Origin of the sequence: Paracidovorax valerianellae (assembly GCF_900102625.1) — a bacterium.
Lineage (GTDB): Bacteria > Pseudomonadota > Gammaproteobacteria > Burkholderiales > Burkholderiaceae_C > Paracidovorax > Paracidovorax valerianellae.
Genome location: NZ_FMZC01000002.1, coordinates 273,990 through 331,660, shown reverse-complemented (window position 1 = coordinate 331,660; position 57,671 = coordinate 273,990). Strand labels below are relative to the sequence as shown.

44 protein-coding genes and 1 pseudogene (1 of these 45 only partly in view) are annotated in these 57,671 nt (G+C 67.5%); 21 read left to right on the top strand and 24 right to left on the bottom strand.

The features are described from left to right. Positions 1–805, bottom strand: partial view of a uroporphyrinogen-III synthase gene (locus tag BLT03_RS04160; protein ID WP_092740602.1) — the 5' portion only. It extends 41 nt beyond the left edge of the window; 805 of the gene's 846 nt are visible here — the first part of the coding sequence; it begins with the start codon at positions 803–805; the stop codon falls past the left edge of the window. Positions 806–847: 42 nt separating this feature from the next. Beyond that, a complete protein-coding gene (gene hemC / locus BLT03_RS04155) occupies positions 848–1,786 on the bottom strand; it encodes a hydroxymethylbilane synthase (protein WP_092741061.1) in 939 nt (312 codons plus the stop codon). Between the two features lie 140 nt (positions 1,787–1,926). On the opposite strand from hemC, the gene ppc reads away from it, so the two are divergent. The 4 genes and pseudogenes from ppc (at position 1,927) to BLT03_RS24760 (ending at position 8,649) form a co-directional block, all read left to right on the top strand. After that, positions 1,927–4,797, top strand: a complete 2,871-nt coding sequence (ppc, locus tag BLT03_RS04150) for a phosphoenolpyruvate carboxylase (RefSeq protein WP_092740600.1) — start codon at positions 1,927–1,929, stop codon at positions 4,795–4,797. A gap of 163 nt (positions 4,798–4,960) precedes the next feature. Next, the gene (yccS, locus tag BLT03_RS04145; protein WP_092740598.1) at positions 4,961–7,165 is read left to right on the top strand and encodes a YccS family putative transporter; all 2,205 of its coding nucleotides are present in this window, start codon (positions 4,961–4,963) and stop codon (positions 7,163–7,165) included. Positions 7,166–7,357: 192 nt separating this feature from the next. Continuing rightward, a pseudogene (locus BLT03_RS04140) lies at positions 7,358–8,245 on the top strand (DUF6402 family protein). Next, positions 8,245–8,649, top strand: a complete 405-nt coding sequence (locus tag BLT03_RS24760; RefSeq protein WP_092740596.1) for a hypothetical protein — start codon at positions 8,245–8,247, stop codon at positions 8,647–8,649. Before BLT03_RS04140 ends, BLT03_RS24760 begins: the two are co-directional and overlap by 1 nt. 439 nt (positions 8,650–9,088) lie before the next feature. Here BLT03_RS24760 and BLT03_RS04130 read toward each other — a convergent pair whose 3' ends face one another. Beyond that, positions 9,089–10,369, bottom strand: coding sequence for an AI-2E family transporter (locus BLT03_RS04130; protein WP_092741059.1), 1,281 nt, complete (start codon positions 10,367–10,369; stop codon positions 9,089–9,091). 545 nt (positions 10,370–10,914) lie between these two features. Between BLT03_RS04130 and BLT03_RS04125 the strand changes: the two genes are divergently transcribed. Continuing rightward, a complete protein-coding gene (locus BLT03_RS04125; RefSeq protein WP_245711233.1) occupies positions 10,915–11,631 on the top strand; it encodes a hypothetical protein in 717 nt (238 codons plus the stop codon). Then, complete coding sequence (locus BLT03_RS04120; RefSeq protein ID WP_092740594.1) at positions 11,628–12,173, top strand: FlgO family outer membrane protein; 546 nt, start codon at positions 11,628–11,630, stop codon at positions 12,171–12,173. Before BLT03_RS04125 ends, BLT03_RS04120 begins: the two co-directional genes overlap by 4 nt. 135 nt (positions 12,174–12,308) lie before the next feature. Here BLT03_RS04120 and flhC read toward each other — a convergent pair whose 3' ends face one another. The 5 genes from flhC to BLT03_RS04095 all read right to left on the bottom strand — a co-directional run bounded on the left by flhC (position 12,309) and on the right by BLT03_RS04095 (position 16,650). Then, positions 12,309–12,851, bottom strand: a complete 543-nt coding sequence (gene flhC, locus BLT03_RS04115) for a flagellar transcriptional regulator FlhC (protein ID WP_092740592.1) — start codon at positions 12,849–12,851, stop codon at positions 12,309–12,311. A gap of 66 nt (positions 12,852–12,917) precedes the next feature. Next, positions 12,918–13,247 (bottom strand): flagellar transcriptional regulator FlhD, encoded by a 330-nt coding sequence (gene flhD / locus BLT03_RS04110; protein WP_092740590.1) that lies wholly within the window; start codon positions 13,245–13,247, stop codon positions 12,918–12,920. Positions 13,248–13,480: 233 nt separating this feature from the next. Beyond that, positions 13,481–14,380: a sulfurtransferase gene (locus tag BLT03_RS04105; RefSeq protein WP_092740588.1), complete on the bottom strand. Its 900-nt coding sequence runs from the start codon at positions 14,378–14,380 to the stop codon at positions 13,481–13,483. 131 nt (positions 14,381–14,511) lie between these two features. Then, positions 14,512–15,423 carry a DMT family transporter gene (locus BLT03_RS04100; RefSeq protein ID WP_092740586.1) on the bottom strand — a complete coding sequence of 304 codons (912 nt, stop codon included), beginning with the start codon at positions 15,421–15,423 and terminating at the stop codon, positions 14,512–14,514. A gap of 87 nt (positions 15,424–15,510) precedes the next feature. Beyond that, positions 15,511–16,650, bottom strand: a complete 1,140-nt coding sequence (locus BLT03_RS04095; protein WP_092740584.1) for an aromatic ring-hydroxylating oxygenase subunit alpha — start codon at positions 16,648–16,650, stop codon at positions 15,511–15,513. A 275-nt stretch (positions 16,651–16,925) separates the two neighbouring features. Here BLT03_RS04095 and xseB point away from each other — a divergent pair, with 275 nt between their 5' ends. From xseB to BLT03_RS04065, 6 genes are all read left to right on the top strand, one after another. Further along, complete coding sequence (gene xseB, locus BLT03_RS04090; RefSeq protein ID WP_092740582.1) at positions 16,926–17,168, top strand: exodeoxyribonuclease VII small subunit; 243 nt, start codon at positions 16,926–16,928, stop codon at positions 17,166–17,168. Continuing rightward, positions 17,168–18,085: a polyprenyl synthetase family protein gene (locus tag BLT03_RS04085; protein ID WP_271466283.1), complete on the top strand. Its 918-nt coding sequence runs from the start codon at positions 17,168–17,170 to the stop codon at positions 18,083–18,085. Before xseB ends, BLT03_RS04085 begins: the two co-directional genes overlap by 1 nt. Positions 18,086–18,218: 133 nt before the next feature. Continuing rightward, positions 18,219–20,093: a 1-deoxy-D-xylulose-5-phosphate synthase gene (dxs, locus tag BLT03_RS04080; protein WP_092740578.1), complete on the top strand. Its 1,875-nt coding sequence runs from the start codon at positions 18,219–18,221 to the stop codon at positions 20,091–20,093. A gap of 269 nt (positions 20,094–20,362) precedes the next feature. Further along, entirely contained in the window at positions 20,363–21,445 is a 1,083-nt protein-coding gene (locus BLT03_RS04075) for a TRAP transporter substrate-binding protein (RefSeq protein ID WP_092740576.1), read from the top strand. A 116-nt stretch (positions 21,446–21,561) separates the two neighbouring features. Continuing rightward, positions 21,562–22,641 (top strand): TRAP transporter substrate-binding protein, encoded by a 1,080-nt coding sequence (locus tag BLT03_RS04070; protein WP_092740574.1) that lies wholly within the window; start codon positions 21,562–21,564, stop codon positions 22,639–22,641. 257 nt (positions 22,642–22,898) lie between these two features. Beyond that, complete coding sequence (locus tag BLT03_RS04065) at positions 22,899–24,161, top strand: putative Na+/H+ antiporter (protein ID WP_092740572.1); 1,263 nt, start codon at positions 22,899–22,901, stop codon at positions 24,159–24,161. Between the two features lie 233 nt (positions 24,162–24,394). On the opposite strand, the gene BLT03_RS04060 is transcribed toward BLT03_RS04065, so the two are convergent. From BLT03_RS04060 to modA, 9 genes are all read right to left on the bottom strand, one after another. Then, positions 24,395–26,194 carry a TRAP transporter large permease gene (locus BLT03_RS04060; protein WP_092740570.1) on the bottom strand — a complete coding sequence of 600 codons (1,800 nt, stop codon included), beginning with the start codon at positions 26,192–26,194 and terminating at the stop codon, positions 24,395–24,397. A gap of 18 nt (positions 26,195–26,212) precedes the next feature. Continuing rightward, positions 26,213–26,830: a TRAP transporter small permease subunit gene (locus BLT03_RS04055; protein WP_092740568.1), complete on the bottom strand. Its 618-nt coding sequence runs from the start codon at positions 26,828–26,830 to the stop codon at positions 26,213–26,215. 394 nt (positions 26,831–27,224) lie between these two features. Then, positions 27,225–27,935: a mechanosensitive ion channel family protein gene (locus BLT03_RS04050; RefSeq protein WP_092740566.1), complete on the bottom strand. Its 711-nt coding sequence runs from the start codon at positions 27,933–27,935 to the stop codon at positions 27,225–27,227. A gap of 64 nt (positions 27,936–27,999) precedes the next feature. Next, complete coding sequence (gene treS / locus BLT03_RS04045) at positions 28,000–31,407, bottom strand: maltose alpha-D-glucosyltransferase (RefSeq protein WP_092740564.1); 3,408 nt, start codon at positions 31,405–31,407, stop codon at positions 28,000–28,002. A 9-nt stretch (positions 31,408–31,416) separates the two neighbouring features. Then, entirely contained in the window at positions 31,417–33,642 is a 2,226-nt protein-coding gene (locus tag BLT03_RS04040) for an alpha-1,4-glucan--maltose-1-phosphate maltosyltransferase (RefSeq protein WP_092740562.1), read from the bottom strand. Next, positions 33,629–35,551: a 1,4-alpha-glucan branching protein GlgB gene (glgB, locus tag BLT03_RS04035; RefSeq protein ID WP_092740560.1), complete on the bottom strand. Its 1,923-nt coding sequence runs from the start codon at positions 35,549–35,551 to the stop codon at positions 33,629–33,631. The genes BLT03_RS04040 and glgB overlap by 14 nt, the downstream gene beginning before the upstream one ends. Positions 35,552–35,971: 420 nt before the next feature. Next, positions 35,972–37,057 (bottom strand): molybdenum ABC transporter ATP-binding protein, encoded by a 1,086-nt coding sequence (gene modC, locus BLT03_RS04030; protein ID WP_092740558.1) that lies wholly within the window; start codon positions 37,055–37,057, stop codon positions 35,972–35,974. Continuing rightward, entirely contained in the window at positions 37,054–37,731 is a 678-nt protein-coding gene (gene modB, locus BLT03_RS04025; RefSeq protein WP_092740556.1) for a molybdate ABC transporter permease subunit, read from the bottom strand. Before modB ends, modC begins: the two co-directional genes overlap by 4 nt. A 12-nt stretch (positions 37,732–37,743) precedes the next feature. Then, positions 37,744–38,508 (bottom strand): molybdate ABC transporter substrate-binding protein, encoded by a 765-nt coding sequence (gene modA, locus BLT03_RS04020; RefSeq protein ID WP_092740554.1) that lies wholly within the window; start codon positions 38,506–38,508, stop codon positions 37,744–37,746. An 82-nt stretch (positions 38,509–38,590) separates the two neighbouring features. Here modA and BLT03_RS04015 point away from each other — a divergent pair, with 82 nt between their 5' ends. After that, positions 38,591–39,376, top strand: a complete 786-nt coding sequence (locus BLT03_RS04015) for a TOBE domain-containing protein (RefSeq protein ID WP_092740552.1) — start codon at positions 38,591–38,593, stop codon at positions 39,374–39,376. A gap of 61 nt (positions 39,377–39,437) precedes the next feature. Here BLT03_RS04015 and BLT03_RS04010 read toward each other — a convergent pair whose 3' ends face one another. The 3 genes from BLT03_RS04010 to BLT03_RS04000 all read right to left on the bottom strand — a co-directional run bounded on the left by BLT03_RS04010 (position 39,438) and on the right by BLT03_RS04000 (position 41,314). Further along, positions 39,438–40,142: a hypothetical protein gene (locus BLT03_RS04010; RefSeq protein ID WP_092740550.1), complete on the bottom strand. Its 705-nt coding sequence runs from the start codon at positions 40,140–40,142 to the stop codon at positions 39,438–39,440. Then, positions 40,139–40,801: a DUF8616 domain-containing protein gene (locus BLT03_RS04005; RefSeq protein WP_092740548.1), complete on the bottom strand. Its 663-nt coding sequence runs from the start codon at positions 40,799–40,801 to the stop codon at positions 40,139–40,141. The genes BLT03_RS04010 and BLT03_RS04005 overlap by 4 nt, the downstream gene beginning before the upstream one ends. A gap of 144 nt (positions 40,802–40,945) precedes the next feature. Next, on the bottom strand, positions 40,946–41,314 hold the full coding sequence (locus BLT03_RS04000; RefSeq protein WP_092740546.1) for a hypothetical protein: 369 nt from the start codon (positions 41,312–41,314) through the stop codon (positions 40,946–40,948). 147 nt (positions 41,315–41,461) lie between these two features. Between BLT03_RS04000 and BLT03_RS03995 the strand changes: the two genes are divergently transcribed. Further along, entirely contained in the window at positions 41,462–42,106 is a 645-nt protein-coding gene (locus BLT03_RS03995; RefSeq protein WP_092741055.1) for an ABC transporter ATP-binding protein, read from the top strand. Positions 42,107–42,279: 173 nt separating this feature from the next. Continuing rightward, complete coding sequence (locus tag BLT03_RS03990) at positions 42,280–42,912, top strand: LysE family translocator (RefSeq protein ID WP_092740544.1); 633 nt, start codon at positions 42,280–42,282, stop codon at positions 42,910–42,912. Between the two features lie 33 nt (positions 42,913–42,945). Here BLT03_RS03990 and BLT03_RS03985 read toward each other — a convergent pair whose 3' ends face one another. The 3 genes from BLT03_RS03985 to BLT03_RS03975 all read right to left on the bottom strand — a co-directional run bounded on the left by BLT03_RS03985 (position 42,946) and on the right by BLT03_RS03975 (position 45,283). Then, positions 42,946–43,824 carry a LytR/AlgR family response regulator transcription factor gene (locus BLT03_RS03985; protein WP_092740542.1) on the bottom strand — a complete coding sequence of 293 codons (879 nt, stop codon included), beginning with the start codon at positions 43,822–43,824 and terminating at the stop codon, positions 42,946–42,948. Next, on the bottom strand, positions 43,821–44,894 hold the full coding sequence (locus BLT03_RS03980; protein ID WP_092740540.1) for a sensor histidine kinase: 1,074 nt from the start codon (positions 44,892–44,894) through the stop codon (positions 43,821–43,823). Before BLT03_RS03980 ends, BLT03_RS03985 begins: the two co-directional genes overlap by 4 nt. 80 nt (positions 44,895–44,974) lie before the next feature. Next, positions 44,975–45,283, bottom strand: coding sequence for a 2TM domain-containing protein (locus BLT03_RS03975; RefSeq protein ID WP_092740538.1), 309 nt, complete (start codon positions 45,281–45,283; stop codon positions 44,975–44,977). A gap of 260 nt (positions 45,284–45,543) precedes the next feature. Between BLT03_RS03975 and BLT03_RS03970 the strand changes: the two genes are divergently transcribed. Next, entirely contained in the window at positions 45,544–46,113 is a 570-nt protein-coding gene (locus BLT03_RS03970) for a hemerythrin domain-containing protein (protein ID WP_092740536.1), read from the top strand. On the opposite strand, the gene BLT03_RS03965 is transcribed toward BLT03_RS03970, so the two are convergent. Beyond that, a complete protein-coding gene (locus BLT03_RS03965; protein ID WP_092740534.1) occupies positions 46,110–47,021 on the bottom strand; it encodes a LysR family transcriptional regulator in 912 nt (303 codons plus the stop codon). The genes BLT03_RS03970 and BLT03_RS03965 overlap by 4 nt on opposite strands. 155 nt (positions 47,022–47,176) lie before the next feature. Between BLT03_RS03965 and BLT03_RS03960 the strand changes: the two genes are divergently transcribed. The 5 genes from BLT03_RS03960 (at position 47,177) to BLT03_RS03940 (ending at position 57,416) form a co-directional block, all read left to right on the top strand. Beyond that, complete coding sequence (locus BLT03_RS03960; RefSeq protein WP_139160315.1) at positions 47,177–47,746, top strand: cupin domain-containing protein; 570 nt, start codon at positions 47,177–47,179, stop codon at positions 47,744–47,746. Between the two features lie 405 nt (positions 47,747–48,151). Continuing rightward, positions 48,152–49,627 carry an efflux RND transporter periplasmic adaptor subunit gene (locus tag BLT03_RS03955; protein ID WP_092740530.1) on the top strand — a complete coding sequence of 492 codons (1,476 nt, stop codon included), beginning with the start codon at positions 48,152–48,154 and terminating at the stop codon, positions 49,625–49,627. Positions 49,628–49,642: 15 nt separating this feature from the next. Continuing rightward, complete coding sequence (locus tag BLT03_RS03950; RefSeq protein ID WP_092740528.1) at positions 49,643–52,780, top strand: efflux RND transporter permease subunit; 3,138 nt, start codon at positions 49,643–49,645, stop codon at positions 52,778–52,780. After that, positions 52,777–55,977: an efflux RND transporter permease subunit gene (locus BLT03_RS03945; protein WP_092740526.1), complete on the top strand. Its 3,201-nt coding sequence runs from the start codon at positions 52,777–52,779 to the stop codon at positions 55,975–55,977. Before BLT03_RS03950 ends, BLT03_RS03945 begins: the two co-directional genes overlap by 4 nt. Further along, entirely contained in the window at positions 55,974–57,416 is a 1,443-nt protein-coding gene (locus BLT03_RS03940) for an efflux transporter outer membrane subunit (RefSeq protein ID WP_092740524.1), read from the top strand. The genes BLT03_RS03945 and BLT03_RS03940 overlap by 4 nt, the downstream gene beginning before the upstream one ends. Positions 57,417–57,671 lie beyond the last annotated feature (255 nt).

Here is a 57,671-nt window from a genome sequence, read left to right as displayed (position 1 = left end):
CGGGCCGGCACTGCCGCACGGCCCCGAAGCCCGCGGCGTCGGCGGCCTGCGCGATGCGCGGGTGGGTGACCAGCGCGCGGGCATCGCGCCAATTCTGGCCGGGCAGCGCCGCGGCGAGATGGGCCACCGCTTCGGAACTGCTGAACAGCCAGAGCGATCCGTCGGTGGCGGCCTCGGTGGCCAGGGCTTGCTGCTCGCGGGTGAGCTGCGGCGCGCAGCGCTCATACGCCGCCACGAAATCGACCTGCCCGCCCGCGGCGGCGATCTGCTGGGCCAGCCATTCGCGCCCCGTGCCGCCCTGGGCAGTGTCGCCGGGGCCGTCCGCATCGCCCTGGCTGCCGCGCACGATCAGGATGCGGTCGCCGGGTCGAACCTGGGGCTGCACCTGTTCCCACAGCGATTCGGAATCGAACTGCCCCGCCGTCGCTGCGGGCTGGTCGATGTCCTCGGCCGGCAGCCCGCATTCGCGCAGCGCCTGGGCGGTGCCAGGGCCAGGAGACCATGCTCTTGTTTTTATAGCAATGTCCCCTAGGGGATATTGCGCTGGAGGCCGATTTGACTCAAAGAAGTAGCGCACGGCGTTGGCGCTCACGAACATCACCGCGCGGTAATGGCTCCAGCCCTCGCGCGCCTGGCGCAGCGCGGCGACCGCGTCGGGGTCGCTGCAGCCGGCAATGGTGATCAGCGGCAGCGCCACCGCTTCGATGCCACGGGCATGCAGGCCGACGACCCACTTCGCGGCATCGCGTTCGGGGCGGGTGACGATGGCGCGGCGCGCAGGGGGCGTGTGGTGCGAAAGGCTCAATGGATCGGACTTGGAATGAAGGGTGGGGTGGCTGCAGGGGTTTCAGCCCGCCGGCTGCGCACCGCGTGCGCACAACTGCGCTGCGGCATCGCTGCCCAGGGCATCGGCCTGTGCCAGCGTCTGCACCGTGCCCGACACGCTCGCGCGCACCAGCGGCAGCACGCCCTGCGGGTCGCCCCAGGCGGCATCCAGCTGCAGCGTGCCGTCCGCCTTCCAGTGCGAGTACGCGGCCAGGGGCATGGAGCAACTGCCGCCCATGGCGCGGCTCACGGCGCGCTCGGCGGTCACGCCCAGCCAGCTGGGCAGGTGGGCCAGCGGCTCCAGGGCGGCGATCACGTCCTGACGGTGGCTGCGCACCTCCAGGCCCAGCGCGCCCTGGCCTGCAGCAGGCAGCATCTCGGACGGCTCGAAGGTGGTGCGGATGCGGTCGTGCAGGCCCAGGCGCTTCAGGCCGGCGGCGGCGAGCACGATGGCGTCGTACAGCCCCTCGTCCAGCTTGCGCAAGCGGGTGTCCAGGTTGCCGCGCAGCGGCTCGATTTTCAGGTCCGGCCGCAGGGCCTGCAGCAGCACCTGGCGGCGCAGGCTGGAGGTGCCGACGACCGCGCCCTGGGGCAGATCGGCCAGGCGCGCGTGGTGGTTGGACACGAAGGCATCGCGCGGGTCTTCGCGCTCCATCACGGCGGCGAGGTGAAAGCCGGGGGGCAGTTCCATCGGCACGTCTTTCAGCGAGTGCACGGCGATCTGGGCGCGGTCTTCTTCGAGCGCGACTTCCAGCTCCTTCACGAACAGGCCCTTGCCGCCCACCTTGCTGAGGGTGCGGTCCAAAATCTGGTCGCCCTTGGTGGTCATGCCCAGCAGCTCGACGGCATGGCCGCGGGCCTGCAGCAGTGCCCGCACATGCTCGGCCTGCCACAGGGCCAGGCGGCTTTCGCGGGTGGCGATCACGAGGGGAAGGAAGGAGGGGTTTGGAGAGAGATTCATCGCGGTGTCGGGAGGGCCTGGCGCGAGGGTGCGCGGGGGCCGGGCGCCGTGCGGCGCGGGCAGCGGGGATGCTAGCATGGGCCGCTGCAGCAGCCGCCCTCTGTCCGTGATGCGCCGAGCGCGCAGGAGACCCTTTCCGCATGAACGCGACCCCCCGCAAGACCGACGCCGCGCCCGCACCGGCCGCCCCCCGCAGGATCGACAAGGACCTGCCGCTCATTCAGGACATCCGGCTGCTGGGCCGCATCCTGGGCGACGTGATCCGCGACCAGGAGGGCGTGGCCGCGTATGACCTGGTCGAGCAGGTGCGCAAGCTGTCGGTGGCCTTTCGCCGCGATGCCGACCAGGAGGCCGACAAGGCGCTCAAGAAGCTGCTCAAGGGCCTGTCGGGCGACCAGACCGTCAGCGTGATCCGCGCCTTCACCTATTTCAGCCACCTGGCCAACCTGGCCGAGGACCGGCACCACATCCGCCGGCGCACCGTGCACGAGCGCGCCGGCAGCGCGCAGGAGGGCAGCATCGAAGTGGCGTTGGCCCGCATGCGCTGGGCGGGCATCGCGCCGCGCACCATCTCGCAGACCCTGGCCAAAAGCTACGTGGCCCCGGTGCTCACCGCTCACCCGACCGAAGTGCAGCGCAAGAGCATTCTGGATGCCGAGCGCGACATCGCCCAACTGCTGGCCGAGCGCGACGACATCCAGGTGCGCGCCCAGCTGTACAACAGCGCCAAGGACGCGCTCACCCCGCGCGAGCTGGCCGCCAACGAGGCGCGGCTGCGAGCCCGCGTGGCCCAGCTGTGGCAAACGCGCCTGCTGCGCTATACCAAGCTCACCGTGGCCGACGAGATCGAGAACGCGCTGTCGTACTACGAATCGACCTTTCTGCGCGAGATCCCCAAGATCTACGCCGAGCTGGAGCGCGAACTGGGCAACCAGCCCGTGGCGAGCTTTCTGCGCATGGGCCAGTGGATCGGCGGCGACCGCGACGGCAACCCCAACGTGAGCGCGGCGACCCTGTCGCTGGCGCTGGGCCGGCAGGCCGAGGTAGCGCTGCGCCACTACCTGACCGAGGTGCATTTTCTGGGGGGCGAGCTGTCGCTGTCGGCGCGGCTGGTGCAGGTGTCGCCCGACATGCAGGCCCTGGCCGAGCGCTCGCCCGATCACAGCGAACACCGGCAGGACGAGCCCTATCGCCGCGCGCTCACCGGCATCTATGCACGGCTGGCGGCCACGCTGCGCAACCTGACCGGCGGCGAAGCCGCGCGCCATGCGGTCGCGCCGCAAAACCCCTATCCCGACGCCGAGGCGTTTCTGGCCGACCTGCGCGTGATCGAGGCGTCGCTGCGCTCGCACCGCGGCGCGGCGCTGGCGGCCGAGCGACTGCACCCGCTGGTGCGCGCGGTGGAAGTGTTCGGCTTTCACCTGGCCACGGTGGACCTGCGCCAAAGCTCCGACCAGCATGAAAAAGTGGTGGCCGAACTGCTGGCCACCGCGCGCGTAGAGCCCGACTACGCGGCCCTGCCCGAGACCGACCGCCGCGCGCTGCTGCTGCGCCTGCTGGCCGATGCGCGGCCGCTGCGCGTGGTGGGCGCCACGTACTCCGAGCACACCACGGGCGAGATCGCCATCTTCGAGACCGCGCGCCAGATGCGCGAGCGCTTCGGGCCGCAGGCCATTCGGCACTACATCATCAGCCACACCGAAACCGTGAGCGACCTGCTCGAAGTGCTGCTGCTGCAAAAGGAAGTGGGCCTGATGCACGGCACGCTCGATGCCGAGCCGCCCGCGCCAGGCACCCCTGCCCGGTCCGCCGCCACGACCGACCTCATCGTGGTGCCGCTGTTCGAGACCATCGAAGACCTTCGCAATGCCGCGCCCATCATGCGCGAGCTGTACGCCGTGCCCGGCTTCGCGGCCATGGTGCAGGCCAGCGGCGCCGAGCAGGACATCATGCTGGGCTACAGCGACAGCAACAAGGACGGCGGCATCTTCACCAGCAGCTGGGAGCTGTACCGCGCCGAGATCGCGCTCGTCGCCCTGTTCGACGAACTGGCCGCCAGCCACCGCATCCAGCTGCGCATGTTCCACGGCCGCGGCGGCACCGTGGGGCGTGGCGGCGGGCCCAGCTACCAGGCCATCCTGGCGCAGCCGCCCGGCACCGTGCGCGGGCAGATCCGCCTGACCGAGCAGGGCGAGGTGATCGCCTCCAAATACGCCAACCCCGAGATCGGCCGGCGCAACCTGGAAACGCTGGTCGCCGCCACGCTGGAGGCCACGCTGCTGCAGCCCACCAAGCCCGCCACCAAGGCGTTCCTGGAAGCGGCGGCGCAACTGTCGGTCGCCAGCATGGGCGCCTACCGCGCGCTGGTGTACGACACCCCGGGCTTCACCGACTACTTCTTCAACTCCACACCCATTCGCGAGATCGCCGAACTGAACATCGGCTCGCGCCCCGCTTCGCGCAAGCCCAGCCAGCGCATCGAAGACCTGCGCGCCATTCCCTGGGGCTTCAGCTGGGGCCAGTGCCGGCTCACGCTGCCGGGCTGGTACGGCTTCGGTGCGGCGGTGGACGCCTTCGTCAAGCAGCCCGGCCAGGACCCGAAGGCGCAGATGGCGCTGCTGCAGAAGATGTACCGGCAGTGGCCGTTCTTCGGCACGCTGCTGTCCAACATGGACATGGTGCTGGCCAAGAGCGACCTGGCGCTGGCCTCGCGCTACAGCGAACTGGTGGCCGACACGCGCCTGCGCAAGAAGGTCTTCAGCGCCATCGAAGCCGAATGGCACCGCACGGCCGACGCGCTCACCCGCATCACCGGCGAGAAGCACCGCCTCACCCACAACACGGCCCTGGCCCGGTCGATCCGCCACCGCTTTCCGTACATCGACCCGCTGCACCACTTGCAGGTCGAGCTGGTGCGCCGCTGGCGCGCGGGCCAGGGCGACGAGCGCGTGCAGACGGGGATTCACATTTCCATCAACGGCATCGCGGCGGGGTTGCGCAACACCGGTTGAGGGCGGCGCGCGGCGGCCCATCGCCGTGCCGTGGTACGGAATCTGCTTGTGCTTGCGGCGCAGCGGCTGGCGCGCCGGGCTTCGGTACTGACGTTTGGGCTCTGCACTGGTCTTCTTTGTTTCCTCTTCATTTCTCCGGATTGCAGCGATCTTGAAAACGGCAATGGCAGGTTGGGCGAGGCGCCTGTGGGCGCAGGACGCGCTGGTGTACGGCGTGCGCGTTTTCATCGCGCTGAGCGGCGCCATGGCCGTGTGCTGGTGGCTGGACAGCGTGCCGCTGGTGACGCCGATCTTCCTGGGCATCATCGCCAGCGCCATCGCCGAGACCGACGACAACTGGCGCGGCCGGCTGCGCGCGCTGCTCGTCACGCTGGCGTGCTTCGCCACCGCCTCGTTCTCGGTCGAGGCCCTGCTGCCGTGGCCGCTGTGGTTCGTGGCCGGCATGGCCGTGTCCACCTTCGGCTTCACCATGCTCGGCGCGGTGGGCGAGCGCTACCGGGCCATTGCCTCGGCCACCGTGATCCTCGCGCTGTACACCGCCATCAGCGTGGCGCCCGGCGCGCACCAGGGCGGCAGCGGCCTGGCTTCGAGCGAGCCGACCTGGCTGCTCGCGGGCGCCACCTGGTACGGGCTGCTCTCGCTGCTGTGGTGCGCGCTGTTTCCGCACCAGCCCGTGCGGCAGAACCTCGCCAAGCTCTACGGTGTGCTGGGGGCGTATCTGCGGCTGAAAGCCAGCCTGTTCGAGCCCGTGCGCGGCGTGGACGTGGAGCGCCGGCGCCTGGCGCTCGCGCAGACCAACGGCCGCGTGGTGGCCGCGCTCAACACCACCAAGGAAAGCATCTTCAGCCGCTTGGGGCCTAGCGGCGACGGTGCTGCCGGGCCTGCCGCTCCCACCGGCCGCCTGCTGCGCCACCTGAACCTGTACTTCATCGCGCAGGACATCCACGAGCGCGCCAGCTCGTCGCACCACCACTACAACGACTGGGCCGACGTACTGTTCCACAGCGACGTGCTCTACCGCTGCCAGCGCGTGCTGCAGTTGCAGGGCGTGGACTGCACCCGCCTGGCCGAAGCGCTGCAGACGCACGAACCCTTCGTGCGCGACCCTGCTGGCGAGCGCGCCATGGCCGACCTGCACGACTCCATCGCCCATCTGGAGAACCAGCATCAGAGTGCATGGCAGCGCCCCTTGCGCAGCCTGCGCGCGCTGGCCCGCAACCTCGCCACGCTGTCGGGCCAGCTCGATGCCGCCACGCACCCCGACGGCGGCGAGCGCCTGGGCGATACCAGCCTGCTGGACCGCTCGCCCCGGTCGCTGGCCGATGCCTGGGGCCGCGTGCGCGCGCAACTGCACCCGGGCACGCCGCTGTTTCGCCACGCCACGCGCCTGTCGCTCGCGCTGGCCGCCGGCTACGTCGCCATGCAGCTCATCGACCCCGTGCACGGCTACTGGATTCCGCTGGCCACCCTGTTCGTGTGCCAGCCCACCTACGGCGCCACCGTCACCCGCGTGTCGCAGCGCATCGCCGGCACCGCCATCGGCCTCGTCGTGGGGTGGGCGCTGCTGCGGCTTTTCCCCAGCCTGCCGCTGCAGGCGCTGTTCGCCGTGGCAGCGGGCGTGCTGTTCTTCATCACGCGCACCACGCGCTACCTCACCGCCACCGCCGCCATCACGCTGCTGGTGCTGATGTGCTTCAACCAGGCCACCGGCGAGGCCTACACCCTCATCCTGCCCCGTCTGTTCGACACGCTGATCGGCAGCGCCATCGCCACCGTGGCCATGATGGTGGTGCTCCCCGACTGGCAGGGCCGGCGCCTCGCCGCCGTCGCCGCGCAGGCCCTGCAGGCCAACGGCCAGTACCTGCGCGAGCTCATGTCCCAATACGCCACCGGCAAGGAAGACGATCTGGACTACCGCCTGGCGCGCCGCACCGCGCACAACGCCGACGCTGCCTTCTCCACCGCCCTGTCGCACATGCTCCGCGAGCCGCGCCACGTGCGATCGCACTCGCAGGCCGGCATGCGCATGCTGGTGCTCTCGCACACACTGCTCAACTACCTCTCCGCGCTTGGCGCCCATCGTGGCCAGTTGGCCGAAGGCATGGACGACCCGCTCGTGCAGGAAGGCGCCCAGTACGCCGTCGAACGCATCGAAGCGGTCGCCCGCGCCCTGCGCACTCGCGAAGCCCTGCAAGGCGACGCCGCCCGCGGCGAAGCCCTCGCCACCGCCCTGGAACAGGCCGCCGACGCCGCGCCCGACACCTTGCGGCTGGTGCAGACGCAGCTGGCGCTGGTGTGCCGGCAACTGGCATCCCTGGAAGCCGTGGCCGCGCAACTGGCGGTGCGTGCGGTGGTGCAGCCGGTATAGCGACGGGGTGTGGCGAAGCTCAGAGCGCTGCGCCCATTGGTTTTCTGCCGGCTTTCAAAGCCCCCATGATTTGATTTTGCCGTTAAGTTACGTCGCGTAACTCGAAATATGCCGGCCTTGGCGGCTTTCGCCTTCTTTGCACCCAGAATCCGCATTTCTTAAAAACAAGCGATCACGGACGAGGGAGGTTGCATGAAGGACATGGTCAAGGTGGACCAGGAGCGGCTGCGCGCGCAGCTGGAGAAAAAGCTGCCGCCGAAGGTTCGGCTGTTTCAGCTGGACGATATTCCGGGCGTGATGCGCTCGCGCATGGGGTGGCCGGTGGCTGCGGCGTTGATGGAGCGGTGGTTTCGCGGGGCGGGTTTTCAAGTACCAGAAGACATGAAGCGTAGTTTGCCGACTTCTCCAACCCATCGGCTCAGTGCTGCCCATCTGGACGAAACCACAGTGAAAATGGCTTGGGCGCTCGGCTTTGCTCGTGTTCGCACTGCATTGGCAAAGCTACAGGCGCAATGGATAAGCCCTGCCGGTTTAAGGCAGCTTCAAAAGCGGGTCGATGAGTGGGCCGGGCCGAGACTTCTGCACAACTGGAGGTTTGGCAATCTCGGTCAGCCAGCAAAAATCTTGGATGAAAGTTGCCAAGTAAATTTTCTGAGTTTCGGTCGGCTTAGTGATCCGCTGGACGATTTCTACGGTGGCCTGGGTGAGGCCACTTTGAAAATCGCGGTATCGGGTCTGGTCACACCAAAGGAATCAGGTAAAGCCTCGATTGCCGTTGATGAGTTGGGCTTCTATTTACGGGATTCCTACGACTTCAACGACCACGACCAAGCCTTTTTGTCTCAGCCTCTTGGATTTTGGGGATATGGAGGAGTCGATCGCGTGAATGTTGGGAAGAGTGTTTCTATTTCAGAGGAATGAGTGAATGAGACAGAGGCGAGGGTGCGTAGCCATTCCTATCTTGTTCAAAACCGAGATTTTCGGACGTGGCGTGCAAAGACGGGCCGAGGAGGCGACTTCATCGTGCTTTCTGACGTTCATCGCGTGCGCCTGCCTTTTCCGATCAAACTGGAGTTGTGATGAGATTTCCTGAATTCAAGAAAATCCCTTGCATCGTCTGGTGCTTAGCGTTGAATGCCGTAGTAGTCCTTGGATGGCTTGCGTTTACGCCCCGGCTATTTAACAGCTACAACAGCCCCAGGTACGTTTATCGCCTGGAAATCCATGACGCGTCTTTATTGCAGCGGGCCATCCACTATGAACAAAAAATACCGTCTTTGGTCCGCCTGTATCACGTGAATTCAAGAACCCTACTGCGTGAAAGCGAAGTAGTAGACCTTTGGATGAATGGCGATATCAGCTGGCATCTCGACCCCCCAATCGCTACCCACAAGGTTTACGTGGGCCGTGATGTACTTTTTGACAACATACCCTCGGAGTGCGCAGACCCGTCGCTGCCCCCAGATTGCCCTGCTAAGCCATGAAATCGACGTGTTAGGTTAGAGCCACTTTTTTTCTTGCTTCGGCTGGGTGCGTGACATTGAACGCTTGCTGTGGGATGGCTTGGTATCTGTTCACGCCCACTTTTCCCCCATCGCTACAACAGCCTTCAGCCCATTGACAGATGGGGTTCCATAGAGCGTCGATCTTGCAGTGCTTCGGTCACTACGGTTTCAAGTGCCCTATATCGTTCTCTTTGCTGCATTTGGTCCATGAATCTTCGCCTACGACCTTGCTTGGTACGTACAAGGTAGGGAGCCTGGAGCCGGACGGCAGCATCCGCTAGCAGTTGACCCACCAACAATGCGGTCCCCGCCGGCAGCGAGATGCGGTTTGAGAACGTTCCTCTCCGAATGCGCAGATTTGGCTTCCTGTCTCACCAAGCATTGAACCGGCCGCTGCGCCGCAGTGCTTCGCCTTTGCTCAATCCCCCAGCAGTTCCCCCACCGCCCGCAAATCCTCCACCCGGTCGCAGATCGCCTTCACGGCCATCATCACGGGAATGCCCAGCAGCAGGCCCCACAGGCCCCACAGCCAACCCCATACCAGCACGCTCACAAACACCGCCACGGGGCTCATGCGGCTGGTCTTGCTGGTGAGCCACGGGGTGAGCAGGTTGCCCACCAGGGTATGGATGACGAGCGACGCGCCGCCGATGGCGAGCGCCATGTCCACGGTGCCGAACTGCAAAAAGGCCACCAGCGCCGAGGCGCCTGTCACGACGACCGAGCCGATGTAGGGCGCCAGATTGAGCACGCCGGCCACAACGCCCCACACCGCAGGGTTTTGCAGGCCCAGCAGCGCATAGGCCACGCCGGTGGCCACGCCCACGAGCACGCTGGTGAGCAGTTGCACCAGCAGGTAGCGCTGGATCTGGCCGGTGATGTCGTCCAGCACGGCCATGGTGACCTTGCGCCGCTCCAGGCTGTGGCCGGCGATGCGCATCAGCTTGCGCCGGAACAGGTTGCCCGACGCCAGCGCGAAGAAGGTGAGAAAGATCACCACGGTGATCTGGCCGGCCGCGGAGGCCAGGCCCATGGTGCCGCTCCAGACGTAGTCGCGGATGTTGAAGGGCGCGCGTTCGATCACCACGCGCTGCACGCCGCGGCGCGTTTGCGGCGGCACGCTGTCGTTGGCGGCTTGCTCGATCTGCGTGGCGGCCTTTTGCATGGTGTCCAGCGGGCTGGGGCCGCCCACGCGCAGCCGGGCGGCGTCGCGCACCTTGCGGGCCGCGACAGGCAGCGAATCGACCAGTTCGGCCGCGCCGTCGCTCAGCGACCAGGCCGCGCCGGCGAGACTGCCGACGATGCCGATCAGCAGCACGCCGGCACCGAGCCAGCGGGGAATGTGCCAGCGGTGCAGCGCCGTGACGGCGGGGTGCAGCGCGGTGGTGAGCAGCACGCTCAGCATCAGCGGAATGAACACGGCGCTGGCCCAGTGCAGCAGCGCGAGGGTGGCGAACAGGGCCAGCAGGGCGAGCGACATGTTGCGCACGTCCACCGGCATGTGCAGCATGATGTTCGGCGCCGAGGGACCGACCATGGCTGCGGCGGAGGGACCTTGCGGTGCTGCCTCCGCAGGTGCTGCGGGCGAGGGCGCCGCGTTCGTGGGGTGGTCACCGGCCGCAGCGCTGGCTGCGGGGGCCGGGTGATGCGCGGCGTGTTGGGGCTCCGGCCCGCTGTGCTGCGGCCGTCGTGCGGCCATGGCCTGCGTGCCAGGCTCGGCGGAGGCCGCGGCCGGTGCCGGCTCGGGCGGACCGTCTTCGGCAGGCTCGGGCGCGGCGGCGTGTTCGGGACGGGGGCTGTCGGTCTGCGGAGCGCCGCCGGCCGGCAGATGGCCTGTGGCTGCGGAGGCCGGAAGGGCGCGCGCCAGGGGCGGCGTGGGGGCTTTGGGAGCGGCGGGGCGGGACATGCCGCGGATTTTGTAGCAAGGCTGCTCAAGCGCCGCGTAGGTGGGCGCCGCAGCAGCACGGCGCGGACGTCCGGGAAAGCCCGGTGCTCAGCCTGGCGGGCGCGTCGGTCGCGGACCTTGCCGCGCATTCCGTACGGCGTCGTCGCAGGTTGGGGGGCACAGGCCGCGGAGCGTCTTCGTGCCGCGAATCGCCCGCCAGCGCTTGAAAACAAGGCGATGCGCTGACTTGGCGCCCCGGCCGGGCCAAGGCCGGAATCCGACCTAGCGCGTTGGCAGCAGGGGAAAAGCGGCGCTGTTCGGCCGATGCCCCGCGCCCGCCGCCGCTAGCATTTGCGGGTATGGAATCTGACAAAAAACTCGCGCGCACGGCTGGCCGTGTGCTGCTGCGCAACGGTGGGCTCGCGGCTCCCGGGCGTTCGGGCGCGTTGCGCTGGTCGCCAGGCGCCGGCGCACTGCTGGCAGCGGCGGTGCTGGGCGGATGCGCCACGCCGGACCTGCCGCGCGATGAGGCGCATGCGCCGTCCGCGCAGAAGACGGCGCGCGCCGTGCAGCACTGGGACGTGCTGGCCAGCGATGTCGCCGAGCGCACGGTCGTCAAGCTGCGCGACTGGCCGCCCGGCGAATACCCGCTCTACATCGTGCCGGCGCAGGGCGACGGGTTCGACGCGGGCTTTCGCTCGCTGCTGATGACGCGGCTGGTGGACCGGGGCATCACCCTGTCGGTGCAGCCGACGGGCGTGCGCATGGCGGTGTCCACGCAGGTGGTGCAGCACCAGGGTGGCGGGGTAGGCGCGCCACCGCGCGTGCGGCTGGCCGATGGCGTAGCCGTGGTGCGCGATGCCTCCGGCGCCTATGTGCCCGCGCCGGACGTGCTGCTGGCCAGCGGCACGGCCCGCACGGAAATTCTGGTGACGACATCGATCGAGTCGAACGAGCGCGTGCTCGCCCGCACCAGCGATGTGTATTCGATCGACCAGGGCGACCTGGCGCTGTATCTGCCGCGTGTGCCGGCCGTGGTGGCCACGCCGGTCAAGACCTGGCAGGTGGTGCCATGAAGCGGCGCACCTTGCTGACCGGCGCGCTGGCCGGCGCCGCGGCGGTGGCCTTGCCGAGCTGCGCGCGGTTCTATTACGGCAGCGCGGCCGCGGGTGGCGTGCAGACCGATCTGCTCGAATTCAACCAGAAGGCCGCCGACATGCTGCTGCAGGGCGCGCCGCTCGATCCGCGCCAGCCGGTGCTGGTCTCCACGCTGGTGCACCTGGACCGGCTGAACGAGTCGTCGCGGCTCGGCCGCCTGTGCTCCGAGCAGATCGCCGGGCGCCTGGTGCAGCGCGGCGTGCGCGTGACCGAACTGAAACTGCGCGAAAACCTCGTCATGCGGCCGGGCGACGGCGAGTTGCTGCTTTCGCGCGAGGTGCGCGAGGTAAGCCGCGCGCAGGCAGCGCAGGCCGTGGTCGTGGGCACTTACGCGGCCACGCCGCAGACGGTGTACGTGAGCCTCAAGCTCGTGAGCCCCGAAGGCAACGCCGTCCTGGCCGCCTACGACTACGCGCTGCCGGTGGATGCGGACATTCGCATCCTGCTGGCGATGCGGTGATGTCCCTGAACGCCCCATGAAAAAACCCGGCCAGTGCCGGGTTTGAACGTTTGTTGTAGTTTGCTACTGATTTTGTAGCAATCCACCCTAGAGGAATAAGCGCTGGAGGGCTTTTTGACTTAAAGCCGTCGCTGCTCAATGCAGCATCAGCGCGCCAGCCGACTTGCTCTTGCCCGCGCGGGCGGGTGGGTTGCACAGGCCGCAGGTGTAGTTGCGGGCGTTTTCGTACAGCTCGGTGACGAACTGGCCGCTGCACTGCGAGCAGGCGGTGCGGGTGAGCATGCCGGCGTCCACGAACTTCACGAGGCGCCAGGCGCGGGTGAAGGAGAGCAGGGGCTCGATCTCGGCGGTGGTGACTTGCTCGTTGTACAGGCGGTAGGCCTTGGTGAGCAGTTCCACCGAATCCAGGTCCACGCCCTTGGACAGGTATTCGTAGATGTTCAGGAACAGCGAGCTGTGGACGTTTTCTTGCCAGGTCAGGAACCAGTCGGTCGAGAAGGGCAGTTGGCCCTTGGAAGGCGACTTGCCGGCGATCTCCTTGTACAGGCGGATCAGGCGCTCATAAGAAAGCGTGGTTTCCGATTCCAGCACCTGCATGCGGGCACCCATCTGGATCAGCATGGCGGCGCGTTCGATCTGCTTGGATTCGTTGAGGACGCTCTTGACGGGTGCGGACATGGCTGGCTTTCGAAGAAGGGTGGGCGGCGGCAGGCGAGTGGGCGGCGAGGGCAGCGGGCGCTGCGCTCAGAGCACTTCGGACACGCGGCTGGCCATCAGGATGTTGGCGTGCAGCGTGTTGGTCGCTTCGTTGCCGACCTTCTTGGGGGTGTTGTGGTTGGTGAGCAAGCTCCACACCAGGTTGTCGTCCACCCGGAAGCTGCACAGCAGCGTGTTGCGGGAGGCCAGCTTGAGCACCTGTGCGGCCGACAGCGATGCCAGGATGTCGGCGGCGTCTTCGTTCAGGCCCAGACGGAAAACAGCTTCCGCCTTGTCCTGGCGGATCAGGGTCTGTGCCAACATCAGGTACGTGAGGTTGGCTTCGCGGATTTCGGCGAGAAGTTGTTCGGAGGTCATGGTGAATCCTTTTTCCTTTAACCGATCTGGCGGGGTTCATGCGGTTTGCATGGTTTCGCGATCCGTTGAAATGGATTGTGAATTCAGCCCAATCAAAAATTAAGTCGGGGTTTGGATGTGCAGCGTGTCTGGTCGGCGCGCTGCCCGTGTAGGAATTTGCCTTACAAAACGCGTGGCCGGTGTCCGACCGCCAGAGGGGCCGGCCTGCTGCACAGCCGGCCGCCCCGAGGGCCTCAACCCCGCTCTACCGGCCGGTCCGGATGGCTGCACCATTCGCTCCAGCTGCCTGCAAACAACGCTGTTTTGCCCAAACCGGCCAGTTCCATGGCCAAAACGTTGGGCACGGCGCTCACGCCGCTGCCGCATTGGTGCACGACCGTCTGCGGCGCACGGCCCCCCAGGAGGGCGTCGAACTCGGCCCGCAACTGCGCTGCGGGCTTGAAGCGCCCGTCCGGCCCGATGTTCTCGCTGAACGGGCGGTTCAGCGCGCCGGGAATGTGGCCGGCCACCGGGTCCAGCGGCTCGACCTCGCCCCGGTAGCGAGCGGGCGCCCGCGCGTCGATCACCGTCTGGCCGGGCTGGCCCAGGGCGGCCTGCACGTCGGCCGCGGTGGCCAGTTGGCGCAGGGGCTCGCCCAGCTTGAAGTTGGACTGGAAATGCGCGGGCTCGTCGCCGCTGGCCAGCGCCCCGCCTGCGGCCGTCCAGGCCTGCAGGCCGCCGTCCAGCACGGCCACCGCGTCGTGGCCCGCCCACTTGAGCATCCACCACAGGCGGCCGCAGTAGTTGGCGCCATTGCGGTCGTACACCACGGCCTGCATCTGGTTGGTGAAGCCGATGCGCGAGAGCCAGGCTTCGAGCCGGTCGCGGTTGGGCAGGGGGTGGCGCCCGCCGGATGCGGGCTGGTCGGCCTCGGTGGCGACGATGGTGCCGCCTGCGCCGGGCGCGCCGTGCTTGGCGCTCAGGTCGCGATCCAGGTGCGCATAGAGCGCGCCGGGAATGTGCGATTCACGGTATTGCTGCTCGCCCGACGAGGGCTGCGACAGGTCGAACGTGCAGTCGAAAACCATCAGCGGCGCACCGCTGGCGATGAGGGACTGGAGTTCGGCGGCGGAGATCAAGGTGGTGTACGGCATGGCGCTCCTGCGGTGGCAAACAAGCCCTTATTGTGGGCCGGAGCCGGGCGCCCGCACGTCGGACAGACCTTACCGCAGCGACGCCTGCGCTCCCGTGCGCCCCGGCATGCCCGAGGGCGCCGAGGGCGCGATCAGTGTTCCTCGGCCGGCGCGCCGGGCGCCGCGCGGGCGCGCAGCACGGTGGCCACGATGCCGCTCACCACGATCAGCGCCATGCCGGCCCAGCCGATGAGCGGAATGTCGTCCCCGAACAGCAACACGCTGTACAGCCCCGCGAACACGATGCCCGAATACTGCAGGTTGGCCACCACCAGCGTGCCGCGCGAAGTGCGCGCGCTGGCATAGGCACGGGTCAGGCACAGCTGGCCCGCCGCGGCCAGCACGCCGATGGGCAGCAGCCACAGGCTCGGCCAGCCGGGCCATTCGGAGGTGCCCGTGAGCAGCAGGCCCGCGCCGCCGGCCACCGCCGAGCCCACCGCGAAATAGAACACCGTGCGCGTCTCGGGCTCGCCCAGCCGCGACAGCGCCATCACCTGCATGTAGGCGAAGGCTGCGGTCAGGCCCGACAGCAGCCCGATCACGCCGGCGAATGCCTGGTTCTGGTCCAGGCTGGGGCGCAGCATCATCACCACGCCGGCGAAGCCAACCATCACGGTGAACACCAGCGTGCCCTGCAGCGGCGGTCGCGAACTGACGCTGGAGGGCCGCCAGGCCAGCAGCGCACCCCCTACGAGGAAGGCGGCGATCCACACGCTGCTCATGTAGTTGAGCGTCATGGCGGTGGCCAGCGGCAGGTGGGCGATGGCGTAGAACCACGACCCCAGCGACACCACGCCAATCAGGCTGCGCCAGGCGTGCATGCCCGGGTATTGCGTGCCCAGCTTGACCCCTTGCGACCGCGCCAGGGCCCACAGGATCGCCATGCCGATGATGCCGCGGTAGCACACCAGTTCGGCCGAGTTGAAATACGCCGAAGCCACCTTGACGCACACGCCCATGCTGGCGAAAAGGAACGCGGCCAACACCATCCAGAGCGCTTGCATGGGAGTGAGTTTTCAGTGAAAAAGGCTGCCCACCTTAGTGAATCATGCGGTGGCAGCTATTGTTTTAATAGCAAACGGCAGGTGTCGTCAGCGCTTCGGAACCGCATCTCCCATGGCGGCGCGGTACCACTCGTGAAAGTGCTGCATGCCGTCTTCCATGGGGCTCTGGTAGGGGCCGACCTCGTTGTCGCTGCGGTCGTAGAGCGCGCGGCGGCCGGCGTCCATGCGCTCGCCGATCTCGTCGTCCTCGATGCAGGTCTCCATATAGGCGGCCTGCTGCGCTTCGACGAATTCGCGCTCGAACGCGGTGATCTCTTCGGGGTAGTAGAACTCCACCATGTTCATCGTCTTGGTCGGGCTGACGGGGTGCAGCGTCGAGACGGTGAGCACGTGCGGATACCACTCCACCATGATGTGCGGGTAGTAGGTGAGCCAGATCGCGCCGCGCTCGGGCATCTTGCCTTCGCGGTACTGCAGCAGCACATCGTGCCACTTGCGGTAGATGTCGGAGCCGGGCTTGCCGAAGGTCGAGGCCACGCCCACCGTCTGCACCGAATAGTGCTTCTGGAACTCCCAGCTCAGGTCCTCGCAGGTGACGAAGTTGCCTAGGCCGGGGTGGAACGGTCCGACGTGGTAATCCTCGAGGTAGACCTCGATGAACGTCTTCCAGTTGTAGTTGCACTCGTGCATTTCCACGCGGTCGAGCGAAAAGCCTTCGAAGCTCAGTTCCGCGCGCGGGCCCATGCCGCCCAAGTCGGCGCCGATGTCGCGGCCGTTGTCCTCGAACAAGAGACCGTTCCACTCGCGCAGGCCGTAGTTGTTGAGGTTCAGGCACGGGTCCTGCGAGAAGTGCGGCGCGCCCAGCAGCTGGCCGCTGGGCGAATACGTCCAGCGGTGCAGCGGGCACACGATGTTGCCGCCGGCATGGCCCTTGCCATGGCCCTGCAGGGTGCCGCGGCCCTTGAGCATCACGGCCTGGCGGTGGCGGCAGACGTTGGAGATCAGCTCGACGCCGCCCTGCGCATTGCGCACGAGCGCACGGCCTTCGCCTTCCTGCGGCAGGGCATAGTAGTCGCCCGCATGGGGCACGGAAAGCTGGTGCCCCACATAGCGGGGCCCGCGCTGGAAGATGGTCTCCAACTCGCGCTGGAACAGCGCCTCGTCAAAGTAGCTCGAAACTGGTAGTTGGCTTGCGGCCTGCTGCAGTTGAAGACTTAAATCAGACATGGGTGACCTGACCTAAAGACTCCCCACAGGGAGGGTGCGTGAAGTGCACACAGAAAAAAAGAAACCGGCATGCAAGCCGGCCCGAAGGGAATGGGATTGTAGCCGGTGGGGTTATTTCCGCGCCCCCCGTATGTGTATTGGCGAGGCATGCTTGAGCGCTTCGCGCCGGGCCCTGGAGCCTGCCGTGTCGCCCAGGAGCTGGCGGTTTCCACCCTGTGCCATAGGGAGGGCCTAAAATCGCCCGTTTTACCTGCGCGTTCGCCGCTCCCCGTTCCATGCCCAAGGCCTCCGCCACCCCCCCGAAACTCCCCGAACCCGCCAGCTACGAAGCCGCGCTGGAAGAGCTGGAGCAACTCGTGGGGCGCATCGAATCGGGCCAGTTGCCGCTGGACCAGATGCTGGCCGGCTACCAGCGCGGCGCGGCGCTGCTGGCCTTTTGCCGCGGCCGCCTGGAAGCCGTGCAGGACCAGATCAAGGTATTGGACGAAGGAGCGTTGCAGCCATGGACGCAGGACTGATGACGACCCCTCTGGCAACGCCCACCGCCGCGCCGTTCGACCTCTCCGGCTGGAGCCACGCGCAACTGGCGCGCGTGGAAGAGGCCCTCTCGCGCTGGGTGTGCAGCGACGCCCCCGCGGGCCTGGGCGAGGCCATGCGCTATGCCGTGCTCGACGGCGGCAAGCGGCTGCGCCCGCTGCTGGTGCTGGCAGCCTCCGAGGCCGTCGATGGCCTCGATGAAGCAGCCCTGCGCGCTGCCTGCTCCGTAGAACTGATCCACGCCTATTCCCTGGTGCACGACGACATGCCGTGCATGGACAACGACGTGCTGCGCCGCGGCAAGCCCACGGTGCATGTGCGCTTCGGCGAAGCGCGGGCCCTGCTGGCCGGCGATGCGCTGCAGGCGCTGGCTTTCGGCCTGCTCACGCCCGAAGGCCCGGGCGTGCCGCCCGCCATGCAGGCCACGCTGTGCCGCATGCTCGCGGGCGCCGCAGGTGCCGACGGCATGGCCGGCGGCCAGGCCATCGACCTGGCCAGCGTAGGCCACGCCCTGACGGAGGCCGAACTGCGCCAGATGCACAAGCTCAAGACCGGCGCGCTGCTGCAAGGCAGCGTGGTGATGGGCGCAGCCTGCGGGCACGCCACGGCTGCGGCCCTGGCCGCGCTGTCGCAATACGGCGCCGCACTGGGCCTGGCGTTCCAGGTGGTGGACGACATCCTCGATGTGACCGCCGACTCCGCCACGCTGGGCAAGACCGCCGGCAAGGATGCTGCGAGCGACAAGCCCACTTACGTTTCTCTGCTCGGGCTCGACCGCGCCAGGGCCCACGCCGACGAACTGCTGGCCGATGCCAAGGCCGCGCTGGCGGCCAGCGGCCTGCCCGACACGCGGGCGCTGGCGGCGCTGGCCGACATGGTGGTGAACCGCTCGCACTGATGATGATGGCGGCGCGCCTGCCTTCGCCCGCCCGCGGGCCGGCCGCCACGATGGCCCGGGCGCCGTGCCCCGTTGACCGAACGGCCTGCAGCGCTTGTGTGTATTGCGCAAGCAGCTACTAAAAAGATAGCTTATGTCCACGACTTCCTTCCCCCTGCTGCAGACCATCAACGACCCGGCCGACCTGCGCCGCCTGTCGCGCGCCGAACTGAAAGACCTGGCCACCGAGCTGCGCGCCTTCGTGCTGGACAGCGTCTCCAAGACCGGCGGCCACCTGAGTTCGAACCTGGGCACGGTGGAGCTGACGGTGGCGCTGCACACCGTGTTCGACACCCCGCGCGACCGCCTGGTCTGGGACGTGGGCCACCAGACCTATCCGCACAAGATCCTGACCGGCCGGCGCGAGCGCATGGGCACGCTGCGCCAGTTCGGCGGGCTGTCGGGCTTTCCGCAGCGCGCCGAAAGCGAGTACGACACCTTCGGCACGGCGCATTCCAGCACCAGCATTTCGGCGGCGCTGGGCATGGCATTGGCGGCCAAGCAGCATGGCGAGAACCGCCATGCGGTCGCCATCATCGGCGACGGCGCCATGACGGCCGGCATGGCGTTCGAGGCGCTCAACAACGCCGGCGTGGCCGATGCCAACCTGCTGGTCATCCTGAACGACAACGACATGAGCATCAGCCCGCCGGTGGGTGCGCTCAATCGGTATCTGGCGCAGCTCATGAGCGGCCATTTCTACGCCGCGGCCAAGAACATGGGCAAGACGGTGCTCAAGCCGGTGCCGCCGCTGCTGGAGTTCGCCAAGCGGCTGGAGCAGCAGGCCAAGGGCATGGTCGTGCCGGCCACGCTGTTCGAAAAGTTCGGCTTCAACTACATCGGGCCCATCGACGGGCACGACCTCGACTCGCTCATCCCCACGCTGGAAAACATCAAGGGGCTGAAGGGCCCGCAGTTCCTGCACGTGGTCACCAAAAAGGGCCAGGGCTACAAGCTGGCCGAGGCCGATCCGGTGGCCTACCACGGCCCGGGCAAGTTCGACCCGAGCGTGGGCCTGACCCAGCCGGCCACGCCGCCCAAGCAGACCTTCACGCAGGTGTTCGGCCAGTGGCTGTGCGACATGGCGGCGAAGGACGAGCGGCTGGTGGGCATCACGCCCGCCATGCGCGAAGGCTCCGGCATGGTGGAGTTCGAAAAGCGCTTTCCCGGCCGCTATTACGACGTAGGCATCGCCGAGCAACATGCGGTGACCTTTGCCGCCGGCATGGCCTGCGAAGGCGTCAAGCCGGTGGTGGCGATCTATTCGACCTTCCTGCAGCGCGCCTACGACCAGCTCATCCACGACGTGGCCCTGCAGAACCTGCCCGTGGTGTTCGCGCTCGACCGCGCGGGCCTGGTCGGCGCCGATGGCGCGACGCACGCCGGCGCCTACGACATTCCGTTCGTGCGCTGCATTCCCAACATGAGCATGGCGTGCCCGGCCGACGAGCGCGAGTGCCGGCAACTCCTGACCACTGCCTTCGAGCAGGACCACCCCGTTGCCGTGCGCTACCCGCGCGGCAGCGGTGCAGGCGTGGTGCCGCTGGCCAGCCTGGAAGGGCTGCCCTTCGGCAAGGGCGAGGTGCGGCGCACCACCAGCGCGCCTGCGGGGCGGCGAATCGCCATCCTGGCCTTCGGCACGTTGCTGTATCCCGCGCTGCAGGCCGCCGAAGCGCTGGACGCCACGGTCGTCAACATGCGCTGGGCCAAGCCCATCGACAAGGACCTGTTGCTGCAGGTGGCCGCGAACCACGAAGCGCTGGTCACGCTGGAAGAGGGCACCACCGTGGGCGGGGCCGGCAGCGCCGTGTGCGAGGCACTCAATGCCGCGGGCGTGCTGCGCCCGGTGCTGCAGCTGGGCCTGCCCGATGCGTTCATCGAGCATGGCGACCCGGCCAAGCTGCTGGCGCTGCAGGGGCTGGATGCCGAGGGCATTCAGCGCGCCATTGCGGCCCGCTTCGGCGCCTGACGATTTCCGAAGAGCGGATCGAAGACCCAACCGCGGCGGATCGCCGCCGAAGGCACCGCGTGCAAGGCGCGGGGCGTTCGCGTGGGCGAACGGCGGCAAGTCTTGCGGCATTGCTTGCAGAAGTCTGAATTGATAGCACCGAATGGCGGCATTTAGCGGGAAAACCCCAGCCAATGCCGGGGGGGCTATTTCTACAATCGTTTACCCATTCGCTGCGCTGCACGGAGTTCCATCCGGCGGCGCAGTGTCATTACTTTCGGAGACAACCCATGGATCGTCGTTCCCTCATCAAGCAGGCCGGTATTGCAGGCGTTCTCGCCGCTGGCATGGCGCCAGCCGTGCATGCCCAGACCGCCGTGCGCTGGCGCCTGGCGTCCAGCTTCCCCAAATCCCTGGACACGATCTTCGGTAGCGCTGAGATGTTCTCCAAGACGGTGAAGGCCCTGTCGGGCGGCAAGTTCGAAGTGTCGGTGCATGCCGGCGGCGAACTGCTCCCACCCTTCGGCGTGGTCGATGCCATCCAGAACGGCACCATCGAAATGGCGCAGACGGCGCCGTATTACTTCACCGGCAAGGACTCCATCTTCGCCTTCGGCTGCGCGGTGCCCTTCGGCCTCACGGCCCGCCAGATGGACGCCTGGATGGAGCACGGCAACGGCCGCAAGCTGATGGACGCGTTCTACGCCAACTACAACATCAAGAGCCGCAGCGCCGGCAACACCGGCACGCAGATGGGCGGCTGGTACCGCAAGGAAATCAAGACGGCCGCCGACCTGAAGGGCCTGAAGATGCGCATGGGCGGCGGACTGTTCGGCGAAGCCATGCAAAAGCTCGGCGTGGTGGCCCAGAACATGCCGGCCGGCGACGTGTACCAGGCGCTGGAAAAGGGCACGCTCGATGCCACCGAATTCGTGGGCCCCTACGACGACGAGAAGCTCGGCTTCAACAAGGTCGCCCCTTACTACTACTACCCCGGCTGGTGGGAAGGCAGTGCCGAGCTGGAGTTCTTCATCAACGCCAAGGCCTACGCTGCGTTGTCGCCCGAGTTCCAGGCCATCGTCGATGCCGCCACTGCCGTGGCTGCGCGCGACATGACGGCCAAGTACGACGCCTTCAACCCCATCGCGCTCAAGCGCCTGGTGGCCGCCAAGACGCAGCTCAAGGCGTTCTCCAAAGAGATCATGGATGCCGGCTACCAAGCCTCCATGGAAGTGTTCGCCGAGCACGAAGCCAAGTCGCCCGAGTTCAAGAAGATCCACCAGGACATGCGCTCGTTCCAGCGCGACCAGCTGCTGTGGGCCCGCTACTCGGAACTGCGCTTCGACACCTACATGGCCGGCGTGAAGCTCTGATCCGGCATGCGGGGCGCGCTACCCGCCGCGCCCCGCCTGATTCGCCGTGCCTGCCGTGCCGCCGCTACCCGCGGCGCATGAAGGCTCTCTTGTTTTCTTCATACCTGGAGGTATCCATGGATCGTCGTTCCCTCATTAAAAACGCAGGCATTGCCGGAGTGCTGGCTGCCGGTGTCGCGCCTGCCGTTCATGCCCAGGCGGCAGTGCGCTGGCGCCTGGCTTCGAGCTTTCCCAAATCGCTGGACACGATTTATGGCTCGGCCGACGTGTTTTCCAAGGCCGTGAAGGAAATGTCGGGCGGCAAGTTCGAAATCTCCGTGCACGCGGCCGGCGAGCTGATGCCCGCTTTCGGCGTGGTCGACGGCGTGCAGAACGGCACGGTGGAAATGGCGCACACGGCGCCTTACTACTTCTTCGGCAAGAGCGAAGCGTTCGCCATCGGCGGCGCCATTCCGTTCGGCATGAACTCCCGCCAGCTCACGTCCTGGATGATCGACGGCAATGGCTCGAAGCTCATGCGCGAGTTCTATGCCAAGTACAACATCGTGAACTTCGTCGGCGGCAACACGGGTGCCCAGATGGGCGGCTGGTTCCGCAAGGAAGTCAAGACGCCTGCGGACATCAAGGGTCTGAAGTTCCGGGTGGGCGGTTTCGCCGGCCGCGTGATCGAGCGCATGGGCGGCGTGCCGCAGAACATTCCTGCTGGCGAGATCTACCAGAGCCTGGAAAAAGGCACGATCGACGCCGCCGAGTGGATCGGCCCGTACGACGATCTGAAGCTGGGCCTGAACAAGGTCGCGCCGTTCTACTACTACCCCGGATGGTGGGAAGGCAGCCTGAACCTCGAGTTCTACATCAACGACAAGGCCTTCAACGGCCTGTCGTCCGAGAACAAGGCCATCGTCCAGGCCGCGGCCCACGAGGCCCATGTGACCACGCAGGCCCGCTACGACGCACGCAACCCCGGCGCGCTCAAGCAACTCGTGGCGGCCAAGTCGAAGGTGCTGCCGTTCCCGCAGTCGGTGCTGGAAGCTTCGTTCAAGACCTCCATGGAGGTGTATGCCGAGCTGGCCGAGAAGAATGCCGACTGGAAGAAGATCTACGGCGATTACCGCAACTTCCAGCGCGACCAGATTCTGTGGTTCCGCTTTGCCGAGGCGCGGTTCGACAGCTTCATGTCTGCGCAAAAGCTCTGACCTTCGCGTCGGTGAAAAGGCCCGCTCCGTGTGAGCGGGCTTTTTTTTGCCCGGCCGGTGCTTGAACGCTCCAGACAAGGAATCGAGAGCGAAGCGTAACGGCGCGCGAAAGTGTCGGTCTCGCCGTGGGGTCTTGCCGCAGTGCCTTGCGGTGCATGCGGCGGGTAAACTTCGACCTGGGTGGAGCGCCATGTCGGGCGTTTCAGGATTAGCGCAGGTCGGGCCGCCTCGCTGCTTTGGCACGACCAGGAGCCTTCATGTCCGACACCCCGATCCAATGGATCGCCGCATCCATCTTTGCGCTCGCCCTGCTGCACACGTTCAGCGCCAAGCAGTTCGAACGGCTCTCCCATCGTTACCCGCGCCACGGCGGTCTGTTCCATCTGCTGGGCGAAGTGGAAGTCGTCTTCGGCTTCTGGGCCATCGTGCTGATCGTCGCCATGGCGCTGGTCGTGAGCGGCAGCGATGCGCTGCAATATGCCGAATCGCGCAACTACACCGAGCCTCTCTTCGTGTTCGTGGTGATGGTGATCGCGGCCTCGCGGCCGGTGCTGCGCACCGTCGTGTCGCTGGTCGATGCCATCGCCCATGCGGTGCCCGTGAAGACCCCGCTGGCGACGGCATGGCTCGGCCTGGCCGCCGTGCCGTTGCTGGGTTCGCTCATCACCGAGCCCGCTGCGATGACCATTGCGGCCCTCATGCTGGCCCCGCAGATTTTTCGGCGCCAGGTTCCGGAGCGGGTGAAGTACCTGGCGCTGGGCGTGCTGTTCGTGAACGTCTCGATCGGCGGCACCCTCACGTCCTATGCCGCGCCGCCCGTGCTGATGGTGGCGACCACCTGGCAGTGGGACAGCGCCTTCATGCTGGCCACGTTCGGCTGGAAGGCTGCCATCGCCGTGTTGGTGAACGCCACCGTGGCCACCTATGTGTTGCGCGGGCATCTGCGTTCTGCGAGCGCGGAAGACGGCGAAGGCCTTCAGGAAGCGCGCGTGCCGCTGCCGGTAGTACTGGTGCATCTGGGGCTGCTGGCAGGCGTGGTGCTGTTTGCACACCATCCCGTGGTGTTTCTGGGCCTGTTCCTGATGTTTCTCGGGTTCACGCAAGCCTATGAGCGCCACCAGAGTCCTCTGATCCTGAAAGAGGCGCTGTTGGTCGGCTTCTTTCTCGCGGGCCTGGTGGTGCTGGGCGGCATGCAGCAATGGTGGCTGCAGCCCATCGTCTCCGGGCTCTCGCCCGTCGCTCTGTTTCTCGGGGCCCTCGCCTTCACGGCCATCACGGACAACGCGGCGCTCACCTACCTCGGCTCGCTGATCGTCGGCATCTCCGACCCGGCGAAGTACATGCTCGTCGCGGGCGCAGTGGCGGGCGGTGGCCTGACCGTGATCGCCAATGCGCCGAACCCGGCCGGCGTGGCCTTGCTCAAGCGGGGATTCGCCGACGAGACCATCGGCGCAGGCGGCTTGCTGCTCGGCGCGCTGGGCCCGACCGCCGTAGCGGCCGCCGCGTTTCTGTTCCTGTAACGGCTTCTCGGTCGAGCCGCTGCACTGCACCCCACCGCACCGCACCCAGTTCACTTCACTGCACTCTGCTTAGCTGCATCCAACGCGCTCAGCACGCGGCAGCGGCGGGCCAGGCCAGGCCAGACCACATCCCATGAAAAAGGCCCCCTTGGCATTCACCAAGGGGGCCTCCTTCGAAGCAGGGCCTGAGCACCGGCCCTGCGCCTTCGATCACATCACGCGATCACCGCGCATCACTCTTTCTTCTCGGAGCGGCTGAGCGCTTCTTCCATGGCTTTCATGGGATCGTCCTCCGTGCTTCCGGGCTGTGCATCCGAAGAGGCACCGGCGCCGGGCGGCGATGCGCCTTCCATGTCCTTGGCCGGGTCTTCGCCAAAGCTCGGGTCGGGCATGGCCGCTTCCATTTCCATGCGCACCTTGTCCAGATCGTAGACCTCTTTCTTGTCCAGCCCGCTGGACACGATGCCCGGGAAGGCGATGACCAGGGCCACCATCAGGATCTGGATGGCCAGGAACGGCAGGGCGCCCCAGTAGATCTGCTGCGTGGTGACTGGCTGGATCACCTTCTTCGTGACCTTGTCCACATATGCCTTCACCGGTGCCACGCTGCGCAGGTAGAACAGCGCGAAGCCGAAGGGCGGGTGCATGAACGAGGTCTGCATGTTGATGGCCAGCAGCACGCCGAACCAGATCAGGTCGATGCCCAGCTTGTCGGCCACCGGCGCCAGCAGCGGCACCACGATGAACGACAGTTCGAAGAAGTCCAGGAAGAACGCCAGGAAGAACACCATGATGTTCACCACGATGAGGAACCCGAGCTGCCCGCCCGGCAGGCCGGCCAGCAGATGCTCCACCCACAGCGGCCCGTCCACGCCCTGGAAGGTCAGGCCGAAGATCGTGGCGCCGATCAGGATGAACACCACGAAGCACGACAGCTTGGTCGTGGTGTTCAGTGCCTGCTGCAGCAGCTGGAAGCTCATGCGCCGGCGTGCAATGGCCATGATCAGCGCGCCCACGGCGCCCATCGCGCCGCCTTCGGTCGGTGTCGCCACGCCCAGGAAAATCGTGCCCAGCACCAGGAAAATCAGCAGCAGCGGGGGAATGAGCACGAAGGTCACGCGCTCCGCCATGCGCGACAGCAGGCCCATGCGGGTCACCTTGTTGAGCATGGCGACTGCGAAGGCCAGCGCCACGCCGAAGCACATGGCGACCACGATGGTCTCGTCCAGCGCAACGCGCTCGACCGTCTCGCCCGTCCACCAGGTGTGCAGTTGCGCCATGTGCTGGCCGACGTAGATGGATGCGGCCGTGCAGATGACCGTCAGCACCAGCAGCGACAGCACGCCGCTCTTGCCGTTGTCGTCACGCAGCGTGCGTGCTTCGGGCGGCAGGGCGGGCACCCATTGGGGCTTGATGAAAGCCAGCAGTACGACGTAGAGCGCGTAGAAGCCGGTGAGCATCAGCCCGGGCAGGAAGGCGCCCTTGTACATATCGCCCACGCTGCGGCCCAGTTGGTCGGCGATGATGATCAGCACCAGCGACGGCGGAATGATCTGCGCCAGCGTGCCCGAGGCCGCGATCACGCCCGCGGCCAGCCGCCGGTCATAGCCGTAGCGCAGCATGATCGGCAGCGAGATGAGGCCCATCGAAATCACCGATGCGGCAACGACGCCCGTGGTGGCCGCCAGCAGCGCGCCGACGAAGATCACCGCCAGGGCCAGGCCACCGCGGACCGGGCCGAACAATTGGCCGATGGTGTCCAGCAGATCCTCCGCCATTCCGCTTCGCTCCAGGATGAGCCCCATGAGCGTGAAGAACGGGATGGCCAGCAGGGTGTCGTTCTGCATGATGCCGAAGATGCGCAGCGGCATGGCCTGCAGCAGGGCCTCGGGCAGCACGCCCATCTCGACGCCGATGAAGGCAAAGAAGAGGCCGCAGGCCCCGAGGCTGAACGCCACCGGAAAGCCCACCAGCAAGAAGCAGATCAGCCCCGCGAACATGATCGGGGCCAGGTTGTGTGCAATGAATTCCATCGTTGTCTCCGGCGCGCGTCAGGGGGCTTTTGGTGTTGTGGTCTGGGCCCCGCCGGCTTCCGCCAGGCGACGGATCGATTCCGCGAGTTCTTCCTCGGTCGACTTCTCCCCCTTCTTCACGGTCGGGTCTTCGATCAGGCCCTTCAGGAAGGCGATGCGCTTGATCAGTTCGGACCAGCCTTGCAGCACCAGCAGCGTGAACCCGAGCGGCATCATGAGATAGACCGGCCAGCGGATCAGGCCGCCGGCGTTGCTGGACATTTCGCTCGTCTTCAGTGCGTTGATGAAGAACGGCGTGCCGAACCACAGCACCGCCGCGCACATGGGTGTGAGGAACACGACGAAGCCGAAGATGTCGATCCAGGTCTGTGCGCGCTTGCTGAGCTTGCTGGCGATCACGTCCACCCGAACGTGCTCACCCTGCAGCAGCGTGTAACCCGCCGCCAGCAAGAACGAGGCGGCAAACAGGTACCACTGGACTTCCAGAAACGCATTGGAGCTGGCGTTGAAGGCTTTGCGCACCACCGCGTTGACCGCACTGATGACGGTGGAGCCCAGGATGAGCCAGATGACGTATTTGCCGACGAAGGTGTTGAGCCAGTCAACTCCCCGCGAGAAACGGAGTAGGGCCTGCATGATGTTTATGTCTCCAAATGGGCTTCAGGTACTTTGCCTGAGCGCCTGGCTGTGCACCGGGCACTCTTGTCCAGGCCGGATTCTAAGGAGTCCTCCACTGGAGACCCTGACGATAGGGTGACGGCGCCGGCAGTGCCACGCAGGAAAACCCCCGGCCTGCGCAAGCGCCTCGCCGGGCCGTGCCGCGCAGCCCTTCCAGGGCTCAGCGAAGCGCGTGGCAGACCGCACTGCCGCAGTGTTTCCACAGAGGCGGGGAGGGTGCCGGAACCCGCGCCAGCCGTGCGATGCGGCAGTGCCGGTGGCGATTGCCCTGGCCACCAAAGCGACGCGGCCAGTCGCCTTGGTAGGTGACTGGCCGCGTCGTGTGCCGATGCTTCGGGAAAACCCCGAGCGCTTATGGAATCCGGTGATCTTCCCCGGCAGGCCCTTCACCCGGACCGCGCTTGCGCGGCCACCAGTGCTCGATGCACTCCGCGGCCCGCTCCTTGCCCCCTAAGCCGAAGGCCAGGGCCAGCGCGAAGACGGCGCCGCCCAGGATGATGAGGAAGCTCTGGCGTACGATGTCGCCGCCGATGCGCAACTGGTCCAGCGCGATCAGCACCACGAAGGCGACGATTGCGTACTGGGCCAGCTTGCCCAGCAGAACCGTTTCCTTCATGCCGCTGCGCCGGCCTTGCGAAGCCACCATTTCGCCGACGAACCGCCCGAAGTACGAACCCAGCGCCAGGATGATGAGCGCGATGAACAGGTTGGGCACGAACCACACCACCCGGCTGAGCAGCGCGGTCACATAGCTCAGGCCCAGGCCGTTGAAGGCGATGAGCAGTGATGCCAGGATGACCAGCCAGTACACCAGCACCCCGAAGATGCTGGTGGTGTCGCCCTGCACGCCGCCTTGCTTCAGGAAGCTGTCGAGCCCCGCGCGCTGCGTGAGCACCTGGAAGTTGATCGCGCGCAGCCCGCGGGTGACGGCAAAGCGCGCGGCCTTGGCCACCAGCCAGCCGGCAACGACGACGAGCAGGGCGATCAGAAGCCGCGGCAGGAACGCGCTGACCTGCAGCAGCATGGCGCGGGCCGGCTCCAGATGAATACCGAAATTTTCCATGGAAGGATGCCCTCAGATTGGTCGTGTGAACGTGAACGGTTTGCCGCCCGGGAGATGGCCGCGCTTACAGCGCGGACGGCGCCGGGGTGGGAGAGGCTGCGGCGCCGATGAGCGCCAACAGGCCCTGCAGCGGCACCTGCGCCCAATCGACGCGGTTGCCGAGCTCGTAGCGCAGTTCGTACAGCGCCTTCTCGATCTCGAAGAGCGACACCAGTGCACCGTCGGCCGCCGTGCTGCCCTGCGGCGCGGCACCGATGCCGCCGTGTGCGGGCGCTGCGATTTCTTCGGCGTAGGCCTCCAGGAATGCCGCACGCGTCTCGCGCTCCCACTGCTGGGCCGCTTCGTCCAGGCGCAGCAGCTCTTCGGTGGATTGCGTCATGCGCTTCAAGGCCGCCCAGCGCGCGTAGTTGAACGACCGCAGCATGCCCGCCACGTCGCGCAGGGGCGAGCTCTTGGTGCGCCGCTGCTCGAACGTGCGGCCGGGCTCGCCTTCGAAATCGATGATGACGAAGTCGTTGTCGGTCACCAGCACCTGGCCCAGGTGGTAGTCGCCGTGGTAGCGCGTCTTGTGCCCGGCCGGTGCCATGGCCGCGCCCTGGCCGATGCGTTCCATGATGGTGGCGCGGCGCGCCAGCAGGGCCTGCGCGTCGGTGCGGGCTGCGGGCGGCAGGTCGGCCATGCGCTGCTCCAGCATGGCCAGCGTGTCGCTGGCCTCGGCCTGGGCGCGCTCATGGAAGGCCTGCACGTCCTGCACGGTGATCGGTTCTGGCTCGAACGCAGGGTTGCCGGTGCGCAGCGCAAGCGCGCGATGCAGCCCGGCGGTGCGGCGGCCCAGAGTGCGAACCAGGGCGAGAAAGCCCCCGTGCACGTCCGCGTCCACCGGACCGGAGGCGATGCGGATGTCTTCCAGGAACCGCTCCAGATAGCCCAGCGTGTATTCCCAGCCGTCGCCCTGGTTGGAGACATACGACTGCACCAGGGCCAGCGTCATGGTCGTGCCGTCGTTGGCGACGTATTCGACCGCGCCACCGACGGGCACGCAATGCTCGAAGCGCGCGGCTTCGGTCAGGAAGCGGCCCACCTCCAACTCGGGGTTCATGCCTTCGCGCACGCGCCGGTAGCCCTTGAGGAACAGCTTTTCGCCGATCGTGACCACCGTGTTGCTGCTCTGCGCGCCAGGGCGCCCCACGGGCAGGTCATCCAGGTCGGCCGCCATCTTGGCGAAAGCCAGGGTACTGCGAAAGCGCAGGGTGCCTCCGCGATCGGTGCCCAGCTGCTCGTTGGCGCCGATGGCCCGCACCACGGCGCGGCAGAAGCTCTCGTCGTGGAAGGCGTCGCCCATCACACCCACATTGGCCTGCTGGCGCACGCGCGCCACGCCGCCGGGCGAGAGGCGGCGCATGCGCTCTTCATCGCCTTCTTCCCAGGCCAGCGCCAGCGGCACGAAATACGAGGCCGGTGGTGCCGGCTGCGCATCCACGCTCAGGATGGGCAGCATCCACTCGCAGCCGCCATCGGTCTTCCACACGGTGTGGTCTTGGATGCGGGCGCGCTCGATGGCCGTGCCCTTGCCGGCATACCAGCGCTGGAGTTCGATGTAGCGCGGCAGCGTGTCGGATTCGAACTGCGCGCGCATGCGCTCGGCCATGCCGATGCGCCAGGGCATCACGCTTTCGCGGAAGAAGCTGGTCCAGCCGTCGAACAGCACGAGCACCGGGCGTTCCTGCAGATCGAGGCCCTCCTGGTGCCACGACGGCACCTGCGCTTCGGTGGACAGGCGGAACCAGTAGAACCCGTACGAATGCAGCGTGAGCAGATACGGCAGGTCGCCGATGGGCGGGAAGGTCACCCGGCCCAGCATTTCCAGCGGTGCGCGCCCCTTGTAGGCGGACAGGTCCAGCTCCACGGGCTGCGCCGCGCGCGAGAGGTTGAACACGGTCAGGATCACGTCGTCGTCGTGCTCGCTGATGTACGCCAGGATCTTGCGGTTGCCGGGTTTGAGGAAGATGCGCTTGCCGCGCCCGAAGGCCCGGCTGGTCTTGCGCACGGCCAGCATGCGCCGCGTCCAGTTGAGCAGCGAGCTTTGATCGCTGGCCTGCGCCTCGACGTTCAGCGCTTCGTAGCCGTAAACAGCGTCCATGATGGGCTGCAGGTACAGGCGCTGCGGGTCGGCGCGCGAGAAGCCGGCGTTGCGGTCGGGGTTCCACTGCATCGGGGTGCGCACGCCGTTGCGGTCGCCCACGAACACGTTGTCGCCCATGCCGATCTCGTCGCCGTAGTAGATGATGGGCGAGCCCGGCATCGACAGCAGCATGCCGTTCATGAGCTTCACGCGGTCGATGTCGTTTTCCATCAGCGGCGCCAGCCGCCGGCGAATGCCCAGGTTGATGCGGGCGCGCATGTCGGCCGCGTACATGGTGTACATGTAGTCGCGTTCCTTGCTGGTCACCATCTCCAGCGTCAGCTCGTCGTGATTGCGCAGAAAGATCGCCCATTGGCAGCCGTCGGGAATGTCGGGCGTCTGCTGCAGGATCTCGACGATGGGGTGGCGGTCTTCCTGCGCAATGGCCATGTACATGCGCGGCATCAGCGGGAAGTGGTAGGCCATGTGGCATTCGTCGCCATCGCCGAAATACTCGCGCACGTCTTCCGGCCACATGTTGGCCTCGGCCAGCAGGAAGCGGTTCTTGTATTCCGCATCGATCGCCGCGCGCAGCCGCTTGATCACCGCGTGCGTCTCGGGCAGGTTCTCGTTGCTGGTGCCGTCGCGCTCGATCAGGTAGGGGATCGCATCGAGCCGGAAGCCGTCCACGCCCATGTCCAGCCAGAAGCGCATGGTCTTGAGCACGGCCTCCATCACCAGCGGGTTGTCGAAGTTCAGGTCGGGCTGGTGGCTGAAGAAGCGGTGCCAGTAATACGCCTTGGCCACAGGGTCCCAGGCCCAGTTCGAGGTCTCGGTGTCGGTGAAGATGATGCGCGTGCCGCGGTAGATCTGGTCGGTGTCGCTCCACACGTAAAAGTCGCGCTCGGGCGAGCCGGGCGGCGCGGTGCGGGCGCGCTGGAACCAGGGGTGCTCCGACGAGGTGTGGTTGATCACCAGTTCGGTGATCACGCGCAGGCCGCGTTTGTGGGCCTCGTCCAGCATCTCGCGGAAGTCGTCCAGCGTGCCGTACTGCGGGTGCACGTCTTCGTATTCAGAAATGTCGTAGCCGTCGTCGCGCAGCGGAGACGGGTAGAACGGCATGAGCCAGATCGTGTTGACCCCCAGGTCCTTTACGTAGTCGAGCTTGGCGGTCACGCCCTTGAAGTCGCCCACCCCGTCGCCATTGGTGTCGAAGAAGGCCTTGACGTTGAGCTGGTAGATGACCGCGTCCCGGTACCACTGCGGATCGTCGCTGGTGTCGATCTCGGTGTTTTCAGGGGTGACGGCCGGTTCCGGCTCCGGCAGGTAGTGGACCAGGGGTGCGTTCATAGGCGGCTCTTATTCGAAATGGTCGAAGTCATCGTGGCGGCCGGCACGCCGGCGGACCACGAATACATGGGCGGGGGAGCGGTGCGGGTCGAGCAGCACGTAGTGCCCCTCGCCCTGCCAGACGAAGCGCTGGTGGCTCAGCAGGTCATGCATCTGCCAGTCCGCGGCCGGCGGGTCTTCCGGCGAGATCGCGATGTCGGCGGGCGACAGGTGCAGCCAGCCCGACTGCGGGTTGTGCGGGTCCAGGTTCACTACCGTGACCACGATGTTCTTGCCGTCGGCCGACCGCTTCAGGTAGGCCAGCAGCATGTCGTTGTCCACCGGCAGAAAGCGCAGGCTGTGGTCGGACTGCAGGGCCGGGTTTTCGCGCCGGATCTGGTTCACGCGGGCGATGAAGGCGCGCAGGTTGCCCGGCCGGTCCAGGTCCCAATGGCGCAACTGGTACTTCTCGGAGTTCAGGTATTCCTCGCTGCCGGGCTCGCGCGGCAGGTGTTCCAGCAGTTCGTAGGCCGGCCCGTAGATGCCGTAGTTGGCCGCCAGCGTGGCCGCCAGCACCAGCCGCGACATGAACACGGCGGGCTCGCCGCCCTGCAGATGCTCGTGCAGGATGTCCGGCGTGTTGGGCCAGGCGTTGGGGCGGAAGTATTCGCTGCCCGGCCCGGTGGACAGTTCGGTGAAGTACTCGGTCAGCTCCTGCTTCGTGTTGCGCCACGTGTAGTAGGTGTACGACTGCGTGAAGCCGCGCTTGGCCAGCCCGTGCATCACCTTGGGCCGTGTGAAGGCCTCGGCCAGGAAGATGGTGTCGGGATGGTCGCGCTGGATCTCGGCGATCACCCATTCCCAGAACGGAAACGCCTTGGTGTGCGGGTTGTCCACCCGGAAGATGCGCACGCCTTCGCCGATCCAGTGGTCGAACACGCTCTTGAGCTCGCTCCATAGCCCGCGCCAGTCGTCGCACTCGAAGTTGAACGGGTAGATGTCCTGGTACTTCTTGGGCGGGTTCTCGGCGTATTGCACCGTGCCATCGGGGCGCCAGCGGAACCAGTCGGGGTGTTCCTTCACGTACGGGTGGTCTGGCGCGCACTGGAAGGCGATGTCCAGCGCCACTTCCATCCCCTGCTCCTTGGCGGCCACGACCAGCCGGCGGAAGTCCTGCACCGTGCCCAGTTCGGGAAGGATCGCCTTGTGCCCACCCTCCTGTGCGCCGATCGCCCAGGGGCTGCCCACGTCGTCCGGCCCGGCGGCAAGCGCATTGTTCTTGCCCTTGCGCTGCACCCGGCCGATGGGATGGATCGGCGGGAAATACAGCACGTCGAAACCCATCGCCGCGATGTCCGGCAGGCGGGCCTGCACGTCGCGGAAGGTGCCGTGCTCACCCGCCTCGGGCGATGCGGAGCGGGGAAACAACTCGTACCAGGTGCTGTAACGCGCACGCTCGCGGTCGGCCCGCAGGGGCAGGGCGGCGGGGTAGCGCGTTTCGAAGCGGCGGTCAGGGTAGCGGCGCATCGCCTCGGCCGCGGCGTCGTTCAGCGCCAGGGCTTTCAACCCTTCCGAGCTGCCCTCGGCCTTGGCGCCGCGCTCCAGCGACTGGGCCCATTCGGTCAGGGCACGGCGGTCCGCCTCGGCCGTCGCGCGGCCTGCGGCTGCGAGGGCTTCCGCGGCGCCCACGCGCGCTGCGATGCGGATGTCCTGCGGGTCCACGCGGCGCTCCAGCTCGCGGCGCCACGATTCGAACGTGTCCACCCAGGCAGCCACGGTGTAGCGGTACAGCCCCGGCTCGGGCGGGATGAACTCGGCCGCCCATTCGTCGTTGCCGGTGGCCAGCATCGGCAGTTCGGTGGCGTCCTCGGGGGCTTGCTGGGCGTTGGGGCCGGTGCCATCGTCGCGCCACCAAGTCAGCGCTACGCGCAGCACGTCGTGGCCGTCGGTGAAGCAATGCGCAGTCACCTGCACCGGCTCGCCCGCCACGCGCTTGGCGGCAAAGCGGCCGCCGTCCACGCAGGGCAGCACGGCTTCGATCACCGCGCGCACGCGGCCGTCCGCGCCGCCGATCGCGGTCACGGCGTTGGTGCTAACGCCAGTGCCAGTGCCAGTGCCAGGCGGAGGCCCGGCCTTGGCCGCCGGTGCCGAAGACGCGGTGGAGGCGGCACTGGCAGCCGCACTGGATGCCGCGCTTGCAGCGGAGCGGCTGGTGGAAGACGACGAAGAAGAGGGGGAGGTATCAGGCTTGGGCATCGTGCGCAGGCTCCTGTCGGAAGATGAGGGTGGAGAGCGGCGGCAGGGTGAGGCACAGCGACTGCTCCCACTGGTGCGACCGCACGGGCGCCGTGTCCACGCCGCCCAGGTTGCCCCAGCCGGCGCCGCCGAATTCACGGGCATCGGTGTTGAGCAGTTCCTGCCAGCGGCCCGCGGACGGCACCCCCACCAGGTAGTTGTCGCGCGGCATGGGCGTCATGTTGCAGACGACCAGCACCGGGCCGGCGCCCTGCTGCTGCGCCCGGTGGCTGGGCTTGCGCAGGAAGGCGATCACGCTCTGCCCGGCGTCGTCGGCCTCCACCCATTGAAAGCCCTCCGCCGAGAAATCCACTTCATGCAGCGCGGGTTCGCTGCGGTACACGCGGTTGAGTTCGCGCACCAGCCGTTGCACGCCGCCGTGCAGGGGGCTGTCGCACACCCACCATTCCAGCTCGCCCTCGTGCGTCCATTCGCGGCGCTGGCCGAACTCGCCGCCCATGAACAAGAGCTTCTTGCCGGGGTGCGACCACATCAGCCCGAACAGCGCGCGCAGATTGGCGAACTGCTGCCATTCGTCGCCCGGCATCTTGTTGATGAGTGAGCCCTTGCCGTACACCACCTCGTCGTGCGACAGCGGCAGCACGAAGTTTTCGTTGAACGCATACACCAGCGAGAACGTGAGTTTGTGGTGGTGGTAGCGCCGGTTGATCGGGTCTTCCTTGAGGTACGACAGCGTGTCGTGCATCCACCCCATGTTCCACTTCATGCCGAAGCCCAGGCCGTTCATCTCCACCGGCCGCGACACCATCGGCCAGGCCGTGGATTCCTCGGCGATGCTGACGGTGTCGGGGTGGTCGCGGTACACCGCGCGGTTCAGCAGGCGCATGAACTCGATCGCCTCCAGGTTCTCGCGCCCGCCGTGGCGGTTGGGAATCCACTCGCCGTGCTTGCGGGCGTAGTCCAGGTACAGCATGGATGCGACCGCATCGACGCGCAGGCCGTCCAGGTGGTACTTGTCGAGCCAGAACAGGCCCGACGAGATCAGAAAGCTGCGCACCTCGTGCCGGCCGTAGTTGAAGATGGCCGAGCTCCACTCGGGGTGAAAACCCTGGCGCGGGTCCGAGTGCTCGTACAGGTGCGTGCCGTCGAACTCCGCCAGACCGTGGCCATCCACCGGAAAGTGCGATGGCACCCAGTCGAGCAGCACGCCGATGCCGCGCTGGTGCAGGTGATCGACGAAGTACATGAAGTCCTGCGGCGTGCCGTAGCGCGACGTGGGCGCGAAGTACCCCGTGGTCTGGTAGCCCCACGATCCGTAGAAAGGGTGCTCGGTGATGGGCATCAGCTCCACATGCGTGAAGCCCATGGAATGCACGTAGTCGGCCACCTCATGGGCCAACTCGCGGTAGTTCATGAACTCGCCGTTCTTGCGGCGCCATGAGCCAGGGTGCATCTCGTAGATCGACATCGGCGCGTCCAGCGCATTGCGCGGGCCGCGTGACTCCATCCATTCCGCGTCGCCCCATTCGTAGTCGAGCGACCAGATGCGCGATGCCGTGCGGGGTGGCAACTCGGCGCACACCGCGAAGGGGTCGGCCTTTTCCAGCACGCGGCCGCCGTTGTGCGAAACGATGCGGTACTTGTATGCCTGGCCATGTGCCGCATGGGCAGAGGCCCCTTCCCAGATGCCGCTGCCGTCCGAGCGGGCATGCAGCACGTCCGCATCGGCGTTCCAGCCGTTCCAGTCGCCGATGACGGACACCGAGGCGGCATTCGGTGCCCATACGGCGAAGTCCGCACCACTGCCATCGCTGCGCAGGTGGCAGCCCATGGCTTGGTAGAGGCGTGAGTGCGTTCCCTCGCGCAGCAGATAGGCGTCGTGGGCGGTCAGCAGGGCGGTTTGGGGCAAAGGCACGGGCTTGAATCCTTGGGGAGTTGGTGCTTTGCGGCGCAGAGGGTGCGCCAACGCATCCGGTTTACAAAACCCATTGGGGCACGGTGCGCGGGGTGGGTTCTGCGCGGGAGTGGCGCTTGGGTTTGTAGGACAGCGCCTATCGAAAAGGGCTCTACAGAGTGCGGCCGCTGTTTGGTTGCCACGCCTTGCCGAACCCGTCAAGTGGCCTGTCATCGGCGCGGGCGCGCCGGCCGCCGGGAAGCATCACGGTGGATTCGCACGCACCCCGTCGAGCATGGAAGCTCTTTGTGCATCAAAGTCGTTTGCTATTAAATTCATAGCTAAGCTCCCTAGTGTTTATTGCGCTGGAGCCCATTTTGGCTCTGATGCCGGTAGTCGTCGCGGCGGTAGCCCCGCAGATCCGGCGCGCTCCCTTCAACCCAGCAGCGCCACGCCCTTGATCTGAGCGAACACCGGCAAGCCCGGCGCAAGCGCCAGAGCCCGTGCCGAACGCTGGGTAACGCGGGCGAGCAGGGGCGTGCCCTGCGCGTCGAGCGCCACCATGGCCAGCCCTGGCCCATCGTCCCGCAGCGCCACCACGCGCGCGGGCAGCACGTTGAGCACGCTGCTTTGCTCGGGCGCCACCCGCGCCAGCGTCACATCGCGCGCCTGCACCCGAAAACGCACGGCGCTGCCCGGCGGGTGCGGCGACGCAGTGGCCACCAGCAGCAGGCCGCCACCGGGCAGGCGCACGGTCATGAGGTGGTCCGCCGCGTCGTGGGCCGTGGCAACGCCCTCGGCGACCGTGGCCGCCGTGTCGCCCTGGGCCAGCGGCAGATCCAGGCGCGCCATGAGCGCCGGTGCGGGGCCGCTCGCCACCACGCGGCCATCGGCGAGCAGCACCAAGTGGTGCGCCAGCCGGGCTACCTCGTCCTGTGCATGGCTCACGTACAGCACCGGCAGGCTCAGTTCACGCTGCAACCGTTCCAGATAGGGCAGCACCTCGGCCTTGCGCTGCGCGTCCAGCGCGGCCAGGGGCTCGTCCATCAACAGCACGCGGGGACTGGCGGCCAGCGCACGGGCCATCGCCACCCGCTGGCGTTCGCCGCCCGACAGGGTGTGCGGCTGGCGGTCCAGCAGCGGCGCCAGCCCCAGCAACTGCACCGCCTGGTCCAGGGAGATGCTTCGCCGTTCCTGGGGCGTGCGGCGCAGGCCGTATTCGAGGTTGCCGCGCACATTCAGGTGCGCGAACAGGCTCGATTCCTGGAACACGTAGCCCAGCGCGCGCTGGTGCGTGGGCCGCCACAGGCGCTGCGCGTCGTCCTGCCAGACCTGCCCGTGCACTGCCACGCGGCCTTGGGCACGCTCCAGCCCCGCCACGGCCCGCAGGCAGGTCGTCTTGCCGCAGCCCGACGGCCCGTACAGCGCGGTGATGCCCTGGCCGGGCAGGGCCAGGTCCACGTCGAGCGTGAAGCCGCCGGGGCGCTGCAGGTGCAGGCGCACTTCGATGCCGTCCGTCATGCACGCCCCCGCGCAGGCTGCAGCCAGTGCAGCGCCAGCAGCACGGCGAACGAGAACACCAACATGCTCCCCGCCAGCCAGTGGGCCTGCAGGTATTCCATGGCTTCCACGTGGTCGTAGATCTGCACCGACACCACGCGCGTCACGCCCGGAATGTTGCCGCCCAACATCAGCACCACGCCGAATTCGCCCACGGTGTGCGCGAAGCTCAGCACCCCTGCAGTGAGAAAGCCGGACCGGGCGAGCGGCACCGCCACCGTGAAGAAACGGTCCCACGGGCCGGCCCCCAGCGTGGCCGCGGCCTCCAGCGGGCGCTCGCCCACGGCCTCGAACGCGCGCTGCAGCGGTTGCACCGCGAACGGCAGCGAATACACGACCGAGCCCACCAGCAGCCCGGCAAACGTGAAGGGCAGGGTGGCCAGCCCCATCGATTGCATCGCGCGGCCGACCGGGCCGTTGGGCCCCAGCGTGAGCAGCAGGTAAAAGCCGATCACCGTGGGCGGCAGCACCAGCGGCAGCGCCACCACGGCCGACACCGGCCCGCGCCAGCGCGACGGCGTGCGCGCCAGCCACCAGGCAAGCGGCGTGCACAGCACCAGCAGCACGAGCGTAGTGAGCGCAGCCAGCCGCAGCGTGAGGCCGATGGCGGCCAGGTCCTGTGCGGTGAAAGGCATCAACGGCCGTCGTCAGAGCCCGTAGCCGTAAGCGCGGATCACTTCGCGCGCCGCGTCGCTGCGCAGAAACTGCATCAGCGCGGTGGCGGCGGGCTGGTCCTTGCCGTTGGCGAGCAGCACCGCATCCTGGCGGATCGGGTCATGCAGCGCTTCAGGCACCTGCCAGGCCGAGCCCTTGGCGATCTTGCCACCCTCCATCACCTGCGACAGCGCCACGAAGCCCAACGGCGCGTTGCCCGTGGCGACGAACTGGTAGGTCTGAGCGATGTTCTCGCCCGTCACGAAGCGCGGCTGCAGTCGCTCGCCCAGGCCCAGCTTGTCCAGCGTCTGCACGGCCGCCAGGCCGTAGGGCGCCAGCTTGGGGTTGGCCACGGCCAGGTGGGCGAAGTCGCCGGTCTTGAGCACCTGGCCCTGGTCATCCACGTAGCCCGCGCGCGGGCTCCACAGCACCAGCCGCCCCACGGCGTAGGTGAAGCGCGAGCCCTGCACACCCTGGCCTTCGCGCTCCAGCCGCTCGGGCGTGGTGTCGTCGGCCGCCAGCAGCACCTGAAAGGGCGCGCCGTTCTTGATCTGCGCGTAGAACTTGCCGGTGGCCCCGAACGACAGCACGGCCTTGTGTCCCGTGGCCTGCTCGAAGGCGGTGGCGATCTTCTGCATGGGCGCCGTGAAGTTGGCCGCGACGGCCACCAACACCTCGGCCGCCTGCGCGGCGGAAACGCCCGCCAGGGCAAGGGCGGCAGCGGCCATCAGGCGAGGCAATGGGGTGGCAAACGGCATGGCGCTATTCCTTGAATGAATAGCGGTCGAGTATAGCCACCGGCCTTTTTCGGGGGCCGTGGCGGCGCGGCATGATGCGCGCATGAAAAAGCGGCTTTCCCTCTCCGACGCGCTGGGCCAGGGCATGGCGGACCGGCGCATCGACATCCTGCGCCAGATCGGCATTGGCGGCTCCATCTCGCAGGCCGCACGCGCCGTGGGCGTGAGCTACAAGGCCGCATGGCAGGCCGTGGATGCCCTCACCAACCTGGCCGGCGTGCCCCTGGTGGCGCGCGCCGTGGGCGGCACCGGGGGCGGCGGTGCGCAGCTGACGCCGGCAGGCCACGAACTGCTGCACGCCGCCGACGCCCTGGAGCAGGCCCGCCGCGACGTGCTGGCGCGGCTTTCGCCGCAGGCAGGAGCGGCATCCGGCGGCGGGCCGGGCGGCAGCGCGGCGCTGGCCCGGCTTGCGCTGCGCATCAGCCTGCGCAACCAATGGCCCTGCACGGTGCAATCGCTGGAGCCGCTCGGGCCTTTGATGCGCGTGCATCTGCAGGGCGAGTCGGCGCCGCAACTGGCGCTGTGCGCCCGCATCACGCAGGAAAGCGCCGAACTGCTGGCACTGCGCCCCGGCCTGCCCGTGCTGGCGCTGTGCAAGGCCGCAGCCGTGCGGGTGCATGCGGGCCTGCCCGCTGCGCTTGCAAGCAATCTCTGGCCAGGGCGCGCTTCGCGGGTGTCGCGAGGCCCGGCTGGCGACGAGGTGTCGGCCACGCTGGACGCCGGGGTCCACATGGTGGGGTTTGCGGCGCCATCAAGCGGTTTGCGGTCGGGCCGGCGGGTCGCAATGGCGGTGGACGAGTCGGCCGTGGTGCTGGCCGTGACGGGATAAGGTGGCCTGCCGCTTTAACGAGAAGGCCAGGGCAGGGGAGTGAGCCCCGTCCCCGGTCTACTCAGGGCTGCAAAGCGGCCAGGCTGCGCCGCAGGTCTGCGATGTCCTGCGGCTGCACCGGCATGAACTCGCGCACATGAGGGCCATCGGGCGGCGGCTGCACCAGTTCTTTCTCGCAGCGCTCCACATTGCCCTGAATGGCCGCGCGGGTGGCGGCCGAAACCGTGTAGCGCTCTCGATTCACCGCCCGAAAGTATTCGGCCAAAGTGAGGTGGGCGCACTGCGTGAGTTGCGGAATCTGCGCGCTGGCCTGGTCGAGGTTGAACGCGCTGCAGGGCGGGAGCGACAGGTAGAACTGGAACAGCCGTAAATGCGCGTCGGGGCTGGTTTGCACCACACGCTGCATGGTCGATTCCACGGTGCGTGCATCGAAACCGGGTACCTTGTCGCAATAGGCGTCCATGCTGCGCCGCAGGTCAAGGCCAATGCGCGCACCCTGCATCGCCTTCAGATGCCATTCGTAGGCCTGCTCGAACGGCGGAATGCCCGCCAGGTAATTGCCATAAGCCCACTGCGCAGGGTTGTCGCCGCGTTCGGCGCGCTGCCGCAATTCGATCAGGCAAAAGCCGTGGTACGAGTATTCGTCTTGCTCGTCGCAAGTAACGGCGCTGTCGATCCACCACCACGCGACGCCGGCGCCGATCAGGAATGCGAGCACCAATGAGGCTTTTGCCCCCATGCCCAGCTTTTTCCAAAGGCGCGTCATCGGTGCATCTCCTGTCCCTGCTTCAACGGTCGTTTGAGCAAGTCTCCGGTATCGCGGGGTGAGGTCGGGGTGGTGGCAATGGGTTCACCGTCGGGGCCCCAGGTTCGCCAGCGGCCCGGCCGCAGCAGGTCGGGTATTGGAAGCGTCGACAAAATGCCCGGGAGCTTTTCAAAAGCGCCTTGGCCCACGGCCGAGCCACCCAAAGGGTAATTCCAGGTCGTTGTGGTGGGTGCGGTGACATACGTTCGCAAAACTTTTGCCAACTCGCCCGCAATGCCGTCGGAGGATGCTCCCGCATTGCAGGCATCGATCAGCACCGGTTCGCCGTGCCACAGTCCGCTGCGCCGAATGGCATCGGCGACTTCGATGCCATGGATCATTCCCTGAATGCTCCTTGAAGTGGCATGGGCGAACAGATAGAGATAGCCGGAGACGCCTGTTTCCCTCAGCCCCGATCGGTAAAGCACCTTCTCGCCGGGCTGAATCAGGATGATCTTCTTGCGTGCCGGGTCGATGGTGGCGATTTTCTTTACCGTTTTCTGAGAAGCGTCGAGGCCTTCGAACACCTGTTTGATCAGTCCTTTGCCCGGTCCGTATTGAATGCGCCCGTTCACCACGGGTTCTGCGGGCTCGCTGCCGAGCCATTGTTTCCATGCCATGGAGATGCGATCTGAATACAGTGACATGGCGAGCCGCCGCAGGTCTTGTCGCCTGGCCGTGCGGTTCACCTCCCTTTATTTGCCTGTGTTTCTTTGCCTGTCTTCGCAGGCCGCCGGATGATAGCTCCGGCATTCACCTGCCGTTCACTCGCCCCCGAAGCGCGGCCGGAACTCTTCGCAGAACGCCGGACTGCCGCTGATCGACAGCGTCACCGTGTGCCGCGGCAGTGCCGGCGTGCCGGCGCTGGCGACCAGCCTTTGGGTGGTTTCGTCGAAGGCGAGGGTCTGCACGGAGGAGACTTCGCGCACGGCTTGCAGGTCGTAGTCCCAGGCAGCGCCGTCTTCGATGGGGCCGTGCTGGTCCTTGAAGGCGGTGTGGGCCCAGCCCAGCACTTCGGCGATCTCGGCATGCAGCGCCGGCAGGTGCGGTTCGGTCACGCTGGCCATGGCGTCCCAGGTGCCGGTGCCTTCGTCGTCTTCGCTGTAATCGAATTCCAGGTAGCGCAGGGTCATGGTGTTCCGGTGGGTTGAAAGGAGGTGGCCGCTTGCGCGGCCGTGGCGCATTTTCGGGCAGGCGCGGCCGAGGCATGCCACAGAATGTGCACCGCTGAAACGCATTCCGCGATGTTCCTTTCTGTCTTTGTTCTTCTTTCGATGCCCATGCCCGATCCGACGACGCTGCCTTCCGCCACCTTGCAATGCACCGGCCTGCGCTTTGCCCACGCGCACGGCTTGGCCGTGTTCGACGGCCTCGACGCCAGCGCAGCCCCAGGCGCCACGCTGGTGCGGGGCGATGAGGGCCGGGGCAAGACCACGCTGCTGCGCCTGCTGGCGGGCGAGTTGCGGCCCCAGGGCGGGCAGGTCTTGTTGAACGGCGTGCCCTGTGCCGAGCAGGCCGCGGCCGATGCGGGGGCGATTTTCTGGGCCGACCCGCGTGCCAGCGCGCTCGACGGCACCAGTCCGGCGGCCTGGTTCGCGGCGCTGGCTGGGCGCTACCCCGCGTGGGATGCGCAGGCGCTGCAGGCGCATGTGGCCGGCTTTGCGCTGGAAAGCCATCTGCCCAAGGCGATGGAGCAGCTCTCCACCGGCACCCGGCGCAAGGCTTTAATGGCGGCGGCGTTCGCGTGCGGGGCGCCGCTGGTGCTGGTGGATGAGCCGATAGCGGGGCTCGACCGCCCCTCGGTGCAGTACTTGCAGCACGTGCTGGCGCAGCGGGCGGCGCAGGGCGGGCCGGGCATCGCCCTCGTGGCGCACTACGACGCGCTCGCGGGCGTGCCGTGGAATGCGGTGATCGATCTGCCTTAGCGTCCCGCGCCTTTGTCGCGGTGCCGTTGCCACAGTGTTGCCACGTCGTCGCCACGTCGTCACCACGTCGGTTCGGCCGCCGGCAGCGCTGTACCGCGAACCCTTTCCGAGGGCCTACACTGCGCTTTTCCCCCGCGTTGTCGTCTTCTTTCGTTGCCCTTCAGGAGCCAGTGATGGACGCTCTTCTTTTCGCACCCGTGGCCGTGGCGATTGCCCTCACGCCCGGCCCCAACAATTTCTGCGGCTTGAACAACGGCATCCGTGCCGGCGTCGGCACGGCGCTCGTAGCCACCCTTGGCCGCGCCGCGGCGTTCGCGATCTTTCTGACCGTGTCCGCCGTCGGGCTCGGCGCGATGCTGCTGGCTTCCGAGACGGCCTTCACGGTCGTGAAATGGGTGGGGGCCTGCTACCTGTTCTGGCTGGGCTGGAAGGCTTGGCGCAGCCGCGAGTTCGGCGGGCTGGAGCTGGTGGACGGCGGCGAGGCTACCCCGTCGGGCACGCCGTTGCGGCTGCGCTCGCTGATCCTGCAAGAATTTTTGCTGGGCATCACCAACCCGAAGGCGATCATTCTGTTCGCGGCAGTGTTTCCCCAGTTCATCGACCCGGCCAAGCCGGCGGCGGCGCAGTTCCTGGTGCTCGGCTCGGTGTATCTGGCGGCGGAGTTCGTCTCCACGGCGGTGTACGCCACGGGCGGTCGGCAGATCCGCCGGGTGATCCGGTCGCAGCGCGGCGTGGTGCGGCTCAACAAGGCCACGGGCGGATTTTTCATGGGCGCGGGCGGCCTGCTGCTGGCTGCCAATCGCTGACACATCGGGCCGGGCGTGCCGCCTGCTCCTTCGCTACATCGCCTTGAAGCGGTGGGCGTACAGGCGGCTCACCGGCAGGCTCTCGGGCCGGTCGCGCAGGCGCAGGTGCAGCCGGCCCGATTCATCGCGCACGGCCGAGGCGATGGCGCTGGCCCGCACCAGCGTGCCGCGGTGTACCTGCCAGAACACCTCTGCATCGAGCTGCGCCGCCAGTTCCTTGAGCGGCGTGCGGATCAGGTATTCCTGCGTGGCCGTCAGCACCCGCACGTATTTGTCGGCCGCCTCGAAATAGACGACGTCCGCCACCGGCACCATGTGGATCTGCGCGCCGCTGCTGGCCTGGATGACGCTGAGCGGCGCGGGCTGCGGGGCCGCATTCGGTGCGCCCAGCGCCCCTGCGCCACCAGCCCCCGGTAGCGCGACCAGGGCCCGCAGCCGCTCCAGCGTGGCTTCGAAGTCCAGCGCTGCCGGCGCGGCCTGCCGGTCCAGCGTGGCTTGCAGCTTGAGCACTGCCTTGCGCAGGCGCCCGGGCTGCACGGGCTTGAGCAGATAGTCCACCGCCTGCGCTTCGAACGCCTGCACGGCGTACTGGTCGTAGGCGGTGACGAACACCAGCGCCGGGAAGGGCGTGCCGGCCGGCCAGGCATCGGCCAGCTCCGCCGCCGCCTCCAGGCCGCTCTGGCCCGGCATGCGGATGTCGAAAAACAGCACCTCGGGCTGCAGCGCCAGCGCCTGCTGCACGGCGGCGAGGCCGTCGCCCACCGTGGCGACGATCTGTAGCTCCGGCCAGGCCTGGGCCAGTTCGTGGCGCAGCGCGGCGGCGAGCAGCGGCTCGTCCTCGGCGATGAGGGCGCGGGGACTGGAATGAGAAGCGGCAGGGCGCGCAGCAGAGGGCGAGGGCGTCGAACTCATGGCAGCAGGGGATTTGAAGGAAAAACGGCTCTGGCGCAAGTACCACTAGGGAGTATTGCTATCAATTCGATAGTGCCATCGCTGCCATACAGGGTGTGCAGGCGCTCGCGCACCTGGCGCAGCCCGAAGCTCTGCTGGTGCGCAGGGCCAGCGGGCGGCGTCGGGGCGCCTGCGGGGTCGGCCAGGCCCACGCCCGAGTCTTTCACCACCAGCTCCAGGCGGCCATCGGCCAACTGCCGCGCCGCGATGTGCAGCGTGCCGCCTTCCACCTTGGGTTCCAGCCCGTGGCGGATGGCGTTTTCCGCCAGCGGCTGAAGCAGCAGCGGCGGCACCGGCACGCCGGCTAGCGATTCGGGCAGGTCCAGCGTGTAGGCCAGGCGCGGGCCCATGCGGACCGACATCAGCTCCAGGTAGTCGCGCAGCCGGGCGAACTCGTCCGCCAGCGGGTGCAGCGTGGCGCGGGAAGCGCCGAGCGTGGCGCGCAGGTAGTCGATCAGGTGGTCCAGCATGGCCTGGGCGCGGGGCGGGTCGGTGGCGATCAGCACGCGCAGGTTGGCCAGGGTGTTGAACATCAGGTGGGGTTCGAGCTGCGTCTCCAGCAGCTTGAGGCGCGCTTCGGCCGCGTCGCGCTCCACCTCGGCGATCTTGCCCTCCAGATAGCGCGACTTGCCCTGCGCGTAGAAGAAGAACGCCAATGCCAAGCAGGCCAGCACGGTGGTCACCATGGCCGAGCTGGGGCCGCCCGCCGCCGCGACGGCCGCCGCGCCCAGCACCTTTTGGCGGTAGGCATCGCCGATGGCCGACCCGATGTGAAAGCCGATGGTCCCGCCCACCGCGACCAGCGCCCACCCTTGCCAGCCCAGCGGCCAGGGGATGGGGCTGCGGCGCGAGAGCCACAGGCGGCCCAGGTCGATCAGCAGCCAGCTCGGCATGCCGATGGCCAGGGAGTACACCAGTTGCACGTCCCACGGGCCCCGGCCATAGGCGAGCTGGACGGCGGCGATGGCGACGCAGAACGCGGCGAGCGCCAGCCCGTGGCGAAGAAACTGGCGAAGGCTGAAGTGCTGCATGCGGGCGGCCTGGGTGATCCGGCAGGGAACGAAGGGGCGGTGGGTTGGCGGATTGTGGCGCCCGGGCGACCGGACCCCGGTCACCGCCGCGGCAGGGCCTGGCGCAAGGCGTCGCGTTCGCGCTCCAGCAAGCGCGCGTGGAGCGTGCCGCCGGGCGCCGCCAGCCACACCGCGGCGCCGTGGATCGCCAGGCCCAGCCCCCAGCCCAGCGCCGGAAACACCGCCCAGTGGCGCCCCTGGTAGGCGGCCAGCGCGGCCAGCGCCAGGTTCACGCAGAGGTAGACGCAGGCGTGAATGATCCAGCCCATCTTGGCGCCAGCGCGTTTGCGGGCCATGCGTTCGGTGCGGTCGGCAGCATTGATGAAATCCGATTCGTGGACGGTGGACATGGTGGCTCCTGGGGGCTGGGTGAGGTGATGCGCCACTGTGCCGGGCGCCGTCCTTTTCGGCCATCGGCGTGCGACGAATCGCTTTCTGCGCGGTGCCAGCGGCCGAAAGCATCGACCAGCGGAAGACCGAACCGGTTTTGAAGGGGCTGCCTCCTCCGTTGGCTATTGCCGGCCACTGCGGACAACGCTGAGGAATAAGACTTACAAAACGCCGTGTCGAGCGGTCCGAATATTTCACTTCAAAACTACCGGGACGCACGATGAAATCCATGCTCAAGCCTTTCGTACCTCGCGCGACGAACATGATCCGGCTGGATCACACCCACGTGATGGCCACCTTTCACCAGTACCGGACTGAGGACCGCCCTTCCGTGAAGCGAGGCCTGGCCGACACCATCTGCATCGCGTTGGAGGTTCATGCCCAACTGGAGGAAGAGATCTTCTACCCGGCCATACGCGCTGTGACCGAGAACGCGACCATTCGCGACAGCGTGCATGAGCACGATGAGATGCGCCGGCTCATCGCGTTGCTCCGCAGCATGTCTGCGGAGAGTTCGGATTTCGACGACATCGTGATGGAGTTGATGCGGGACGTGCTGCACCATGTGGCCGACGAGGAGACCATCCTCCTGCCCGAAGCGGAAAGGCTCCTGGGAAGCGATCTGGAAAGCTTGGGCGCACGGATGATGCGTCGCCGAATGGAGCTTGTCGGTCCACGAGTGCTGGACATCACCAGTTCGATGGCGCGGTCTGTCTCCCCTTCGACCGCGATCCTGACCGTGTTGGCGGCGGTTGGCGCGATCTCGGCCATCGCCCGATTGCGGCGTTAACTCCAGCCGGGCGGAAATCGGTCTGCGCAGACCGCCCGGACGCACCCGCGAAGCCACCGATGGGCCGGATCTCCCTCCAATCGCGGATGCCAAAGCAAGGAGACCGTGAACGGCGCGATGGGTAGCGGCAGCGCGAAGCTGTGCATGCCTGCGTACAAAACCCCGGTGTGCCGCTCGTGAACGCAGGCAACGAGGTCCGAGGCACGAACCAAGGCGAGCGCGGCCGAGAAGCCACCCACGATCGTGGCCACCTGTCGTTCCAGTCCCATCTCCGCCAAGGCTTCGTCGATGGTGCGTTTGTCATTCTCACGTCGCGATACGTGGACGTGCCGGGCTGCAGCAAATCGGGCGGGGGTCAGTTCGCCCTTGGCGAGCGGGTGACCCGCCCTCACGACACCGACGTAACGGTCTTGAAAAAGCCCCTGGGCGCGCACCTCCGGGCCGATGGATTTGTCCACCACACCGGTTTCCAGATCGACGGATCCGTCGCGCAGCGGGCCGCTGTCCTTGTCCAGCTTGTGCAGGAAGTGCAGACGAACCTTGGGGGCTTCTTCTGCGATGCGCGACAGGAGTTCGGCACCGAAGTTCTCCACGAAGCCCTCGCTGGCCCTCAGCGTGAACGTCCGGTCCAGCTGTTCGAGATCGGGCTTGCCAGCAGGCCGCAGTGCCGCTTCGGCGTCTTGCACGAGCTGGCTGATGGAATCGCGCAGCTCCAGCGCCCTGGGCGACGCCACCAAGCTGCGACCCGCCCGCACCAGCAGCGGATCGCCGGTGGCCTCTCGCAGCCGCGCCAGGGCGCGGCTCATGGCCGACGGGCTCAGGCGCAGCCGCCGCGCAGCCCGCGCAACACTGCCTTCGGCGAGCAACACATCCAGAGTGAAAAGCAAATTGAGGTCGGGTCTGGCCATGCTGCGGGTCCGGGCGTTGCGGGTATGACATAGCGTGAGATGCACTCACTGAGTGCAAATCATGCGCCTTCCGCCATCTCGCGTGAATGCATATCGTCTCGGACATGCGTCTGAACGGGTTTCGTTGGCGCGCAACCAGAGGAGAGGTTCGGTTCATGGAACATGGTGCATTTCAGTCGTCGCCTGATACTTCATTCGACAGGTCGATTGAGGGGATCAAATCGGCTTGGGGGCCGCTCAGCACCGAAGTGGTCGCGGCTTGTCGAGGCTACCTGGAGGACCTGGTCAAGGCATCCCCCGCAGAGGAATGGCTGGCTGCGCTGCACAAGGAAGCAGCGCCCAACAAGGAGCTGTACCGAGACCCGACGCGTGGCTTCATCCTCTTGGCGCACACCGAACCTGAAGGCCTGTACCGACCGCCGCATGACCACGGCCGGGCTTGGGTCATCTATGCGCTGCAGCAAGGTGAAATGGAAATGGGCACCTACGCCCGTCAGCAGGATGAGGACGGCAGCGTTCGCCTGGTGAAGCGCGGGTCGACGCGGGTTCGGGCTGGCCAGGTCCAGGTCTACCTGCCCGGAGACATCCACGACACGCAGTGCATCTCGGGGCCTGCTTTGCTGTTCCGCTTCACCGAGCGAGACCTGAAGAGGGAGGACCAGGAAGAACATCGCCTGACGAGGTACGTCGAGCGCCACGGCGTCTGGACCGTGGGGCCACCGTGAGCCGGCGTTGCACGTTGGCCGGGGCGCCATTGGTATCCGACGCCGGGCACGTGCGTCTGGATCGCCACCGCCTGACAGGCAGGCCTGGTGATGGGCCTGATGCGTTGGGCTGCGCCCAGCGAAAGCTGGGGCTATCGTCGAGTGTTCGTGGTGGGCGTCGCGCTGTTCACGGTCGGTAAGTCGCTCTGGTACAGATGTCAGGTCACTTTCAGGCAGATTGGGGCCCCCGGACTGTGCTTGCCGGTTTGGCCATGACGGCGGACAGGGGTGACAGATTTACCTTTCTTCGCACAGCAGCCGGACAATCGGTACGTTGAGCCCCTACGATTCGGCCTGCCCCCCGTGCGCCCTCGCCGGACCACGGCCGGGCCCTTCTTTCGCGACCCGCCACCGCCAGCCATTTCCATGAATCCACCACCAAACGACGCGCCCGCCCCCAACCCGCCGCCTTCCGGCCACCGGCCCCCCACGCGGCGATCGCGCTGGCTGGGCACGCTCCTGATGCTGGCCGTGGTGGCGGTGCTGGGCGGTGGCGCTTGGTATCTGGTGCAGCGAAGCACGGCGCCAGCGGGCCCCGCGCGGGGTGCGGGCGGGCCGGGCGCGCCGGCCGGGCCTGGCGGTCCTGGAGGCCCGGGCGGGCCCGGGTTCGGTGGGGGTGGACGGGCCATGGTCACGGTGGGCGAAGCCACGGCGCGGCAGTCCACGCTACCGGTGGTCATCCATGCGCTGGGCACCGTCACGCCGGTCACCACCGTCACGCTGCGCCCACAGGTGTCGGGCGTGCTGACCCAGGTGCTGTTCACCGAAGGGCAGATGGTCAAGAAGGGCCAGGTGCTGGCGCAGATCGACCCGCGGCCGTTCGAGCAGGCGCTGATGCAGGCGCAGGGCACGCGCCAGCGCGACGAGGCCCAGCTGGACAACGCCCGCATCACGCTGGAGCGCTACCGCACGCTGCTGTCGCAGGACTCGATCGCGCGGCAGGACGTGGACACGCAGGCCGCGCTGGTCAAGCAGCTGCAAGGCACGGTCATGACCGATCTGGCCCAGGAAAAGACCGCCCGGCTCAACCTCGACTACACCCGCGTCACCTCGCCCGCCACCGGGCGCATCGGCCTGCGCACGGTGGACGCCGGCAACTACGTGAGCGGCGGCGAGGCCACGGGCATTGCCACCATCACGCAGATGGCGCCCATCGACGTGCAGTTTTCGGTGCCGCAGGACCGCGTGACCGACGTGCAGGCGTCGCAGCAGGGCGCCGAGCCGCTGGCCGTGACCGCTTTCGACCGCACCCGCACCACCGAAGTGGGCAAGGGGAAATTCTCCACGCTCGACAACCTGGTGGACACCACGACCGGCACGGTCAAGGCCAAGGCGCGGTTCGACAACGCCAACGGCGCGCTGTTTCCCAACCAGTTCGTGAACGTGCAACTGCTGCTGCGCGAAGTGCCGGCCGTGGTGGTGCCGGTGACGGCCGTGCGCACGGGTGCGAGCGGCGATTTCGTCTATGTGATCAACGAAGACCGCACCGTGTCGCTGCGCAAGGTCAAGCGCGGGCAAGCCACGGTCGGGCTGATGGCCATCACCGAAGGCCTGCAGGCTGGCGAGCGCGTGGTGACCGAGGGCGGCGACCGCCTGAAGGACGGCGCCATGGTGCAGTTGCAGGGCGCGCGCGGACCGGCCTCGGCCGCCAGCGGCGCCGCGGGGGTCCAGCCGCGCCGTGCGTGGGCCTCGGGCCCACGCGGCGAGGGCCGCGGGCCGGACGGCGAACGCCGCCAGCGGCCGCCGCAAGAGGGCGCCCAGCCGGGCGCTTCCGGTGCCGCTGGTTCGGCTGGTACGGCGGGTGCCGGCACCCCGGGTGCCTCCGCCCCGCAGACCCCCTGACCGCACGGCGCCTTCATGAGTCCATCGCGTCCCTTCATCGAAAGACCCGTTGCCACCGCATTGCTGATGGTGGCCATCGTGCTGGCCGGGCTGGTCGGCTTCAAGCTGCTGCCGCTGTCGGCACTGCCAGAGGTGGACTACCCCACCATCCAGGTGCAGACGCTGTACCCCGGGGCCAGCCCCGAGGTGATGAGCCGCACCGTGAGCGCGCCGCTGGAGCGCCAGTTCGGCCAGATGCCGGGGCTGGCGCGCATGTCGTCCACCAGCGCGTCGGGCGTGTCCATCGTCACGCTGCAGTTTGGCCTGGGGCTGGCGCTGGACGTGGCCGAGCAGGAGGTGCAGGCCGCCATCAACGCCGGCGCTTCGCTGCTGCCCACCGACCTGCCCGCGCCGCCGGTGTACGCCAAGGTGAACCCGGCCGATGCGCCGGTGCTCACGCTGGCCATCAGCTCCGACAGCCTGCCGCTCACCGAGGTGCAGAACCTCGTGAACACGCGGCTGGCGCAGAAGATGAGCCAGGTGCCCGGCGTGGGCCTGGTCACCCTGGCCGGCGGGCAGCGGCCGGCCGTGCGCATCCAGGCCGACACCAAGGCGCTGGCCTCGTACGGAATCGGGCTCGATACGCTGCGCACGGCCATCACATCGGCCAACGCCAACAGCGCCAAGGGCAGTTTCGACGGGCCGCAGCGCTCCTACAGCATCAACGCCAACGACCAGCTGGTGACGGTGGCCGACTACAAGAACCTCATCGTCACCTGGAAGAACGGCGCCCCCGTGCGCATGACCGACGTGGCCCGTGTGGTGGACAGCGCCGAGAACAACCGCCTGGGTGCCTGGGCCAACGAGACGCCGGCCATCATCCTGAACGTGCAGCGCCAGCCCGGCGCCAACGTGATCGCCACGGTGGACAACATCAAGAAGCAGCTGCCCGAGCTGCAGGCCGGCCTGCCCGCATCGCTGAAGGTCGAGGTGCTGTCGGACCGAACCACGGGCATCCGCGCGTCGGTGCACCACGTGGAGATGGAGCTGGTGCTGGCCGTGCTGATGGTCGTGCTGGTGATCTTCTTCTTCCTGCACAGCCTGCGCGCCACGGTGATCGCCAGCCTTGCGGTGCCGATCTCGCTCATCGGCACCTGCGGCGTGATGTACCTGCTGGGCTACAGCCTGAACAACCTGAGCCTGATGGCGCTCACCATCGCCACCGGCTTCGTGGTGGACGATGCCATCGTGATGATCGAGAACATCGCCCGCTACATCGAAGAGGGCGAGCCGCCGTTCCAGGCCGCGCTCAAGGGCGCCACGCAGATCGGCTTCACCATCATCTCGCTCACCGTGTCGCTGATCGCGGTGCTGATTCCGCTCTTGTTCATGAGCGACGTGGTGGGGCGGCTGTTCCGCGAGTTCGCCGTCACGCTGGCGCTGACCATCCTGATCTCGGCCGTGGTGTCGCTCACGCTGGTGCCCATGATGTCGGCGCGCTGGCTCAAGCCCGAGCCGCCGCACGGCGAGCGGCGCGGCTGGAGCGCAGCGGTGCAGCGCGGCTTCGACCGCGTGATCGCACGCTACGACATCTGGCTGCAGTGGGTGCTGCGCCGCCAGGGCGCCACGCTGGTGGTGGCGCTGCTGACCATGGCGCTCACGGCGCTGCTGTACGTGGTGATTCCGAAGGGGCTCTTTCCCACGCAGGACACGGGCCAGTTGCAGGCGCGTGTCGAGGCCTCGCAGGATGTTTCGTATGCCCGCATGAGCGAGCTGCAGCAGGCCGCGGCCCGCGCCATCCTGGCCGACCCCGACGTGCAGTCGCTCAGCTCCTTCATCGGGGTGGACGCGGCCAACAACACCATGCTGAACGCCGGGCGCATGCTGATCAACCTGAAGCCGGAGCGCGACGGGCAGGAGGCCGTCATGCAGCGCCTGCGCGACCGGGTGCGCGCCGTGGCCGGCGTGACGCTGTACCTGCAGCCCACGCAGGACCTGACCATCGACGCCGAGACCGGGCCCACCGAATACCGCCTGTCCATCGGCGGCGTGGATTCGGCGCAGGTGAACGAGTGGACGAACAAGCTCGTGGAGCGCCTGCGCACGGTGCCCCAGGTGCGCAACGCCACCACCGATGCCGGCGCGCAGGGCCTGTCGGCCTATGTGGACATCGACCGCAACACGGCCTCACGCCTGTCGGTCACGGCCAGTTCGGTGGACGACACGCTCTACAGCGCGTTCGGCCAGCGCATCGTCTCCACCATCTTCACCGAGACCAATCAGTACCGCGTGATCCTGGAGGCGCAGCAAGAGCAGCTCAACAGCCCCGAGGCGCTGGGCACGCTGCAGTTGCGCACGGGCGGCGGCACGCCCACGCCGCTGTCGGCCGTAGCCACCATCCGCGAGCAGCTCGCGCCGCTGCAGGTCACCCGCGTGGCGCAGTACCCGGCCGCGACGCTGGGCTTCGACCGGGCCGAGGGCGTGTCGCTGGGCAATGCGGTCGATGCCATTCGCGCCGCGGCGCAGGAGATCGGCGTGCCCGCCGGGCTGTCGATGCAATTCCTCGGGGCGGCAGGGGCCTACGAAAAATCGCTGTCCAGCCAGCTGTGGCTCATCCTCGCGGCCATGGTGTGCGTGTACATCGTGCTGGGCGTGCTGTATGAAAGCTACATCCACCCGCTGACCATTCTGTCCACGCTGCCGTCGGCCGGCGTGGGCGCCTTGCTGATGCTCATGGTGACGGGCAACGACCTGGGGGTGATCGGCATCATCGGCATCATTCTGCTGATCGGCATCGTCAAGAAGAACGCGATCATGATGATCGACTTCGCCATCGATGCCGAGCGCCAGCAGGGCATGCCGCCGCACCAGGCCATCCACCAGGCGGCGCTGCTGCGGTTCCGGCCCATTCTGATGACCACGCTGGCTGCGCTGTTCGCCGCGCTGCCGCTCATGCTGGGTTGGGGCGAGGGCGCCGAGCTGCGCCGGCCGCTGGGCCTGGCCATCTTCGGCGGGCTGGTGCTGAGCCAGATGCTGACCCTGTTCACCACGCCGGTGATCTACCTGGCCTTCGACCGCCTGGGCCGCCGCTGGACGGGCCGAGGCACCGCTTCAGCCCCGGCGCAGGCTGCGCCCGCCACCTCGCCCGAGGCTGCGCCCGGGTCCGCGCCATGAACCTGTCGCGCCCCTTCGTCGAGCGCCCGGTCGCCACCGTGCTGCTGACCATCGGCATAGCACTGGCGGGCATCGCCGCGTTCTTCGTGCTGCCGGTGGCGCCGCTGCCGCAGGTGGACTACCCGGCCATCTCGGTGTCGGCCAGCCTCGCGGGTGCCAGCCCCGAAACGATGGCCACCAGCGTGGCCACGCCGCTGGAGCGCCGGCTGGGCGTGATCGCGGGCGTGAACGAAATGACATCGAGCAGCTCGACCGGCTCGGCCCGCGTGAGCCTGCAGTTCGACCTGAGCCGCAACATCGACAGCGCCGCGCGCGAGGTGCAGGCGGCCATCAACGCCGCGCGCGTGGACCTGCCCGCCACGCTGCGCAGCAACCCCACCTACCGCAAGCGCAACCCGGCCGATGCGCCCATCATCATCCTGACGCTGACCTCCAAGACGCGCACGCCGGGCGAGATCTACGACGCCGTCTCCAACGTGGTGAGCCAGCGCATCTCGCAGGTGGCGGGCGTGGGCGAGGTGGAAATCGGCGGCGGATCGCTGCCGGCCGTGCGCGTGGAGCTGCTGCCCTTCGCGCTCAACCGCTACGGCATCAGCACCGAGGACGTGCGCGCGGCCATCCAGGCCTCCAACGCCAATCGGCCCAAGGGCGCCATCGAAGGCGACGGCAAGCGGCTGCAGATCTACACCCCGTCGCCGTCGCGCAAGGCGTCCGACTATGCCTCGCTGGTGATCGCGTGGCGCAACAACGCGGCCGTGCGGCTGGGCGACGTTGCGCGCGTGGTCGACGGCGTTGAGAACACGCGCACGCTGGGCCTGTTCAACGGCGACCCGGCCATCGTCGTGCTCATCACGCGGCAGCCCGGCGCCAACATCATCGACACGGTGGACGGCGTGCGCGCCCTGCTGCCCGACCTGCAGGCGCAGCTGCCGCAGGACATCCAGGTTTCGGTGGCGTCGGACAGCACCAACTCCATCCGCTCGTCGCTGCGCGAGATCGAGTTCACGCTCATGGTTTCCATCGCGCTGGTGGTGCTGGTGGTGGGGCTGTTCCTGCGCAAGGCGCGGGCCACCGTCATCCCTGCGGTGGCCACGGTGGTGTCGCTGCTGGGCACCTTCGGCATCATGTACTTTCTGGGTTTCAGCCTCAATAACCTGAGCCTCATGGCGCTCACAGTGGCCACCGGCTTCGTGGTGGACGATGCCATCGTGGTGCTGGAGAACACCAGCCGCCACATCGAAGCGGGCATGGACCGCATCTCGGCGGCGCTGCTGGGTGCCCGCGAAGTGGGCTTCACCGTGCTGTCGATCAGCCTGTCGCTGGTGGCGGTGTTCATCCCGTTGCTGTTCATGGACGGGCAGGTGGGCCGGCTCTTTCGGGAGTTCGCGGTCACGCTGTCGGTGGCGGTGGCGATCTCGCTCGTCATCTCGCTCACCACCACGCCGATGATGTGTGCATGGCTGCTGCGCTCGGAAGACCCCGCCCAGGCCAAGCCGCCGGGCCGCTTCGCGCGCTGGGCCGAGCGGGGCTACGACGGCATGCTGCGCGGCTACGCTCACAGCCTGGACTGGGCGCTGGCCAGCAAGGCGCTGGTCATGCTGGTGCTGCTGGCGGTGATCGGCCTGAACGTGTACCTGTTCAGCAAGATCCCCAAGGGCTACTTTCCGCAGCAGGACAACGGCCAGCTCAATGGCGGCCTGCGGGCGGACCAGAGCATTTCGTCCGACGCGCTGGCGCGCAAGCTGCGCCAGGCGGTGGGCATCATCCGCAGCGACCCGGCGGTGGACACCGTGGTGGGCTTTTCCGGCGGCGGGCGCGCGGGCGGTGGCTTTCTGTTTATCAACCTGAAGCCCGTGGGCGAGCGGGCCGACAGCAGCAATGCCGTGATCGGGCGCTTGCGCCCGCAACTGGCGCAGATCACCGGGCTGCAGGTGTTTCTGAGCCCCGTGCAGGATTTGCGCATGGGCGGGCGCTCCAGCAACTCCACCTATCAGTACACCTTGAAGAGCGACAACCTGGCCGACATGCGGCTGTGGGCCACGCGCCTGGCCGAACGCCTGAAGCAAGAGGAACTGCTCACCGACGTAGACACCGACCAGGCCGACAACGGCGTGGAAACCTATGTCGAGGTGGACCGGGCCAGCGCATCGCGCCTGGGGGTGAGCGCCTCGGCCATCGACAGCGCGCTGTACAACGCGTTCGGCCAGCGCTCGGTCGCCACCATCTATGGCGAGCTGAACCAGTACTCCGTGATCATGGAGTGGGCGCCCGAGTACACCAAGGGCCCGCCCGCGCTCGCCGACATCTTCGTCGCGTCGAACCCCGCGGGCACCACCGGCACCGCAGCCAACCCGGGCCAGCGTGGCGCCTCCACCGGCCAGGTGCTGAGCAACACCGCCTCCACCATGGTGCCGCTGAGCGCCATCGCCAAGGTGGTGGAGCGTGCATCGCCCACGTCGATCAACCACCAGGACGGTGAGCTGGCCACCACCATCTCGTTCAACCTGGACGGCAACACATCGCTGGGCCAGGCGCGGCAGATCATCGAGCAGGCCGAGGCCGACATCGCCATGCCCACCAATGTGCGCGGCAGTTTCCAGGGCACGGCGCTCGGGTTCCAGCAGTCGCAATCGCAGCAGTTCCTGCTGATTCTGGCGGCCATCGTGGTCATCTACATCGTGCTCGGTGTGCTGTATGAAAGCCTGATCCACCCCATCACGGTGCTGACCACGCTGCCCTCGGCCGGCGTGGGGGCGGTGCTGGCGCTGCTGCTGTTCAACATGCAGTTCACGATCATTGCGCTCATCGGCGTGTTCCTGCTGATCGGCATCGTGAAGAAGAACGCCATCCTCATCATCGACTTCGCGCTGGAGGCCGAGCGCGCCCGGGGCCTGTCGGCGCTGGAGGCCGTGCGCGAGGCCTGCATGCTGCGCTTTCGCCCCATCCTCATGACCACGCTGGCCGCGGCGCTGGGCGCACTGCCGCTGGCCATCGGCTTCGGCCAGGGCTCCGAACTGCGCCAGCCGCTGGGGGTCGCCATCATAGGCGGGCTCATCGCCAGCCAACTGCTCACCTTGCTCACTACCCCGGTCGTCTATGTGCTGCTGGACAAGCTGCGCCGCCGATCCGCCAACGAACACCAACTGAGCCGCGCTGCGCCTGCTGCGGGCGTGCCGACTCCACTGCCTCGACCATGAAACCCGCTTTTCCTTTCATTGACTGGGCGCCGCGCGCCATGCGCCTCGCCTGCCTCGGCGCCTTGCTGCCGCTGGCCGCGTGCTCGGTTGCGCCGGTGTACCAGCGCCCCGAGCTGCCGTCCATGCCCACTGCTTTCAAAGAGGTCGGTGCGCTGTGGCAGCCGGCAGCCCCGGCCGACGCGATCGACCGCGGCGACTGGTGGACTTTGTTCCAGGACGATGATCTGAACCGGCTCGCGGCGCAGGTGCAGCTGTCCAACCAGAACATCGCCGCCGCGGTGGCCGCCTATGCCCAGGCGCAGGCGCTGGTGCGCGAGCAGCGGGCCGGCCTGCTGCCCTCGGTCAGCCTGTCGGGCAGCGGCTCGCGTGCGGGCGGCGAAGGCTCTGCCCGGCGCGGCACCACCACCCAGGCGGCGCTGGGCGCGGACTGGGCCCCCGACCTGTGGGGCCGGCTGGGCGGCGCGGTGGACAACGCCAGCGCCAACGCCCAGGCCAGCGAGGCCGACCTGGCCTCGGCCCGTCTCTCCGCCGTGGGCTCGCTCGTCTCCGCCTATTTCCAATTGCGCGAGGCCGATGCCGAGATCGATCTGCTGCAAGCCACCGTGCAAGGCTACGAACGCAGCCTGCAGATCGCCCAGAACCGCTACTCGGCCGGCGTGGTCGCCAATTCCGACGTGCTGCAGGCCCGCACCCAGCTGGCCAATGCGCGCGCCGACCTGGCCACCATGCAGCAGAACCGCGCCCGCTATGAACACGCCATCGCCGTGCTGACGGGCGTGGCCCCCGCCTCGTTTTCGCTGCCGCCCGCGCCATGGGTGATGCGTGCGCCCGAGGTGCCCGCCGGTATCCCATCGACCCTGCTGCAGCGCCGCCCCGACATCGCCGCCGCCGAACGCGCGGTGGCCGCCGCTAATGCGCAGATCGGCGTGCAGCGCTCCGCCTATTACCCCAGCCTGAGCCTGACCGCCTCGCTGGGCCGCAGCGGCACCAGCGTGGGCGACCTGTTCAGCGCCTCCGGTGCGCTGTGGTCGCTCGGCCTGTCGGTGGCGCAAACGGTGTTCGACGGCGGCGCCATCGCCGCCCGCGTCGAAGGCGCCGAAGCTGCCCGCGACGCCCGCGCGGCCACGTATCGCCAGACCGTGCTCACCGCTTTCCAGGACGTGGAAGACCAGCTCACCGTGCTGCGCACATTGCAGGCCCAGGAGCCGCTGCGCCAGGAAGCCGTGTCAGCGGCCAACCTGACCGAGCAGCAACTGCTCAACCGCTACCGGGAAGGCCAGGTGAGCTACACCGAGGTCGTCACCGCCCAGGTGACCGCGCTGTCGGCACGCCGTGCCTTGCTGCTGTTGCAGGTGAACCGGCAATTGGCTGCGGCGACGCTGGTGCAGGCACTGGGCGGCGGGTGGCATGCGCCTTGGGAGGGCGGGGCAGTAAAGTGAAATAGCAGAGTGCTTTCCATGCAAAAGCCTGCATGGAGCACGACCTCTTGGCCTCCAGGCTGATCGAGTAGTGCTGAACGTTTCGACCTACGCGCCTGAACGGTGCGAGTGAGGGCCAAGGCGACAACTACGCCGGCACGCTGTACGAGTTTCAACCCACGCGCTCGCATGGGGCGTGACTGTCCCAGTGCGACGCAATGGGAAAAAAGCGGCCATGTTTCAATCCACGCGCCCACATGGGGTGCGACCTGCCTG

Coding starts and splice junctions, on each gene's coding strand:
- BLT03_RS04000 (WP_092740546.1), bottom strand. CDS start 41,314: ATGACCCTGCGCTACCTGGAATTCGATTACAGCGAAGACGACGAAGGC.
- BLT03_RS04075 (WP_092740576.1), top strand. CDS start 20,363: ATGGATCGTCGTTCCCTCATCAAGCAGGCCGGTATTGCAGGCGTTCTC.
- modB (WP_092740556.1), bottom strand. CDS start 37,731: ATGCCTTTCACCGCACAGGACCTGGCCGCCATCGGCCTCACGCTGCGG.
- dxs (WP_092740578.1), top strand. CDS start 18,219: ATGTCCACGACTTCCTTCCCCCTGCTGCAGACCATCAACGACCCGGCC.
- BLT03_RS03940 (WP_092740524.1), top strand. CDS start 55,974: ATGAAACCCGCTTTTCCTTTCATTGACTGGGCGCCGCGCGCCATGCGC.
- BLT03_RS04055 (WP_092740568.1), bottom strand. CDS start 26,830: ATGCAGGCCCTACTCCGTTTCTCGCGGGGAGTTGACTGGCTCAACACC.
- BLT03_RS04095 (WP_092740584.1), bottom strand. CDS start 16,650: ATGTCTGATTTAAGTCTTCAACTGCAGCAGGCCGCAAGCCAACTACCA.
- BLT03_RS03960 (WP_139160315.1), top strand. CDS start 47,177: ATGGAACATGGTGCATTTCAGTCGTCGCCTGATACTTCATTCGACAGG.
- BLT03_RS24760 (WP_092740596.1), top strand. CDS start 8,245: ATGAGATTTCCTGAATTCAAGAAAATCCCTTGCATCGTCTGGTGCTTA.
- xseB (WP_092740582.1), top strand. CDS start 16,926: ATGCCCAAGGCCTCCGCCACCCCCCCGAAACTCCCCGAACCCGCCAGC.
- flhD (WP_092740590.1), bottom strand. CDS start 13,247: ATGACCTCCGAACAACTTCTCGCCGAAATCCGCGAAGCCAACCTCACG.
- BLT03_RS04105 (WP_092740588.1), bottom strand. CDS start 14,380: ATGCCGTACACCACCTTGATCTCCGCCGCCGAACTCCAGTCCCTCATC.
- BLT03_RS03990 (WP_092740544.1), top strand. CDS start 42,280: ATGGACGCTCTTCTTTTCGCACCCGTGGCCGTGGCGATTGCCCTCACG.
- BLT03_RS04015 (WP_092740552.1), top strand. CDS start 38,591: ATGAAAAAGCGGCTTTCCCTCTCCGACGCGCTGGGCCAGGGCATGGCG.
- BLT03_RS04085 (WP_271466283.1), top strand. CDS start 17,168: ATGACGACCCCTCTGGCAACGCCCACCGCCGCGCCGTTCGACCTCTCC.
- BLT03_RS03945 (WP_092740526.1), top strand. CDS start 52,777: ATGAACCTGTCGCGCCCCTTCGTCGAGCGCCCGGTCGCCACCGTGCTG.
- modA (WP_092740554.1), bottom strand. CDS start 38,508: ATGCCGTTTGCCACCCCATTGCCTCGCCTGATGGCCGCTGCCGCCCTT.
- yccS (WP_092740598.1), top strand. CDS start 4,961: ATGGCAGGTTGGGCGAGGCGCCTGTGGGCGCAGGACGCGCTGGTGTAC.
- modC (WP_092740558.1), bottom strand. CDS start 37,057: ATGACGGACGGCATCGAAGTGCGCCTGCACCTGCAGCGCCCCGGCGGC.
- BLT03_RS03950 (WP_092740528.1), top strand. CDS start 49,643: ATGAGTCCATCGCGTCCCTTCATCGAAAGACCCGTTGCCACCGCATTG.
- BLT03_RS03955 (WP_092740530.1), top strand. CDS start 48,152: ATGAATCCACCACCAAACGACGCGCCCGCCCCCAACCCGCCGCCTTCC.
- hemC (WP_092741061.1), bottom strand. CDS start 1,786: ATGAATCTCTCTCCAAACCCCTCCTTCCTTCCCCTCGTGATCGCCACC.
- BLT03_RS03995 (WP_092741055.1), top strand. CDS start 41,462: ATGCCCGATCCGACGACGCTGCCTTCCGCCACCTTGCAATGCACCGGC.
- BLT03_RS04010 (WP_092740550.1), bottom strand. CDS start 40,142: ATGACGCGCCTTTGGAAAAAGCTGGGCATGGGGGCAAAAGCCTCATTG.
- BLT03_RS04050 (WP_092740566.1), bottom strand. CDS start 27,935: ATGGAAAATTTCGGTATTCATCTGGAGCCGGCCCGCGCCATGCTGCTG.
- flhC (WP_092740592.1), bottom strand. CDS start 12,851: ATGTCCGCACCCGTCAAGAGCGTCCTCAACGAATCCAAGCAGATCGAA.
- BLT03_RS03985 (WP_092740542.1), bottom strand. CDS start 43,824: ATGAGTTCGACGCCCTCGCCCTCTGCTGCGCGCCCTGCCGCTTCTCAT.
- BLT03_RS03975 (WP_092740538.1), bottom strand. CDS start 45,283: ATGTCCACCGTCCACGAATCGGATTTCATCAATGCTGCCGACCGCACC.
- treS (WP_092740564.1), bottom strand. CDS start 31,407: ATGAACGCACCCCTGGTCCACTACCTGCCGGAGCCGGAACCGGCCGTC.
- BLT03_RS04100 (WP_092740586.1), bottom strand. CDS start 15,423: ATGCAAGCGCTCTGGATGGTGTTGGCCGCGTTCCTTTTCGCCAGCATG.
- BLT03_RS04125 (WP_245711233.1), top strand. CDS start 10,915: ATGGAATCTGACAAAAAACTCGCGCGCACGGCTGGCCGTGTGCTGCTG.
- BLT03_RS04065 (WP_092740572.1), top strand. CDS start 22,899: ATGTCCGACACCCCGATCCAATGGATCGCCGCATCCATCTTTGCGCTC.
- BLT03_RS03980 (WP_092740540.1), bottom strand. CDS start 44,894: ATGCAGCACTTCAGCCTTCGCCAGTTTCTTCGCCACGGGCTGGCGCTC.
- BLT03_RS03970 (WP_092740536.1), top strand. CDS start 45,544: ATGAAATCCATGCTCAAGCCTTTCGTACCTCGCGCGACGAACATGATC.
- BLT03_RS04040 (WP_092740562.1), bottom strand. CDS start 33,642: ATGCCCAAGCCTGATACCTCCCCCTCTTCTTCGTCGTCTTCCACCAGC.
- BLT03_RS04120 (WP_092740594.1), top strand. CDS start 11,628: ATGAAGCGGCGCACCTTGCTGACCGGCGCGCTGGCCGGCGCCGCGGCG.
- BLT03_RS04060 (WP_092740570.1), bottom strand. CDS start 26,194: ATGGAATTCATTGCACACAACCTGGCCCCGATCATGTTCGCGGGGCTG.
- ppc (WP_092740600.1), top strand. CDS start 1,927: ATGAACGCGACCCCCCGCAAGACCGACGCCGCGCCCGCACCGGCCGCC.
- BLT03_RS04130 (WP_092741059.1), bottom strand. CDS start 10,369: ATGGCCGCACGACGGCCGCAGCACAGCGGGCCGGAGCCCCAACACGCC.
- BLT03_RS04070 (WP_092740574.1), top strand. CDS start 21,562: ATGGATCGTCGTTCCCTCATTAAAAACGCAGGCATTGCCGGAGTGCTG.
- BLT03_RS03965 (WP_092740534.1), bottom strand. CDS start 47,021: ATGGCCAGACCCGACCTCAATTTGCTTTTCACTCTGGATGTGTTGCTC.
- BLT03_RS04005 (WP_092740548.1), bottom strand. CDS start 40,801: ATGGCATGGAAACAATGGCTCGGCAGCGAGCCCGCAGAACCCGTGGTG.